The sequence below is a fragment of the Lutibacter sp. genome, from assembly GCF_030692605.1.
Taxonomy (GTDB): Bacteria; Bacteroidota; Bacteroidia; order Flavobacteriales; family Flavobacteriaceae; genus Lutibacter.
Map to the genome: position 1 here is coordinate 1 of NZ_JAUYUD010000093.1, position 57,671 is coordinate 57,671.

Consider the following 57,671-nt stretch of genomic DNA (forward strand, 5'->3'; position numbering starts at 1 on the left):
ATTAGGGCTATTCCGATGAAGGTATTCCAATACCTCAATCTCTTCATTTTTAAGTGTTATATATCTCATAATGAGATAAATATACGAAAATTATTATATATACGCAATAAAATACGACATTATTTTATTCTTATTACTTAAATACAGCTTGTCCTATTCAATTTTAATTGCTTTAACTGGGCTTATTTTACTTATTACAATGGAAGGAATTAGGAGCATTGCCATACATAAAAGCAAGGTTCCAAAATTAAGCAATAGAATGTACCAAAAATTTATATAGACAGGTACTGTTTTTACATAATAAGTATCAGGATTTAAAGTGATTAACCCAAAATAATGCTGCGTAATAAGAATGGTTAATCCAATTAAATTACCCCAAAACAATCCTCTTAAAATTAAATATGAAGCATTATACAAAAATATTTTTCTAATACTGGTTGTGGTACTTCCTAACGATTTTAAAATACCAATCATTTGTGCACGTTCCAAAATAAGCACCAACAAAGCTGTGATCATATTAATACCTGCTACCAAAATCATAATGGCTATTATTAAATAAATATTGTTATCAAAAAGGCTAATCCATTCAAAAATTGCAGGGTATTTATCCACCACGCTCTGACTATTTAGCGTAGAAGTTGTTTGATTATAAATTTCCTTGTTTTTTGTTTCTATATCGTCAAAATTGTTAATAATAACCTCAAAACCACCTACCTCGTTTTCCTCCCATTTATTCATTTTTTGAATATGTTGTATATCGGCCAATACATAATTTTCATCAAAATCTTTAAAACCAGAGTTGTAAATTCCTACCGCTTTAACCACTCTTAGCCAAGGAGCTTTACTAGTGTCTTCTTTTACAAAGAGAATATTAAACTCATCACCAACATTTATTTTTAATCGATTCGATATTTCTTGCGATATTAAAACTTCAAAAGAAATTTCACTTCCTAACTTTGGTAATCTACCTTGTATTAAATAATCCTGAAAAAAACTCCAATTATATTCAGCATCAACTCCTTTAAAAATGATGCCTTCAAAATCTGTTTCAGTTCTTATAATTCCTGCTTTTGTAGCGAAAACTTGAACATTATTTATCTCACCAACATTTTCAAATTTTGGATAAAATTCTTGATCTTTTGAAACAGGAGTTAAGGTAATACTAGAATTGTTATTGTCAAAATTGGTAATTTGAATATGACCATTAAAGCCAGCCAACTTTTCTCTGATCTTTTGTTGAAGACCTATTCCAGTGGCAATGGCGACCATCATTATTACCATACCCAGTGAAATTGCAATAATTGCAATTTTTATTATTGGAGATGATATGCTACTTTTATACTTTTTTGCAGCAATAATGCGTTTTGCAATAAATAACTCGTAATTCACTCAAAAATGATTTATAACAGGTTCAAAAATACATATTTCTTATTGTTTATCGCATTGTTTTTTAGTTTGTTTTCGTGTAAAACAGGAATCAAAGCATCCGAAAAAAATGAGAGTTCAATATTAGTAAAAGATTCAGCAATAATAACTGGAGCTAATCAAGTTGAGTTATATAAATCATTTTTAACAAAGAAAAAAATTGCCTTAGTTGCCAATCAAACTAGTGTAATATTTAAGGTTGAACGTGGAAAATCTAGCGAAAAATTAACGTATACCCATTTGATAGATAGTTTGTTAAGTTTACATTTTAACATTCTAAAAGTTTTTTCTCCAGAACATGGTTTTAGGGGCGAAGCGGATGCAAGCGAAATAGTAGCGGATGGTAAAGATCTTAAAACTGGTTTGCCAATTATCTCATTGTATGGAAACAATAAAAAGCCTACCAATGAACAATTAAAAGATATAGAGTTGGTTATTTTTGATATTCAAGATGTTGGCGTGCGCTTTTATACCTATATATCTACACTTCATTACGTTATGGAAGCTTGTGCTGAAAATAATATACCTCTTATTGTTTTAGACAGACCAAATCCAAATGGACATTATATAGACGGACCAACATTAGATATTACCCATAAAAGTTTTGTTGGAATGCATCCTGTTCCGTTAGTTTATGGTATGACTATTGGGGAATATGCACAACTAATTAATGGTGAAAAATGGTTAAAAAATGAAGTTAATTGCAATTTAACAATTATACCTTTAAAAAATTACACCCATAACAGTAGCTATAATTTACCAATTAGACCTTCACCAAATTTACCAAATGACAGGGCTATAAATTTATATCCTAGTTTAGGTTTTTTTGAAGGAACTCCAATAAATGCAGGCCGAGGAACGGCACATCAATTTCAACAATATGGTGCTCCCTTCTTTCCGCAATCTGATTTCACTTATACCCCACAACCAAATTTTGGTTCTAAAAATCCGAAACATAGTGGTAAACTTTGCAATGGTGTCAATTTAAATAACGTTGAAAAACTTCGAAAAGTTAATATTGAATATATAGTTGATGCGTATCAAAAAACTCCAAAAAACGTACCATTTTTTGGTCCAACTTTTACAGTTCATGCAGGAAGCACGGAATTAGAAATGCAGATAAAAAATGGACTAACTGCTCAAGAAATACAAAAATCCTGGCAACCAAAAATTGAAGAATTTAAAAAAATTAGAGCAAAGTATTTGCTGTATGAGTAGTTTATGGATATGCTTTACTTTTTAATTTATTTATATTAACGTGAGTTCGATATAAGTTAGAACAATACTATATGAATATCAGTTATTTATGTTATTTTAAAGGAGGTACGACTGTGGCAATCTGTTTATGGATAGTCAGATTGCTACATTTTACTTAAAAAAAGTAAAATTCAAAATGATGACAAGGTCATGAGTTTGTTTTTCAATGGTTCTTTTGTCATGCCGAGAAGTCGAGGCATCACACAGTTGATAAACGTAATGTGATTCCTCCTTTGGTCGGAATGACACTAATTTTTAACTCCTAATTATTAGTGGTGTGCGATTATTGTTATATCGAAATCACGTTATATTAGTTAAAATCATTCTAAATAGCACTTTAAAAACTAAAATTATACTCACTTAATTTTTGATTTTTTTTTATTTTAATTATTTTTAGTTAAAATTAAAAAGCTATGATAAAACGCACACTATTTTTTAGTAATAAAGCAACTATAAACACTAAAAATGAACAACTTGTAATAAAAACTAGTAATAGAGAAGTAACTGTACCTATAGAAGATATAGGATTTATAGTACTAGAACATCATGAAATTTATATTACCATACCAAGTTTAATTAAACTTTCCGAAAATAACGTTGCGGTAATATTTTGTAATCAAAAGCATATGCCAACAAGTATGCTATTAAATTTAGATAATCACCATATTCAGCAAGAAATTTTTAAATACCAAATTAATGCAACTGAACCACTTAAAAAACAACTTTGGCAACAAACTATTAAAACTAAAATAAAGCACCAAGCACAACATTTACAGTTATTAAATAAACCATTTGAGGTTTTAAATTATTACGAATCAAAAGTTTTAAGTGGAGATACCACCAATATGGAAGCAGCCGCTGCTGCGCATTATTGGAAACATTTATTTGATTATGATTTTAAAAGAGACCGTTATGGTGTTTACCCAAATTTATTTTTAAATTATGGATATATTATTTTAAGAGCCGCAGTTGCCAGAGCATTAGCAGGTAGCGGATTATTAAGTACGTTAGGGATTCATCATCATAATAAATACAATGCATTTTGTTTGGCTGATGATATTATGGAACCTTTTAGACCATTAGTTGATCTAAAAGTTATTGAGATTATGAATAATTTTGAAGAACAAGAGCTTACAACTGACATTAAAGCTGAACTTTTAAAGGTGCTTACTGAAACTGTCTATTTTGAAAATGCTAAAAGCACATTAATGGTTGCTTTATCTAAAACTACAAGTTCTCTCCAACAGTGTTATACTGGTAATATTAAAAAAATTATTTATCCAGATTTATGGAACTAAATGGTTATAGAATTATGTGGTTATTTGTATTTTTTGATTTACCTACTGACACCAAAAAAGACAGGAAAAATGCACAGCATTTTAGAAAAAATCTATTAAAAGATGGATTTACAATGATGCAATTTTCTGTATATGTTCGGCATTGCGCAAGTGGGGAAAGCGCTGATGTTCATGAAAAAAGAATTAATAAATTACTTCCTCCATTAGGTAAGGTAAGTATCTTAAGAATAACTGATAAACAATTTGGAAACATTTTAAATTTTTGGGGAAAATTTGAAGTGCCAAAAGAACCACCTCCCCAACAACTTGAGCTTTTTTGAACAAATAAAATGCCCCAATCTTGCACTTTCCATACAAAAAAGGAGCATTTTTATTTACGATATTTTACTTTAAAATCTTGATTATTAGAAGGCAACGAGCCAACTAATATCGTTTTCTCTAATCTTTAATCAAATCGAAAAATATAAAATGATGAATAAAAACCCAAAAAAGGTCTGTTTTTTCGATTCACAAACACACCCTAAAAAATAAAATGAAGTGTTTGTAAACCACATTACAATTTAAAAAATGCCCCAATCTTGCACTTTACATACAAAAAAGGAGCATTTTTATTTACGATATTTTACTTTAAAATCTTGATTATTAGAAGGCAACGAGCCAACTAATATCGTTTTCTCTAATCTTTAATCAAACCACAACATTTTAAATCTTACTAAAAAATTATGAATAAATATCGTTTTCTCTAATCTTTAATCAAACCACAACGAAGTTACTGAAAAGACCGCACCTGCATAAAATATCGTTTTCTCTAATCTTTAATCAAACCACAACAGAAAACATTTTGTTGAATAAATTAATATCAATATCGTTTTCTCTAATCTTTAATCAAACCACAACAACATTTGCGATGCGACACAATATGATATTAATATCGTTTTCTCTAATCTTTAATCAAACCACAACACATTGTTCACAATGGCAAACTCTAACTTTAATATCGTTTTCTCTAATCTTTAATCAAACCACAACAGGTGACACCGTAGTGGCAGGAACTGTTTTAATATCGTTTTCTCTAATCTTTAATCAAACCACAACCTGCTACAATTTTATATAACGCTTCTCTTTAATATCGTTTTCTCTAATCTTTAATCAAACCACAACACCCTGCCATTAAAGCTATAAATGTAAAAAAATATCGTTTTCTCTAATCTTTAATCAAACCACAACATCTTTACAAGTCCAAAACGCCTTTTCTTAATATCGTTTTCTCTAATCTTTAATCAAACCACAACAGCAAACATTTTGTTGAATAAATTAATATCAATATCGTTTTCTCTAATCTTTAATCAAACCACAACACTAAAACCATCGGCCAAAGATGATAATGAAATATCGTTTTCTCTAATCTTTAATCAAACCACAACATACCAACCGTGCATCAAAACCATTATAAAAATATCGTTTTCTCTAATCTTTAATCAAACCACAACCAGGCGGTGCCTTTGTTACAGTTACAAAAAAATATCGTTTTCTCTAATCTTTAATCAAACCACAACTTTAGTTTCCGAATTAAACCAACTTTCTTTAATATCGTTTTCTCTAATCTTTAATCAAACCACAACAACCACCGCAAAACTGTTTGTGAAAGGAAAAATATCGTTTTCTCTAATCTTTAATCAAACCACAACAGCATCGGTATAATTAGCAACAAATACCAAAATATCGTTTTCTCTAATCTTTAATCAAACCACAACACAAAGAAATTAAAGCTTTATTAGAATCACAATATCGTTTTCTCTAATCTTTAATCAAACCACAACTGCAAAGTCAAGTTATTACTGCAACAACAAAATATCGTTTTCTCTAATCTTTAATCAAACCACAACAAAGATGGCTTATTAGATTTACCTTTTTCAATATCGTTTTCTCTAATCTTTAATCAAACCACAACGAGCGCGCCATTAACAGGTGAGAAAATAAGAATATCGTTTTCTCTAATCTTTAATCAAACCACAACAAAGACGAAGAAATTTATAAGGAAGCGAAAAATATCGTTTTCTCTAATCTTTAATCAAACCACAACATCGTGGTATCTACTTCTTGTTCTACTATCAATATCGTTTTCTCTAATCTTTAATCAAACCACAACGGCTGATTGAACTGCCATAAGAACAATTTTAATATCGTTTTCTCTAATCTTTAATCAAACCACAACGCAATAATGCTTGTTGTACACTTACACTTTAATATCGTTTTCTCTAATCTTTAATCAAACCACAACCGGTCTCCATACGGTGCAGGATGTTGACTAATATCGTTTTCTCTAATCTTTAATCAAACCACAACAAAACCTCGCTTCGCTCGGTTTTGTTGTGGTTTGGCTGTTTAAGATTATTCTTTTTGTCATTCCGACCAAAGGAGGAATCTCATTACGTTTAGCAACTTTGTGATACCTCGCCCACTCGGCATTGACAAAAGAACCATTGAAAAAACAAACCCTTACCTTGTCATTCCTAAAAAATGAATCGCATTACTATATAAATTGTTATTCCAATTATATTAGTTATACGTTTTAATGATTATGAGATTTCTCTCTATCGTTCGAAATGACAAATGCCTGTTTGCTTGTCATTCCGACAAAGGAGGAATCGCATTACAGCTATTGCTTATGTGATGCCTCGTTTCCCTCGATATGATAAATTATATATTTCCAATATTTCAAAGAACGCAAAGCAAACAACTATTTATTATTCAATCGCTTGCCCAAAAATGTGATTCAAAGATCTAAAAGTTGGATTAAATGTTCGTATTAAATCCAATTTCTTTTCTCTGCGCCATCCTTTTAGCTCCTTTTCACGAGCAATAGCCTGTTGCACCCAACCATATTTTTGGTAATATACCAAATGTTTCAAATTGTATTTAGCAGCAAAAGTCTTTTTCCCATGAGCTATATTCTCTTTATGCTCAATTAAACGTCTTCCCAAATTATTAGTCATCCCAATATAAAAAGTTGTGCGATAATTGTTTGTAATTATGTACACATAAAATGAATATATTCCTTCTGAAAATTCTATCATTCTTTATTAATTTTCAATCTTTTGCGATTCCTCCTTTGTCGGAATGACAAACACTATACTTTTTTTATTTTTCCAGAAACTGAAATTTTTACTTTTATTGGATTAAAGTTTACCCAACCGGTTTTCCCTTCTCCAAAACCTTGAATTCTAATATAATAAGGTTGAAAGTTATTCTGTATTGATGATTCCGTATTTAATCGAAATTCATAAAATTTAGACGATAATTTCTGAACCCTAAACAAATGTTCTTTCAAATTTTCATAATCGGGATTTTCCCAATCAATTTCATCATCATCTAAACCCAACAAAAACATATCATTAATATGCAAAGTAGTTACAATTTCTTTTCCATTTATTGGCAATTGGTAAACTTCCTGTTTTTGCCTTTTACGTTCAACTGCTGTCCAAAAAGTAACAATTTCTTCATTTAAATCATCATTAATATCTTTATAAATTAAAACATGATGGTTATTTCTAGGGTTTACCCATTGGTTGGTATTGTCTTTTAATTGTTCTGCTCCTCCAATATTTTCTTTCATTCTTACTTTTAAAACAGGCACAGGGTTTCCGTTTTTATTGGGCAAAAATATTTGGGGTTGCTTAATTCCATTTTCATCAACTATAAAAAACGCATTATCAGGTACGTTTCCTTTTACGTAACCCCCCATCACATTCACTTGTTTTAAAATTAAATTTTTTATGGTTTCATCAACAACTTTATTCACCTGTTTTTCAGTAACTAATGTATCAATAGGCTTTCTAATATGGAAAGCCTCTGAACCAAATGGCGCTATTCTTTGACCATATACAAATTCTTTATGCAATTGTCCTCTTGCCGCAACACCTGTGTTTTTATATATTTTACCATTCTTTTTTGTGGTATGGTTTCTTAAGGTAATTGTATTGTTAACCTTTTTATGTGAAACCAATATTTTATGAATCATGTTTTCTGCATCACTGTTAAAACCTTCCCAAGGCATTGGAAAATCTTTTAAATCGTAATTACGGTTATACCTGTTCCATTTTGATAATTCTTGTAAATAGCTTGTTTTACTGCAAGCCATAACCAAGGCGTCAACTGCATGATGTCGATGATCTTCCCGTGTTTTTTCGCCATCATCTTCATTTAATATATAATTTAAACCCCACTTTTGGCGTAAATTGGCGGTCATTTGCCCAGGTGCAACTGTCACCTTTTCACAAATTTGCGATAAATAATTTTTTGCTTCTTTACTTATAAATCTTGTGTCATTTAATTGTCTTGAAGAAAAATCATCATCAAATTTTTGTTGAACAAACCTTTTAAACTTTTGATATGATTTAGGATATTCTTTAGTATCCGAAAATAATTTTAAAGCCCGTTCCTTAATTGCTGACCAATTCGCTTCATCATTTCCGTAAAATTCAAAAGGAGTTTTATCACCTTTTAACCTATTTTCATCAGCATAACAAAGTGTTTTATTCGCAAAACTATCATTTAATGAGCGACTCCAAGGGTGAATATGTTCAATTTGAATTTCACCAGTAAACAATTTATGAAGCGGTATTGAAGCTCCTGTATATGGGCAAGTTTTTTTACACTCTTCCCACAATTTATATTTCAATAAACTTTCATGAGTTACTCGTTGGCCTTCTTCTTCAATTCTTGCTTTTACCCTATCATTTTCTCTTTCAAGTCTTTTTTGCTCATTTCTAAGATTATTTCTTTGTGATTTGGAAGCTTTTAAGTCACGAGCCATTTCAACTTTAATTTCATCTAATTTTCCGTATTGATCAATTAATTCATTCACCAATTTACGCACTTCAAACAATGCTGTTATTACAATTGGGTTTTTAATTGCCTGAATAGTTTTATCAGCAGTATTATCTACAGGAAGTTTTTTTAAAATTGTTTTAGCTTCAATGGTTGCTGAATGATGGTATAATTTTTTAAGTTGTATATCAGTAAAATTATATTCATTTTTAAGAACTTCTTTTATTGTCTCAATAAAACCGCCCGTAATTTTAGTTCTAACAATAGCGGGAATATTGTCTAAAATAAAGTCCTTTTTATTTTTTTCTAATTGTTCCCAATCTTCCCCAAAAATACTTTTTACGCCACCTAATACAACAGCAATATCATATACAAATCCCATTTCTAAAAACGGCAATATATTATTAATCGCTTTTCTGCTTAAATTTGAATAACCCTCTTTTAAGTTAAATTTTGAAATAGCAGTTGCTTGCTCTTCATTAAAACCCCATTTATCAATTGCATATACTTTAACTTTATCTTTACTATCAAAAAAGTGCAGTACGTGCCAAATATCTTCCTGTTCTTTTTCAGAATATTCGAACCATTTATTGCCAAAATATTTTTTGTTAGAAAGATTTGAAATGGTATATGTTCCCACAATCTTATCATCATCTTTGTAATTAAACTTAAACTCTGCACTTATTCTACCAATTGCTTTCCTTAAATCTTTAAATAACGGTTTTTCCTTTTGTAAAAGAACACCAATCATCTTTTCTCTTTCAAGTTCATTTAGTTTATTCCCATTATATTCAACAGTATTTACCCATTGATAGATACGAAACAACTCAAATGGAATTGCACTTAATGGGCATTTTGTCTTTGTTGGCTCAAATGAACAATTACCAACCAAATGTTTTTGAGAACGAAGCGGACGTTGGTGAAATATAATGCCGTCTTCATTATAGCCATCACTTTTTCTGCCACCAAAAATAGTTTTTAACTCATCCGATAATTCTGAATGATAGTGAACTTGCTTTTTCCAAATCAATTCAAATTCATCAACATACATTTGTCTTGTTGTATATCTATTTCTAATTCGCTCAATATCTTTTGAGAATGGTTCATTATCTTTAGGATAAATTTCAAAAAGATAAGAACCTAAAGTTTTTCCTTTAATACTTTCTCTTGTTTCATCAATACCTATTTTCCCTTCTTTAGGTTTGCCTTTATAAATTGCTCCATCATCCTTTCCAGCACTTCTGCTATTACTCAAAAAACCCCTTCGTTGTATTAAATGATAAAAAATTCGTCCAAGTTCTTCCAATGAAATTTTTTCATTTAAAGCCTTATTTCTTAATTCGTATGGATTCAAAGCAAACCATCCTTTAAGCTTACTCTCTGGAAACCTTTTGGTATTTTTCCATTCTTCAAAATCTTCAGTTTGGAGAGGACACATTTTAACCTCTGAAAGGGTCTTCAACAGAATCTTTTTTCTTAACCTTCTTCTAAATAGTTGTCTCCTCACTCCTCTTGCACCAGTTCTTGAAGCATTTTTTGACATTTCTCTTCCTTCACCATCTCCTAAATTTTCAACTCCCATAGGAAATATCCTGCTTCCAATGCCTAAAATTTTATTTTGTGTATCATCCACAACCGCCCAACCAATAGAGTTAGTGCCTAGGTCTAGTCCTAAAATTTTTGTCATAATGTATGTGTAATTAGCAATTTATATTACAGAATCTTAAAATTAAACATTTTTACAATAGAAAAAACAATCTGCTTAATATTTAGAATGAGTAAAAATTAAGGTTTAAAAATAAATGCTATTAAATAAATGTATATATTTGAGTTGTGAAAAAATTACTCTAATCTTTAATCTTATCACAATAAGGCTATATGCCGTAGATGAAAATCTTAAGTCCTGCTTCGGTGGGACTTTTTTTTGCTTTATTTCAACAATTTTATTTTAAAAAATTACAAAACCAACGTCTTATTCTAAGTTTTAACAACATTACAAGTCGTTAAATTGGCTTAACTACTCAAGAAATACAAAAATCTTGGGAACCAAAAATTGAAGAATTTAAAAAAATTAGAGCAAAGTATTTAATCTATAACTAAATATACAAAACTAAAAAGCCCAATGTATTACCATCAGGCCGTTTAGTTTATGCGCTTTGTCTTTTTGAAGTTAATGTATTATTAATAATCTTATTCCATTTTTCAACTAGAGCTAGTTCTCCATTCATTTGAGTACTCACATCCGTATTATAAAATTCCAAAATTATTTCTCGTTTACTTTTATCAATTATTGTCAAACATAATTCAAGCTTGTCAATAATTACATAATCTTCATTATTGCTTTTTAACGTTCTCGAAATAGTATGAACGCTACATTTTTGAATTGAATGAAAATCTACACTATGATTAATTTCAAGATCATCTGTTTTTCTGTAAAAAAATAACTTGTGTGAGGTTTCACTCATACCAATTATTGTAGTATCCCAAAGATCATATAGAGATATTTTGGTGTCAGCTTCATTTGCCAAATTTTGAAGCGATTGTAAAATTTGTTTTTCTTTATTTTTTCTACTTCTACTTGCTAATACTATTGGTACAACAAATACCATTATCATTATAGCTCCTACTAAAAAAGTTCCTAAATCCATTTTTAAATTATTAAATTGTTTTTGATAAATATGTCTTTTAGCTATTAAATAAAAATAGCTATGACTTTTGTTTTTGAATTAATCCTTAAAAAATCAAAAAAAATCTATTACCAAAAATAATGGAAGGGAAAAATAATATCACTCTTTTTAAACCTATTTATGAAGTTTATAGAGTTAGATGTGTACTGCGTGTATGTTGAGAAGAAAATTTGTTCTACTACTTCAGGAAATGTTAAGTAATCTTCACAAAATATTCTAAAATTAGATGTTTGCCCAAAAGTTGAATTTATTGTTAGGTTTTCTAATTGGACTGCATAAAAAAATGATGATACATTATCAATAGAAATATTTTCATTTTTTTCTATTTTTGAAGTATCTAGAGTCTTACAATTTTTAACAATTGAATTATCTGCATTATTCCAACTAGAAGAAAAAACGAAAAAGGCTAAACCAAAAAATACGACTATTTTAAATACTTTTTTCACTTCACAAAAGTATATAAAAAAGTATTCGAATAATTATAAATTTTTACTTTTTCAATTTTTATTAAAACATTAAAAAAAAATCAAAATTACACAGGTAATTTTAGTTTTAAAGCCTCTATAATATTATAAGCAGCAGGACAAATCTCTGTGTTTTTCAACGTTAAATCAGCAATTTGAATAAATTTTCTTCTATTTGTATGTGGATATTCGCTACAAGCTTTCGGTCGAACATCATATATACTGCACGTATTATCGTTCAAATCTAAAAAAGAGCAAGGTGCAGTTTTTAAAACAAAAAAATCATCTTCATCACGTTCTAAATAAGTTGTTGTAAAATCTAACACTTTCATTCTAAAATGCTTCGAAATTCGTTCAATATCTTTTAGTGTAAAAATAGGACTTGTAGTTTTACAACAATTTCCACAATCTAAACAATCCGTTTTTTCAAATTCTTTGTCATGTAATTCTTGCATGACCAAATCCAAATTTTTAGGTAATCTTTTCTTTAATTTTTGAAAATATTTTTTACTTTCTACTAATTTTTCTTTGGCTAAATCTGGCAACTCTTTTATAAACTCCTTCATCCTTTTAATTTATGAGCAAAAATACAACTAAATATTTTTTAAAATTATGTATTTTTGCACTTCAAAATATTTCAGCAAAAAATTATGCATCACATTTTAGAGCAAGCCGTTAAAGATGGTTTTAAAAATAAATATAATGTTTCCATAGATTCTGTTGAATTTCAGGCAACAAGAAAAGAATTTGAAGGCGATATTACTATTGTTATTTTTGCATTTTTACGCCATATTAAAGGAAATCCTGTTGAAATTGGAACAAATTTAGGAACCTATTTGAAAGAAAATGTAGTTGAAGTAACTGATTTTAATGTGGTCAAAGGATTTTTAAATTTAGTAATATCAGATTCCTATTTTTTACAAAATTTCCATTCCATATACACTACTAATTCTTATGGAATAACGAAACCCGATCCGAATGAAAAAGCCGTAATGGTTGAATATTCTTCACCAAATACCAACAAACCCTTGCATTTGGGTCATATTAGAAATAATTTATTAGGGTACTCCGTTGCTGAAATCATAAAAGCTTCAGGTAAAAAAGTATATAAAACTCAAATCATTAACGACCGTGGTATTCATATTTGTAAGAGTATGTTAGCTTGGCAACGTTTTGGAAATGGAGAAACACCTAAAAGTACTGGTTTAAAAGGAGATAAGTTAGTTGGCAATTATTATGTAAAGTTTGACCAAGAATATAAAAAAGAAATTTCACAATTAATTTCTGGAGGAAAAACTGAAGAAGAAGCAAAAAAACTAGCTCCAATCTTAGTTGAAGCTCAAGAAATGCTTTTAAAATGGGAATCTGGGGACTCGCAAGTTGTTTCTTTATGGAAAGAAATGAATGAGTGGGTTTATGCTGGCTTTAATGAAACCTACAATGCTCTTGGTGTTGATTTCGATAAAAATTATTATGAAAGTGATACCTACTTATTAGGAAAAGATGTTGTAGCACGAGGAATAGAAAAAGGTGTTTTTTATAAAAAAGAAGACGGTTCTGTTTGGATCGATTTAACAGCTGATGGATTAGATGAAAAGATTGTACTTCGTTCAGACGGTACAGCTGTTTATATGACTCAAGATATAGGAACTGCCATTGAGCGATTTAATGATTTCGATTTAAATGAATTGGTTTATACCGTTGGAAATGAGCAAGATTACCATTTTAAAGTACTCTTTTTAATTCTAGAAAAATTAGGCTTTGAGTGGGCTAAAAATTTATATCATTTATCGTATGGAATGGTTGATTTACCTAGCGGTAAAATGAAATCTAGAGAAGGTACTGTTGTTGATGCTGACGATTTAATTGTTGAAATGACAGATACAGCAAGAGAAATTTCACAAGATTTAGGGAAATTAGAAGGTTATTCAACTGAAGAAAAAGAAAAATTATATAAAATCATCGGTTTAGGTGCACTTAAATATTATATTTTAAAAGTAGATCCTAAAAAACGAATTTTATTCGATCCAGAAGAATCTGTAGATTTTGCTGGAAATACTGGTCCATTTATACAATATACATACGCAAGAATTCAGTCAATTTTGAGAAAGGCTAGTTTTGATTTTTCAAAAAAAATAATTGAAATCGAATTACATGAGAAAGAACGTTCAGTAATTAAGCAATTGCAACTGTTCCCTGAAATCATTCAAACTGCCGCTGCTAATCACAGTCCAGCTTTAGTGGCAAATTATACCTATGAATTAGTTAAGGAATATAATTCATTCTATCAATCGGTACCCATTTTAGGCTGCGACAATGAAAATGAAAAAATCTTCAGAATTCAATTATCACAAAAAGCAAACGAAGTTATTAAAACAGCTTTTAGCCTGTTAGGAATTAATGTTCCTGAGAGAATGTAGGTAGTGAGTTTGATAGTGTGAAGTTGAAAGTTGGGAAAGGACAAACTATAATTTAGTAAAACCGTAATGAATGAAAATTGTATAATCTGTCATATAAATTATTGTTCGAAAACAATTTAGTAGATTAATACTTCTTTTAATAATTAAAAAATAAATAATTACTTAAATTTGCTATGTTAAGCAACATTATTAAATAAAAATACACATAAAATGAAATACGATATTATAATTATAGGAAGTGGGCCAGGAGGATATGTTACTGCTATTAGAGCTTCTCAACTAGGTTTTAAAGTTGCTGTTGTAGAGAAAGAAAATTTAGGGGGAATATGCTTAAACTGGGGATGTATTCCAACAAAAGCCCTTTTAAAAAGTGCGCAAGTTTATGATTATTTGAAACATGTTGATGCGTATGGTTTAAAAGCAGAGGCGATTGATAAAGATTTTTCAGCAGTTATTGAAAGAAGTAGAAATATTGCTGATGGTATGAGTAAAGGCGTTCAGTTTTTAATGAAAAAAAATAAAATTGATGTAATTGACGGTTTTGGAAAAATTAAAACTGGTAAAAAAGTTGATGTAACTGATGCTGAAGGAAAAGTTACTGAATATAGTGCCGACCATATTATTATTGCAACTGGGGCTCGGTCTAAAGAATTACCGAACTTACCACAAGATGGTAAAAAAGTAATTGGATACCGTCAAGCTATGACATTACCTAGCCAACCTAAAAAAATGATTGTTGTTGGCTCTGGAGCAATTGGCGCTGAATTTGCTCATTTTTATAATGCAATGGGAACTGACGTTACCATTGTAGAATTTTTACCTTATCTAGTTCCACTAGAAGATATTGATGTGTCAAAACAGTTTGAACGTTCGTTCAAAAAAGCTGGTATTACAGTGATGACTAATTCTTCCGTTGAATCTGTTGATACTTCTGGAAAAGGGGTAAAAGCGGTGGTAAAAACCAAAAAAGGAGAAGAAATAGTAGAAGCTGATGTAATACTTTCGGCGGTAGGTATTAAATCCAATATTGAAAATATTGGTTTAGAAGATGTTGGAATTGTGGTTGACAGAGATAAAATTTTAGTAAACGACTTTTATCAAACAAACATACCTGGTTATTATGCCATTGGTGATATTGTTCCAGGTCCTGCATTGGCGCATGTGGCCTCCGCAGAAGGAATAACTTGTGTTGAAAAAATTGCAGGCTTACATACAGAAAAAATAGATTATGGTAACATACCTGGTTGTACGTATGCAACTCCAGAAATTGCAAGCGTTGGATTAACTGAAGAGCAAGCAAAAGAAAAAGGATACGAACTAAAAGTTGGTAAATTTCCATTTTCTGCTTCTGGTAAAGCAAAAGCTGCCGGAACACCAGATGGTTTTGTAAAGGTAATTTTTGATGCCAAATATGGTGAGTGGCTAGGTTGCCACATGATTGGTGCTGGTGTAACAGATATGATTGCTGAAGCCGTTTTAGGAAGGAAACTTGAAACAACAGGACATGAAGTATTAAAAACAATTCATCCTCACCCAACAATGAGTGAAGCTGTTATGGAAGCAGTTGCCGATGCATATGGTGAAGTAATTCATTTATAAACTTATATAGTTTTTTAAAAGTCCAACAAATTGTTGGATTTTTTTTGTTTTAAACCATATGAAAAATAAATTTGATAACCTTTTTATGATTTCATATATTTGGTAAAAAATAACGCTAAATAACACTCAAACTATTAATATGAAAAATTTATTTTTTATTCTTTTATGCAGTAATTTATTACTTCTTTCTTGTAAAGAAGAACGACAAAAACTACCTCGAAGTGAAGATCCTTCCTCGACTTCCACTGAAAAGACAGCTAAAAAGGAAATACATTACATCTGCAATAATAATTGCAAAAATAGTGGTAGTGATGTTGCAGGCAATTGCCCAACTTGTAAAACCCCTTATACACATAATGTAGCTTTTCATAACGATGAATTTCTGAAAAATGGCCCATTAAAAGTTGAAGAACCAACTCAAGGTGGAGCACCAGCTTCTTCAGGAAATACAGTTGCACCAGCTAGAAATAACGCAGGTATTTATCACTATACATGTAGCAATGCCTGTGCAGGAGGTTCTGGCACTGCAGAAAATTGTTCAAATTGTGGAACCCTTTTAGTGCATAATCAAGCATATCATTAAAATTAATTAAATTATGTCATTTTCATTTTCAAATTTTTTTAAATCAGATAAACCAAAACCTTCTGAGGTTAATATTCCTAAAATAGAATTTGGTGGCGGAACTAAATATGCAAGCAATAATGAAAATGATATGTATTTAGATTTTGAAGAATTAGGTGGATTCCCATTTATCAAAACAATTATAATAGGACGATTTAATACTGCTACTAAAAGAACAGGTTGTGAGTTAAGTTTCATTTTAAAAAATGAAATTTTAAAATTGCAATCAGATAAAAATGACATAGAGTCAACAGAAATAAAAAATTCAAAAGTATACTTTACTGAAATTGATTTTGAATTAAATGATGAAGATTTGAAAAAAATAAATAATAACTTAGTGAACGAAATAGTTTACACATTTAAAAACAAAAAAATACACTTTTTACCAATAGATCTCTAATAATTCAAAATATGAAATTCTTGATGTAATGGATTTAATGAAGTTACTAAATCGGGAATCATAGTTAATCCTATTTTCTCATAAACTTCGGAAAAATTACGATATCGTTCTTCTAAACTTTGTTTTGGAAATAATTCATTTTGTAAATTACTTAAACGATCAACATACTCAATCATTTTTCTTTTTTGAGCCCTTAGTAATTTCTTCTCCAACATATTAAGGCCGTTAAGTTGTTTTTTTTCTTGAGCATTTACAGCACCTAAAAAAGACTTATCTGTTTTAATAGCTAGCTCTTTCAACTGTTTAAATTGAACTATAAGATGTGCTTTTTGTTCAGAAAAATCAATTTTTATATCAGATTGTTCTTTTATTTTTTTAGTTATAAGTGTGTTTTGGTTATTAAATAAATCCAAAATAGTCACACCCAATTTAGTCGCCTTTTCAACTTGTTTTACAGAAACAAACAAGGCAGAATTTCGTAATAATAAAATTGGAAATGGAATTTGAACAACATCAAAATATTCCTTTAATTGAAGCCAGTATGCAATTTCTCCACCTCCTCCTATATAACATAAATTAGGTAAAATGAATTCCTGATAAACAGGTCTCATAATTACATTTGGACTAAATTTTTCAGGAAAGTTTTCTAGTTCTTTTAAAATTTCAGTTTTTGAAAAAGAAATAGAAGTATTGTGAACAACAAACCTTTCATTCTCATAAATAATTCTTTCTCTTAATTGATCATCCAAATAAAACAAGTTAATCTCACGAGGGTTTACCTGAATTTTATATTGTTTAGCTAGTTTTTCATTAACATTACTAACACACTTATAAGACGTATTATTATGTAATTCATCCTTTACAATAGGAATAAATTGTTGTTTTAAATTGGAGTCATCACCATCAATAATTACCAATCCATAGTCGCCAAAAAGTTCATTTACTAAATATCGAGTGGCATCGGCTAAATTAGAATGACTGAAATATGCTTTTTTAAATAGTTCTTTCAAATAAATAGCATCATCAGATTCATTTAAAAGTGTGGAAAATTCTTCAAAAATCGATTCAAAATTGGATAAAGGCAATCGTCCAACAGCCCCATTGCTTTTTTTATTCCATTTAATTTTTTGATTTTTAAAATTGAAAAAATTGATTTCTTCAAAATCGTGATCTTCTGTTGCCATCCAGTATAAAGGCACAAAATCGTACCTTGGAAAATTCGATTTTAAAAATTTTGCAGTATTAATAGCTGATACAATTTTATACAAAAAATACAACGGACCCGTAAAAATATTCAATTGATGACCAGTAGTAATTGTAAATGTATTTTCACTTTCTAACAAAATAATATTTGAAGAAGTTAACTCACTGCTTTTTGTTGATTTATATTGATTTTTTAAAGCAATTGTTAAAATACTTCTAGATTGATTCGAAAATGAAGTCTTTTTTAATTCAATCTGATTTCTAAATCCCTCAATATCAGGATGATTTCCATAAAACTCACTTAATCTTTTATGTTTATCTAAATAATCACAAATTAAATTTGAAAAATAACCGGTTTCCTTAAAAGGAATATACTGTACCTCCATAAAATATTAAGCCATTTTTTGAAATAGTGTATAAACATATTCCCTTGTGTTTCCTGAAGGTTGTGTATACGTATAATTAAATGATTTTTTTAATTTAAAGGCTTTTCCTAATCCTTTTTGCAACATATTTTCATCATAATTTACAACATTTAATCCACAACATTTTTTTGCGCCTTCCAAATTAAATTCTGCCAAAATAACATAACCTTCAGTTTTTACAGCATTTCTAATTAAATTAAAATAAGCTGTTTGCTGTTCAAATTCTGTAAAAAAATGTAAAACCGCTCTATCATGCCATAAATCAATATTATTTAATTTATTTAATTCAGTTGGATTCGTTAAATCGTCCACTATATAGGTAACATTTGCGCTTTTTGGGATCACAATTTTATCTCGTAATTCGCCTAATGCTACAGACGAAATATCGTTAACTATTATGTTTGTATAACCTTGTTCCAATAAATTATCTATAAGTGTCGTAGCTCCAGCTCCAGCATTAAATAAAATTGCATCTTTAGGTAAATTACACTCAACTATTAGCTCAATCGAAGGTTGAGGGTTTTCTTCATACCACCCTAAATTTTCAACATTAGTCTTTAAATAGGCATTATTCCAATGTTTTTCAAAATCGCGCAATGAGTTTTCAGCTATATCCATTTAAAACAATGTTAATTTCGATAAAAGTAATCAATTTAGATAGATTCTTATAATTTGCTACATCCTCTAACATATTTTTAACACATCCAAATTAATATTATTTATTTACATTTGGCTCTTAAAATTTATTATAATGAAAAAATGCATTGTTAACCTATTTTTCTTAGTAGTTATTGGAACCGTCCATTCATTTGCTCAAAATATTCAATCTCCTTCTGAATTTTTAGGGTATGAATTAGGTACACGGTTTACGAGACATCATGACGTTGTCGCTTATTTTACTTATGTAAGTAATAACTCTAAAAGTGTGAAATTAGAAAAATATGGTGAAACTAATGAATTTAGGCCATTATACATCTCTTATGTTTCATCTGAAGAAAATATCTCCAATTTAAAAAATATTAGGGAAGATAACTTAAAAAGAACTGGCATTTTAAAGGGAGAGGTAAAAACCGATATTGCTATTGTTTGGCTGAGCTACAATGTTCACGGTAACGAGGCTTCAAGTACAGAAGCTGCAATGCAAACAATTTATAATTTAATTACCGAAAAGCAAGAGTGGCTCAAAAACACCATAGTAATTATTGATCCATGTATTAATCCTGACGGACGTTCCAGATATGTTAATTGGTTTAATGAAACCAAAAACACACCGTATAATACCAACCCAGATGTTGTCGAGCATAATGAACCTTGGCCAGGTGGAAGAGCAAATCATTATTTATTCGATTTAAACAGAGATTGGGCGTGGGCAACACAAATTGAAACACAACAACGCTTAAAAGTTTATAACAAATGGATGCCACATATACATGTTGATTTTCATGAGCAATTTATAAATAACCCATATTATTTTGCACCTGGTGCCGAACCTTATCATGAAATAATAACCACATGGCAACGTAATTTTCAAATTGAAATTGGTAAAAATCATGCCAAATATTTCGATAAGAATGGGTGGCAATATTTCACTAAAGAATCATTCGATTTATTTTACCCTAGCTATGGAGATACCTACCCAACCTATATGGGAGCAATAGGAATGACTTATGAACAAGCTGGACATGGAAGAGCTGGGTTGGGAATAATAATTGAAAATAAAACTGAACTTACTTTAAAAGATAGAATCAAACATCATACTACTTCAGGAATTTCTACTGTTGAAATGGCTTCTATGAATGCATCAAAATTAGTATCTGAATTTCAAAAATTCTTTAATAATTCTAGCTTAAAGTATAAAAGTTATGTTTTACGAGGCGATGATCATAAATTAAAAAAGATAAAAGCTCTATTGGAAAAACATGAAATCGAAAGCTATTCAACAGAAGAAAAAACTATAAAAGCATTTAATTATCAATCAAATTCAATTAAAAGTTTAAAAACAAATTCAAGGGACTTGGTAATTTCAACAAATCAGCCAAAAGGTAAAATGGTCAAGGTATTATTCGAACCAGAAGCGAAACTTTCCGATTCATTAACCTATGATATTACAGCTTGGAGTATTCCTTATGCATATGGAGTTGAAGGTTTTGCCAGTGAAACTGAGTTGTTAAAAGGAAAACAAAATGATAATAACAAAACCGAACTGAAAAATGAAATTGTTCCTAATACATATGCATATGTAAGCAATTGGAGTGACGTTTCTGATGCTGAATTTTTAGGCGATCTTTTAGAAAAAGATTTTAATGTTCGTTATAGCAATGCCAATTTTACAATCGAAGGAACTTCATTTAAAAAAGGAACTTTAATTGTTATGAAAGGTGAAAATGAACACATTCAAAATTTTGATGAATCAATAACTCAAATAGCGACTTCACTAAATAAAAACCTAATCTCTGTTAAATCTGGTTTTTCTGATACTGGATTCGATTTTGGATCCTCAAATTATTCATTAATTAAAAATAAAAAAATAGCAGTTTTATCGGGTGAAAATGTTTCTTCATTGAGTTTTGGTGAAATTTGGCACTTTTTTGAATCTCAATTACAGTACCCAATTAATGTTATAAATGTTTCTTCGCTCAAAAGAATTGATTTATCAAAATACAATGTAGTAATTACACCAAATGAATATGTTGCGAATAAAGACGATTTAGCTATTCTTTCAGAATATGTTACAAAAGGTGGAACCATAGTAGCAATTGAAAGCTCTTTAAAAAGTTTTGCAAATAAAGAAGGTTTTGCTTTAAAAATTAAAAAGGATACGCTTGATGACAAAAGTAAACCAAAAGTAAATCTAATACCATACAACCAACAGGAAAGAGAAAGTCTGAAAAACACAATAACAGGAAGTATTTTTAATGGCACCATAGACACAACGCACCCTCTAGCCTATGGTTATGAAAATAATTATAATAGTTTAAAATTAAATTCGGACGCATATCAACTGCTCGAAAAAGGAATAAACGTTGGCTATTTTTCGGATAAAACGATTAACATTTCAGGTTTTGCAGGCTCAAATGCTTTAAAAGAAGTTCCAAACTCCTTACTATTTGGAATTGAAAGGAAAGGAAAAGGTCAATTAATTTATATGGTAGACAATCCTTTATTCCGATCATTTTGGGAAAATGGAAAGTTGTTTTTTGCTAACGCTGTGTTTTTAAATTAAAAAAAGTTAATCAAAATCAGTGTCTAAATTTATAAAATCGAGAAACTCTTGTTTAGTTTCTTGATTTTTAAATTTTCCACCGTATTCCGCTGTAACAGTACTACTTTCAATATCGCGTACACCTCTTGAGTTTACACATAAATGCTTCGCATCAATTACACAAGCAACATCATCTGTTCCCAATGCTTCTTGCAATGCTTGAACAACTTGCATCGTCAATCGTTCTTGAACTTGTGGTCTTTTAGCGTAAAAATCAACGATTCTATTCATTTTGGACAATCCAATAACTTTTCCGCTAGAAATATAAGCTACATGAGCTTTTCCTACAATTGGTAACAAATGATGTTCACATGTTGAATAAACAGTAATGTTTTTTTCAACCAACATTTCACCATACTTATAATTATTATCGAAGGTTGATAATTTAGGTTTATTTGCTGGATTTAACCCTCCAAAAATTTCGTAAACAAAAGCTTTCGCGACTCTTTTAGGAGTTCCTTTTAAGCTATCATCTGACAAATCCATACCCAAAGTGTTCAAAATATCTCTAACACTTTCTTGAATAAGTTCTACTTTTTTTTGGTCAGTAATATCAAAAGCATCAGCTCTCAGTGGAGTTTTTGCAGAAGAACTAATGTGGTCATCCCCTATTTCTTCAAATTTATCTGCCATTTCTTCTTTTCCTTCAAACATTTAATTAATTATTAGCCCGCAAATTTACAACAATGTTTTAAAGTTGGGTTGTGATTTTTAGTAATTCTTCAAGATTGCAAATTTGCTGGTCGCCGGTATGCATATTTTTTAAAGTGAAATTATTATTTTCTAATTCATTGACACCTACCATTACAACAAAAGGAATTTCTCTCCTATTTGCATAATGCATTTGTTTTTTAAGTTTATCACTTTCTGGGTATAATTCAGTTTTTATTCCTTTTGCTCTTAAAACCATTAATGCCTTCATACATAAAGTAGCTTCCTTTTCACCATAATTTAAAAACAAAACTTTTGGGGTTGGCAAGGCCACATCTTTGAATAAATTAAGTTCTTCAAGCACTAAATAAATTCGATCTAAACCAAATGAAATACCGACACCACTCACATCTTTTAACCCAAAGACACCTGTTAAATCATCATATCTTCCACCGCCACCTATTGAACCCATTTCAACACCTTTTGGTGCCGAAACTTCAATAATAGCTCCAGTATAATAATTTAAACCACGTGCCAAGGTTACGTCCAATTCTAATGAAGCTGTTTGCAAGCCGAAATTCTCAACGGTTGATACCACAAATTTTAAATCTGCAACTCCTTGTTTTCCTACCTCAGAATTGGATAGTAAATCTTCAAGCTGATTTAATTTATCTACATTACTTCCTTGCAAATTAAATAAAGGTGTTACTTTTTCTATGGCTTTTTTTGAAATACCTTTTTCAAGCATTTCTTTTGCAACGCCTTCAGCTCCAATTTTATCTAATTTATCTAAGGCTACCGTAAAATCAATTAATTTATCTTTTTCACCTATTATTTCAGCTATACCAGCTAAAATTTTGCGATTATTGATTTTAATAGTCGTTCCAACTAAATGTAACTTACTAAAAACTGCATCGTATAACTGAACAAACTCAACTTCTTGCCATAAACCTTTGCTACCAACAACATCTGCATCACACTGATAAAACTCTCTAAAACGTCCTTTTTGTGGTCTGTCGGCCCTCCAAACAGGTTGCATTTGGTAACGTTTAAACGGAAAAACTATATCGTTTTGGTGTTGTACTACATAACGAGCAAAAGGCACTGTTAAATCGTAACGCAATGCTTTTTCTGAAATTTGATTAGTTACTTTTAAACTATCTTTTGCTGAAAGCAATGTTTCATCGACTTTATCTAAATAATCACCTGAATTTAAAATTTTAAAAATCAGCCGATCGCCTTCATCTCCATATTTTCCCATTAACGTAGTAGAATTTTCAAAACTTGGAGTTTCAATTGGTTGAAATCCATACAGTTCAAAAACTTCTTTTATAGTATTAAAAATATAGTTTCGTTGTGTAACTTCTTTAGGTGAAAAATCACGTGTTCCTTTTGGAATGCTCGGTTTTTGTGCCATTGGTATTAATTAGGTTGCAAATATCTAAAATTTAAAAAACTATTTAAAGATTTTCTGGTATTGATTTTCATATGATGATAACCAGCACTTATTTTGAATCTTTTTTTAATATGATTTTAGATTTCTATTAAATAATTCAATCGCTTTTTCTAAATCTTCAGGAGTATCAATACCGATAGCTAACTGACCTGTTTCTACCATTTTAACTTTCATGCCATTTGCTAAAAAGCGTAAATTTTCTAATTTTTCTGTTGCTTCTAAAGCATTTATGGGCAATTTTGTAAATCGCATTAATGCTTCTTTTCTAAATGCATAAATCCCAATATGCTTAAAATAAGTAGCTAAACTTTTTTCTCTCGGATACGGAATTGGAGCTCTTGAAAAATACATTGCAAAATTTCTGTCATCTATTACCACTTTAACATTGTTTGGGTTATTTATTTCATCTTCATCTTCCAATTTTATCATTAATGAAGCAATATCCACTTCATTTAAGGTGTCCTTTTTAAATACTTTCAATAATTTTATAAGTGGTTCAGTTTGTGTAAAAGGTTCGTCTCCTTGAACATTTACAACAATATCAATATCCATGGATGCAACAGCTTCAGCAATTCTATCGCTACCAGACTCGTGTTCATTTATACTTTTAATTGCTTTCCCTCCTTTTGAAATAATTTCATTATAAATTATATCACTATCGGTAACTACATACACTTCATCAAAAAGATTTGAATTTAAAGTTGCTTCATACGTTCTTAAAATTACAGATTTGCCTACCAAATCTTTCATTAATTTACCTGGAAAACGACTGGCTTCAAATCGTGCCGGAATCATTGCTATTATTTTCATTTATTTATTTTTTGTCTTAAATGAAACCTTCTCAACCTTTTTATACTTGCATTTAGCTCAAAACCAAGCAATAAAATAATTGCATTTAACCAAACAAACAACATTAGAATAAGTAGCGTTCCAATGGAACCATATAGCTCGTTATACGTGGCAAATTTTTCAACATAAATTGCAAATACTTTAAACATAAGTAAGGTAAGTACTGTTGTTAAAACAGAACCAGGAGTGAAAAACGATTTAAATTTCATCGATTTTGTTCCATAATTGTATAAAAACGAAACTGATACAAATAAAAGTAATGTGAAAAATAGGATTCTACCCCAATCGATCCAAAAAACATCGTCATCTACCCAACCTTTCAATTTTAATCTTGAAACACCAATTTCGAAATAAATAACAAGAATTACAGTAATAACTAAAATTACCGCAAAAAGTATAGACATACCAATAGAAATAATATATTGTCTAAATGTATTTCTCATTTCATTTACGTGGTACGAATATTCAAATCCACCTAAAATTGCATTAACTCCGTTAGTCATTAAAAAAATAGAAGCAATAAAACCAAAAGACATTAAGCCTCCATACCTATTAATTGCTATATCATTAATCACATCTTGTACAGATTCTGATGTTTTAGGAGGTAATAATTGATCTATCATAAACAAAAAATCGCTCTGAAAACCTTCAATGGGGACAAATGGAATTAAAGTTAAAATAAATAATAAAAATGGGAATAATGCCATAAAAAAACTAAATGCAATACCACCAGCTCTTGAAGTTAAAGCTCCTTTTGCAATACCAATTATGTACATTTCTAAAACATCGTATAACGACATTCCCATTAAACCAGGAATTTTTACTTTTTTTACCAAGAGCATTATCCAATTTAAAATTGGAATTTTTTCTAGGCTATCTTCAATTTGTTTTGTCATTGAACTGCTTTTAAACTTAAGTCCATGTTAAAAACCGAATGTGTTAATGCTCCTGATGAAATATAATCCACACCACATTTAGCGTATTCTTTAGCTGTTTTTAGGGTTATTCCACCCGAAGATTCAGTTTGGCATTTGTTCCCAATTAGCGCAACCGCTTTTTTAGTTTCTTCATAATTAAAGTTATCAATTAAAATTCTGTGAATACCATCATGTTCAAGAATTTCGGAGATTTCTTCCAAATTTCTAGCTTCAACAATAATTTTTAAATCGAGGTTATTTTCTTTCAAATAAAACTTTGTTTTAGTAATTGCTTTTGAAATTCCGCCTGCAAAATCTATATGATTATCTTTTAGCATAACCATATCATACAAAGCAAATCGATGATTTTCTCCTCCTCCAATTTTTACTGCCCATTTTTCTAGTGCTCTAATTCCAGGAGTTGTTTTACGTGTATCTAAAATTTTGGTATTTGTACCTTCTAAAATGGATGCAAACTGTTTCGTTTTAGTTGCAATAGCACTCATACGTTGCATTGCGTTTAAAACTAATCGTTCAGCTTTTAGAATAGATTGAGAACTGCCTGAAACATAAAAAACGATATCGCCATAATTAACTTTTTGTCCGTCTTTTATTAAAACTTCAATCTTTAAATTTTTATCAACATAATTGAATATTTGTTCAGCAAATTCAACACCAGCAATTATACCATCTTCCTTTACTAATAATTTTGCTTTTCCTAAAGCAGTTTTAGGAATACATGCTAATGAACTATGATCGCCATCTCCAACATCTTCTCTAATAGCATTTTCAATTATTATTTTAAGTTCTTTTTCAAACTGCTCTTTTGAAATCATTCTGTTAATTTTTTAATAGTACGAAAATATAGTATTTTTGGGGAAAACTTATTAATTATGAAAAGAAAAATTACAAAATTTTAGTACTAATTATTGAACTATTCTAAAAAACGAATTAAAATTTTTAAAAAACACTTTTGGTAATTCCTATTAAAAGTAAAATTAGATTTTATGAATATTAAAGTAGTTGCTATAGGAAAAACGGATGATAAAAATTTAACTATTTTGATAGAAGCCTATCAAAATAGATTAAAACATTACATTAATTTTGAATTGGAAATTATTCCAGATGTTAAAAATAGTAAGAATTTAAGCGAAAATCAACAAAAAGAAAAAGAAGGGGAACTTATAATAAAAAAATTAACAAATTCGGATATTTTAATTTTATTAGATGAAAAAGGAAAAGAATATGGCTCTGTCGATTTTTCAAAATACCTCCAAAAACAGATGAATGCTGGAATTAAACAACTTATTTTTGTAATTGGTGGTCCATATGGTTTTTCCGATGAATTATATAAAAAAGCGACAGGTAAAATTTCTTTATCAAAAATGACCTTTTCACATCAAATGATTCGTTTATTTGTGGTAGAACAATTGTATAGAGCATTTACAATTTTAAAAAACGAACCCTACCACCATGAATAAATTAAAATTAGTTTTTGCAACTAACAATGCTAATAAATTAAAAGAGGTGCAGGCCATGTTAACAAACTTTGAAATTGTAAGTCTTGCCGAAATTAATTGTTTTGACGACATTCCTGAAACAGCCCTAACACTTGAAGGAAATGCTATTTTGAAAGCTAACTTTATTACACAAAAATTTGGATTAAATTGTTTTGCTGATGATACTGGCTTAGAAGTCGAGGCGCTAAATAATGAGCCAGGAGTTTATTCGGCACGTTATGCTGGAAAAGAAAATAATGCAGATAAAAATATGAAGAAACTACTAAAAGAACTTGGAGAAAATTCTAACAGAAAAGCACAATTTAGAACTGCCATTGCACTTAATTTGAATGGAAAACAATATATTTTTGAAGGAATTTGTAAAGGAACAATTCTAAAAGAAAAAAAGGGAAATTTTGGATTTGGGTACGATCCTTTATTTGTTCCCAAAGGTTTTTCTACTACTTTTGCCGAAATGGATATGAATACAAAAAGCACCATAAGCCACAGAGGAAAAGCTATTGAAAAATTAGTGACATTCTTAACTACTAAATCTTGATTAAAAGCACTGTGCCATATAAAATTATTTTTCCAGCCTTAGTTGTTACACTTATTTTATTATTTTTTATCAACTTAAGTTTAGGATCTGTTTTAATACCTATAAAACAGGTTTTTATTGCATTAATTAACGGTGAAGTTGATAAAGATTCTTGGAAATTAATTGTTTTAAATTACCGTTTACCAAAAGCTATTACCGCTATAATTGTTGGAGCGGGCTTATCTATTAGTGGTTTATTAATGCAAACTTTATTCAGAAATCCGCTAGCAGGACCATTTGTTCTTGGTATCAGCTCTGGTGCAAGTTTAGGCGTTGCTTTATTAATACTTGGTTCTTCCTTTTTAGGTGCAAATTTAACATTATATGGGTTGAGTGTTTGGGGGCAAGCATTGGCTGCTAGTATTGGATCATTTATGGTTTTACTCGCTGTTATGGCTGCTGCAACTAAGGTTAGAAACACCATGTCAATTTTAATTATTGGACTTATGTTTGGTAGTTTTACTTCAGCTATAATAAGTGTTCTAGCCTATTTTAGTAGTGCTAACGAGTTACAACAATTTATGTTTTGGAGTTTTGGAAGTCTAGGAAATATTAGCTGGAGTCAAATTATAGTTTTAATGGTTGTTTTTCTTTTTTCATTTGTTATGGTTTTATTTATTTTAAAACCTTTAAACAGCTTGTTATTAGGAGAAAATTACGCAAAAAGTATGGGTGTAAACATAAAAATAACACGAAATGTAACCTTAATTTCAACAAGTTTAATTACAGGTGTAATTACTGCATTTGCCGGCCCTATTGCATTTATTGGTTTGGCAGTTCCCCATTTAACAAAATTAGTTTTTACAACATCTAATCATAAGATTTTAATGCCCGCCGTGGCAATTAGTGGTGCAATTTTAATGCTTATCTGCGACAGCATTGCGCAATTACCTAGTAGCGAATTTACTTTACCCATAAATGCTATAACCTCATTATTTGGGGCTCCAGTTGTAATTTGGTTATTACTGAGAAAACGAAAACTGATTTATTAATGGGCAACGAAATTTCATATTGTATTACAACTCAAAATTTAAGTATTGGCTATACAACTAAAGATCAACCCATTGTTGTAGCGTCAAACTTAAATATACAGTTAGAAGGTGGAAAATTAGTTTGCTTATTGGGTAAAAACGGTATTGGAAAATCTACATTGTTAAGAACATTAACCAAAGTTCAACCGGCTTTAAAAGGAACTGTTCTTATTAAGGACAAACCGTTAAATTTACTGAAAAATATAGAATTATCTCGAGAAATTAGTGTTGTTTTAACAGAAAAATTGCCTGAAAGTAACTTAACCGTTTTCGAATTAATTGCCTTAGGCAGACAGCCATATACCAATTGGATAGGAAAACTTGACGTCAATGATTTAGACAAAATAAATGAAGCCTTAGAACAAACCAACACCACACATTTAAAACATAAATTTTATTATCAATTAAGCGATGGCCAGCTTCAAAAAGTATTAATTGCCAGAGCATTAGCTCAAGATACAGCGATTATTATTTTTGATGAACCCACAGCCCATTTAGACATTCATCATACTATTGAAACCTTTTCTTTATTAAAAAACTTAGCAGTTAAATTTAATAAAACCATTATTGTCTCTACACACGAAATAAATTTATCGTTACAATTAGCAGACGAATTATGGCTTATGACGCCTACCAACTTTATTTGTGGTGAAACAGCTACATTAATAGAAAACAACTCCTTAGACCAATTGTTTGATTCAAACCTTATTGAGTTTAACAAAACTTTAAAGCAATTTATAATTAAACCTTCTTCTCATTTTTAATATATTTGAAAATCTTATTAATTTTTATATGAAAAATTCTATTCTTTTTATTGCTTCTTTAACTCTTCTTAGCTGTGTTAGTAATAATCAAATTACCGGTCAGCAAATTGAAAACTCAACTATAAATTCGGATGTGATAGCTGAATTTGGAGCGAGTATCACCGCTATAGATTTGAGCAAACATTTATATATTATTGCATCAGATGAGTATGAAGGGAGAGAAACTGGGGAGCCTGGACAAAAAAAAGCTGCTGAGTATTTAAAGAATTTTTATATTAATGCTAAAATAGCATCGCCTTATGGTGGGCACGATTATTATCAATCAATCCCAACCGAGCATTTAAGACCTAATTTAAAACCATCTGAAAATGTTTTAGCATTTATTAAAGGTACCACAAAACCTGAAGAAATTATTGTTATATCAGCACATTATGACCATGTAGGTATTCAAAATGGTGAAATTTATAATGGTGCTGACGATGATGGATCTGGAACAGTTGCTGTAATGAAAATTGCTGAAGCGTTTCAAAAAGCAGTTGAGGCTGGAAAAGGACCTAAAAGATCTATTTTATTTTTACATATTACAGGTGAGGAAAAAGGATTATTGGGTTCCAAATACTATGTGAATTTTCCCGTTTTTCCGTTAACTAATACCGTAGCTAATTTAAATATTGATATGATTGGGCGGGTTGATGATGCCCATAAAAACAATCCAAATTTTGTTTATTTAATTGGAGCGAATAAATTAAGTTCTGAGTTACATAACATTTCTGAAAACATGAATTCTAATATCACTAAATTAGATTTAGACTATACTTATAATGATGAAAATGATCCAAATCGTTATTATTATAGATCTGATCATTATAATTTTGCAAAAAACAACATTCCTGTTATATTTTACTTTAATGGAACGCACGAAGATTATCATAAACCAACTGATACTCCAGATAAAATAAATTATGAATTATTAGCCAAACGAGCTCAACTAATTTTTTACACTGCTTGGGAAGTTGCAAATAGAGAAAATCGAATTTTGATTGATAAATAGAAGTTGATTGAAAGATGTATTTTTTTTCTATATTTTTAATTTTGAAACTAATTATTTAATGTAAAATTTTAAACATAAGCTCTTTTAAAATATCGCTTGCTGGTACAGAATTAGCTCCCACACCTTTGCTTTTAACATCGGCTTCGCGCAAAAATGAAATAATTTGAGAAATTTTTCTCATTGGGTAATTTTTAGCTCCATCGATGTAATCTTTTACAAAAAAAGGACTCACACCCAAAGATCTTGCAACTGCATTCGACGATTTATCTTTTAAACTGTGATAAATTAATAGTTGAGTAAAATAACTATTAAGCAAAGAAAGTGTAACAACTATTGGATTTGCTTTTTGATTTTGACCAAAATAATTGATAATTCTATTTACCCTTAAAATATCTTTATCTCCTATTGCTTTTCGTAATTCAAAATTATTAAAGTCTTTACTTATCCCAATATTATCTTCAATATCTTTTGGCGAAATAGTTGAATTAACTGGAACTACTACCATTAATTTTTCCAGTTCTTTACTAATTTTACTTAAATCATTCCCTAAAAAATCGACCAACATTAATGCAGCCTTTGTATCTATTTTATAACTTTTTTGTTGCAGAATAGCTTTAATCCATTCTGGAACTTTATTGTCGTACATTTTTTTACTTTCAAAAACAACCCCAGATTTTTGAATGGCTTTATATACTTTTTTTCTTTTATCTACAGTTTTGTATTTATAACAAAAAACCAGTATTGTTGTAGGCTGGGGGTTTTCTGCATAATTTGTTAGGTTTTCAAATGTTCTAATTAAATCTTGGGCTTCTTTTATAATTATTACTTGTTTTTCACCAATCATTGGGTATCTTTTGGCGTAATCAATAATTTCTGATACGCTTATGTCTTGTCCATAAAAAACCATTTGATCAAATGCTTTTTCACTTTCTTGTAAAACAGTATCCTCAATAAAATCTGAAATTTTATCAATAAAATATGACTCTTCGCCCATTAATAAATAAATAGGTTTAATTTCCCCTTTTTGTATATCAGAAACAATTTTTAAAACCTCATCCATAAATTAAAAAAAATTAGCATTTTTGTTGTATGCAAGCGCTTAACTTACCTACGTATAATTTTCGAATCAAATGTACCAAAAATAAGTATGTCATATTTGATATTATACGTAAAAAATATATGGTTCTTACACCCGAAGAATGGGTTAGGCAACACATAATTCATTTTTTAATTGAAGAAAAAAAATATCCAATTTCATTAATTAGCGTTGAGAAAAAATTAACAATTAACAATTTAACAAAACGAACTGATATTTTAGTTTTTAATAAAGTTGGTTTGATTGAAATTATTGTTGAATGTAAAGCTCCAACAGTTTCTATTAATCAAGATACTTTTGATCAAATAGCACGTTACAACTTAAAATTAAAATCTAACTACTTGTTTGTAACTAATGGGTTAACTCATTTTTACTGCTCAATGGATTTTAAAAATGAACAGTATGTTTTTTTAGATAATATTCCAAATTATAATTTTTAATAACATGAAAAAGAGTTATTTATATAAAATATTATTCCTATTAATTATTTTTATTGTAGGTATTTATTTTATTCCTGCGCCTAAAGCTAATTTCTTTGAATTGTATACAATAAATGATAAAGCATCACAGAGTTTAAAAGAATTCAAATCTAAACCCCTTAAAAAAATTGAGGCAGATGGTATTAAATGGATATATTACGTTGGTGGAAAAGGAGAAAAAACCATTCTTTTTTTACACGGAATGGGTGGTGCTTATGATTTGTGGTGGCAACAAGTTGTTGCATTTGAAAAAAATTATAAAATAATAACTTATACCCTTCCTGAAGAAATAAACTCACTAGAAAATGCTACGAAGGGAATTCTAAAAATTTTAGAAACTGAAAATGTCTATACTTTTTATGCTGTTGGAACCTCCATGGGTGGTTATATTACACAATATTTAGTGAATACCATTCCTAATAGAGTTGAAAAAGCAGTATTTGGTAATACGTTTCCACCAAACCACTTAATTGCTAAAGAAAATAAAGGAAAAAGTAAAATAATTCCTTGGCTGCCAGAGATATTGATTTCAAAATTAGGAGAAAAAAAATTAAACGAAGAAATAGTTCCAGCAGCAAAAAACTCAGAATTACTTAAAGCATTTTTACCAAGTTTACACTTTAGTAAAAAACAATTTATGAATAGGTATTATGTTGTTATTGATAATTTTGTTGCAAACCCAGCTAAACAAGAAATACAACGAATTCCAAAATTAATAATAGAATCAGATAACGATCCTCTTATTCATCCTCAATTACGTAAAGAAATAAAAGAACTTTATAAAGATGCTGAAATATATACATTTTATAATGAAGGACATTTTCCATATATTAATGCTTCTGAAAAATATAATAAAGTACTGTATAATTTTTTAACAAATAATAAACAAAATTGAAAATAGCTATAGTAATCTTAAACTGGAATGGTAAACAATTATTGGAAAAATTTCTTCCATCAATAATTGCATACAGTACAATACCTTCCGTTGAAATTGTTGTTGCAGATAATGATTCTACAGATGATTCTGTTGAATTTGTATCCAATAACTATCCAAATATTTCTATTGTACAAAACAAAAAAAATGGAGGATATGCAAAAGGCTATAATGATGCATTAGAACACATAAATGCCGATATTTTCGCCTTGGTAAACTCTGATATTGAAGTAACACCCAATTGGTTAGATCCAATTATAGCAATTTTTGAAAATGAACCTGAAACAACTATCATTCAACCAAAAATATTAGATTTTAAAAATAAAAGTAAATTTGAATATGCTGGTGCAGGTGGTGGATTTATTGATAGATTTGGTTATCCATTTTGCCGAGGTCGTGTTTTTAATGAATTAGAAACAGATACTGGTCAATTTAATGACATCTCAGAAATATTTTGGGCTTCTGGTGCTTGTTTTTTTATAAGAAAAAACGCTTTTAATGAATTGAACGGATTTGATGAAAATTATTTTGCACATCAAGAAGAAATTGACTTATGTTGGCGCGCTCAAAATATTGGTAAAACTATTAAATATGTTGGTACTTCAACCGTATATCATATAGGAGGAGCAACTTTGCAAGAACTAAGCCCCAGAAAAACCTTTTTAAACTTTAGAAATAGTTTATTTTCACTAATCAAAAATGTTCCAGCAAACTCTTTATTTCCGATTTTATTTTTTCGGTTGGTTTTAGATGGTGTAGCCGGAATGAAATTTTTAATTGAATTAAGGCCTATACACACTTTCTCAATTATTAAAGCACATTTTAGCTTTTACTCAAGTTTCTTAAAAATGTTTAAACAGCGAAAATTATCAAATCAAAAAAAACAATACTACCACACTACGAGCATTGTTTGGAATTATTTTATACAAAGTAAAAAGACTTTTAAAGATATTTAAAATTCTTAGTTATAAGATATCTAAGCTACCTTTCCCTTCTCGTAAAACAACTACTTCGTCTCCAGAAAGATCTATTACAGTAGAAGGAATATTATCGCCAAAACCACCATCAATAATTAAATCGACAACATTTTCCCATTTTTCAAAAATTAATTCCGGATCTGTCGTGTATTCCAATAAATCATCTTCATCATAAATAGATGTAGACACAATAGGGTTTCCAAGCTGCTTTACAAGCTCTCTTATAATATTATTATTAGGAATTCTAATTCCTACGGTACTTTTATTTTTAAATGCTTTTGGCAAATTATTATTCCCAGGCAAAATAAAAGTATAAGGTCCTGGAAGGGCTCGTTTTAAAATTTTATAGGTTGGGGTGTCAATTTGCTTTACATAATCTGAGAGACTACTTAAATCATAACAAATAAAGGAAAAATTAGATTTTATAAGTTTAACACCTTTAATTTGCGCAATTCTTTCCATCGCTTTGGTATTAGTAATATCACAACCCAAACCATAAACAGTATCTGTAGGGTAAATAATTAATCCGCCTTCGCGTAAAACTTTTACAACTTTACTAATTTCTTTTTCGTTTGGATTTTCGTTATATATTTTTACAAATTGAGCCATAAGTCTAATTTCATCAAATATAGCTTTATTCTAAAAAAAAACCTGCAAAAAGCAGGTTTATCATTTTATTTTTCAATGAGTCTAAATCCTTCACCGTGAATATTTAAAATTTCAACATTTTCATCTAGTTTCAAATATTTTCTAAGTTTAGCAATATATACATCCATACTTCTAGATGTAAAGTAATTATCATCTCGCCAAATTTTAGTCAAAGCCAATTCTCGAGGCATTAAATCGTTTTTATAATTAGCCAACAATTTTAATAATTTACTTTCTTTTGGCGATAACTTTTGTGATTCTTCATTATTAAAAGATAAATGACGCAATTTTGAATTAAAATAAAATCTTCCAATATTGTATTCAAATATTTCTTCTTCAATAGTTTGTTCTGTTTCTTTTCGTTGCATTATTGCTTTAATTTTATACAATAATACCTCAGAATCAAAAGGTTTGTTTAAATAATCATCTGCGCCAGCCTGATATCCTTTAAGAACATCTTCCTTCATTGTTTTTGCAGTTAAAAAAATGATGGGAATATCCTTATTTGTGGCTCTAATATCTTTCGCTAATGAAAATCCATCTTTACGAGGCATCATAACGTCTAAAATACATAAATCATATTCATCATTTTTGAACATAATTAATCCTTCTAATCCATCTTTTGCCAATGTTACATTGTAATCATTTAACATTAAATAGTCTTTTAAAACCGTTCCAAAGTTCGGATCGTCTTCAACCAATAAAATTCTTTTATTTTCCATACTAAATTATTTTTTAAATTAATGGTAACTTAACTGTAAAGACACTTCCGTGTCCCTTTTCACTTTCAATGCTAACATTACCTTGATGAATTTCTACTATTTTTTTTACGTACGCCAACCCTAATCCATGGCCTTTAACATTGTGAATATTTCCGCCTTCTTCTCTATAAAACTTTTTGAAAATATTTTTTTGAACGCTTTTATTCATCCCAATTCCATTATCTGTTACCTTAAATGTAATATTTTTTCCTGAATTTTCAGTGAAAATTTCAATTTTCGGAACTTCCGTGGTATATTTTATTGCGTTATCTAACATGTTTACAACCACATTTGTTAAATGAAATTGATTTCCAAGAATAACTGAGTCCTTAGCATTTAGATCTAACTTAATTTTTCCTCCTCTATCCTTAACCAATAACTGAATATGTGTCATTGCATCTTCAATAATTTCATGTAAATCAACCTTTTCTTTGGTTACTTCCAACTGATTTTTTTCTAATTTAGAAATTCTTAACACATTTTCAACTTGGCTATTCATTCTTTTATTTTCATCTCTAATCATATTAACATAACGCAACACCTTTTCATTATCATCAATAATTTTCGGATTTTTAATTGCATCCAATGCTAAATTTATGGTTGCTATTGGAGTCTTAAATTCGTGTGTCATATTATTAATAAATTCGGTTTTTATCTCCGAAATTTGTTTTTGCCTTATTAATTGATACAAAGCACTTGCAAAAGCCAAAATAATGATAAAGACAAATAAAACTGATAATCCTAATATAGTGGTAATAGAAGATAAGATGTAATTTTTTTTCTTCGGAAAAGAAACATACAATTCAAAATTACTTTCTCCTTCAGCATTTGCAAATATTGGAATCATGTAACTTTTCCCTTCTTCCTTTCTATAATAACCCGATTTTAATTGAGTTGATAATCCGTTGCTGTAAATTCCATATTTAAAATCGGTAATGATACCTCTGTTATCTAACTCGTTACGTAATCTGTAACTAATTTCCCTGTTACTAATTCTTTTATGAATTGGAATTTTATTAATATAAACATCAAATTGACGCTCTAAATACGATTTTTCTGCGCCCTTAAATCTTCCGACTTTAATATATCTTTCTTCTGGCGGTTCTACAGATCCAGAACCTTCGTCAAGCACTTGATTTTTAATTACAACTACTTCTTCTTTGCTGTAAATTTCTTTAAAATCTATAGAATCATCCTCAAAAAAATCAGTTGGAACTTTGTAATTAGCTTCAACAATACTTTGCGAATAAGTAAATTTTTCATTGTTTGTGGTATCTATTTTTTCATAAATAAACTTCCTTACGTCAGAATCTTTAATTTTTTCACCTTCTTTATAAATATCTGCAAGTTTTTCATAAAACCCATTAAACTCTCTTTGTTTTATATCTTCAGAAACTTTAGCCAATGCAAATTTTGCGTTAGAACTAAATTGTTCTTCCGTAATTTGTATGGTTTTTTTAATCCAAAATACCTGAACAGAAATAATTCCTACTAAGGCGATACTCATTAGAAAAATGATGAGTACAAACATTCTCTTCCCCATTGTTCAAAATTAGTTATTTATCAATATAATTAGACTATTTTAACGTAGATTAACTAAAATAGTATTTTTTTAACAATTTCTTAAGAAATGCTTCAAAGGAATTAAGTCTTTATAAGCATCTTATAAATAGTTTCTACTTGTATTTTAGTCTGATCTAAACAGTTATTTTGAATGACAAAATTTGAGTGTTTAATTTTAAAATCATCCTCTGTTTGGTGCTGCATACGTTGTTCAATTTGAGCAATCGAAAGAAAGTCTCTTTTGGCTATTCTTTCAATTTTAGCTTTGTAATTTGCAATTACAGTTATTACATAATCGCAAAAATTACTACTTCCACTTTCAAATAAAATGGCTGCTTCATAAATTACAATTGGTGCTTTTGATTCTTTTATAAATTTTTGAAAATTATCCCGAACTTTTGGATGAACAACTGCATTAATAGCAACTAATATTTCTTTATTGTTAAAAATTAATTCTGCTAAATAAGCCTTATTTAAAACTTGATTTGAATATGCCTTATCTCCAGCAATTTTTTTTATGAAACTAATTAGTTCCTTGTCAGAATTCATTAACTTTTTTGCCTCATCATCTGCAATATACACCGCAGCACCTAAATTTTTAAAAAGTGCTAAAACCGTGCTCTTTCCACTCCCGATTCCTCCTGTTAATCCTACAATTTTCATTTTTGTATAAAATATTCTATTTTAGTTGGCTCAACTCTTAACGTTGTTATTAAAGGGCTTTTTCGTTTTATAACTGGCGTTAAAAATCGAGTTTGAGTTTCTTTTAAATATTCATTGTAATCAAAAACAATATCAAAACTTTCAGTTGTTATTTTTTTGAAATTTGAAAGTCCTGTTTGGTAGATTATCTCAATTTCTTTAGGAAATGTTTTTAAAATAACATCTTGAGGCTTATTGATAAATCGTACAGGAATTTTTATTTTTCCTTCAGTAATTTTGTCAACCTTTCCAATTACTACAACTTGAGTTCTCGAAATTTTAATTCCCCTTTTTTCTAAATTATTTTTTAAATCTATAGATTCCTTAATATTTTCATAAACGTCATTTATTGTCAACCTTTTTGTTTCAATAAAATGAATGGTGTCAATAATTTCATTTGGACCTGTAATTTCGATGGAATCTGGCTCTATTTTTAAATTTTCAATTAAATTATAGCCTACTTTAAAGTTGGCAATTAATCTTGAAACAACAGGAATTTTTTTAGTTTTAGATTTTCCAACATCTATTTTAACAACTTCAGTGAGCACTTTAAGCATCACAACATTTCCTTTTAACTGTGAATTAATAAAAGTTAACTGATTATTTGGTACTATATAATAGTTCGATTTCCCTTTAATAAGTTGATCTAATTTTAAATCTATAGTACGTTCTAAAATATTGTAATTTAATATTGTTAAACCTGAAGCTCTTATCCATAATTCTACCTCAGATTTTGGCTTGGATTGGAGCAATTTATCCGAAGGTAGATTGATGTAATTTACATGAATTGTAATTTTTCCATCATATGTCTTAGACAATTCCACAAAAAACCAAACGATACTTGTAACCACAAGTATTAAAAGGAATATTTTAAATTTCCTTCTACTATTTAATGATATATGAGTATTTTTTGAAATTCTATCCATTCCGTTTAATCTGGATTAAAGGTACAAAAAAAGTGAGCCAATGGCTCACTTTTAAATTATATCAATGTTACTTATTTTTCAGTAGAAGATAAAACTTTTTTACTTAATTCCATAGAAATAGCTGAACGTTCAAATTTTATTTTTCCTGCACCCGTTTCTACAAGCACTGTATTATCGCTATCAATTATATCTATAATTTTACCATGTATACCACTAGTAGTAATAACTTTATTTCCTTTTGCTAAAGCATTTTGAAATTGTTTTTCGTTTTTTTGACGTTTCATTTGTGGTCTTATCATAAATAGATAGATAACCAAAAACATAAGTATAAAAGGTAGCATACTCATTAATGCGCTACTATCTCCTTGTAAGAATATTGTATTAAACATAAACATTTTTATTTATTAAATTATTATTTAGATTCCTTTGCTGTAACTGTACCCGAGATACTTAAAGTCTCAGTTATTTTTTCGGTATTAGTTTGTAAAGTAATAGATTTATGTTGTTTTCCAGCTCTTCCTGCTGAGTTGAATGAAAATTTTAATTCACCAGTCTGACCTGGTAAAATTGGATCTTTCGGCCAAGACGGCACTGTGCAACCACAACTTGCAGAAGCATTTGTAATCACTAAATCTGCTTTTCCTTTATTGGTAATTTTAAAAATCCCTTCTGCAATTTCACCTTCTTTAATAGTACCAAAATCATATACCTCTTTGTCAAAAGCAATAATAGCAATACCTGAAGCTACATTTTCATCTCTTTCAATGGCACTTTCTAATTTTTCAGGTGAAATTTTAGACGATGCGTTATCTTTACAAGAGTAGGTTGCAATACTAAGCATAATCAAACTTAAAATTGTTATTTTTTTCATTGGTTTCATTTTATTGTTTTTTATTTTAATTTTATAATAATCCTCTTCCAATTTTATTTATTCTATCATCGGTTGTAAATTCTTTCAAAATTTTATCTAATACACCATTAATAAAAAAACTACTTCTATCGGTTGAATAATCTTTTGCAATTTCAATATACTCATTAATTGTAACACGAGTTGGTATTGAAGGGAATTTTAAAAATTCACAAATAGCCATTTTAATTAAAATTAAATCAATTTCAGCAATTCTATCTGTATCCCAGTTTGGGGTTTTATCTGCAACTTCCTTCTCAAAAGTAGTATGATTCAAAATTGCCTTTTTAAATAATTCAGAAACAAACTTTTTATCGTCTTCATCTTTATACAAATTACCTAATTGAAATGTGCCTTTTTCTGTTAATTGACCTAAACTTTTAACAATCCAAGTATTTACAAATGGAATATCATCTACCCAACTAATATTTTTATCTTCAAAATAATCGGCCAATTTATCATTTGGAGCCAAAACTTTTTTAAACAAAGCCACAACAAAATCTCTATCGTGTTGAAAGCTTTTGTCTTCAGCTTTTATATAGTTTTTATATAAACTAGAATCCTTGGTTAGCTTCCAAATTTCATCAACATATTCGGTATCCAGTTTCCAATAATTAATTTTATTTTTTTCTATATATTCAGCTAAGGAAACACTTTCTTCTAAAATTTTAAAAACCTGATTATCAATAAACTTTGAACTTGGGTTTAGTTCATCTTTTGTTGCTAAATACTTCTTTTTGGAAATTTTAATATTATTCTTTTCCATATTTTTAACCTCAACAAGAAGTTGCAAAAGTATTGCATACAAATCAAACATTTTATCAATACTCACATATAAGAACTTTTCCTCCTTATCAATGTTATCATTTTTAGATTGTAACACTGCGTATACAGACTGCATCACTTTAATTCTAATATGTCTTCTATTTATCATCTACAGAACTTTGTTTTTTTTCTTTTTAACTGCGCAAAAATACTACTATTTTTTAAATATTTAATTTAGTTTTTAGTTTTTTAACCATCGTTAAATCTATCTTAAAAAAGTTTAATTCAATCATTATTCATGTATCTTCGTAACTTCAAAAAATTGAACTTGCCTTTTTTTATTTATGAAAGCCTTACAGTATTTAAATAAATATTTTATAAAATATAAATATCGCCTACTATTAGGTGTTATAATTACCATTTTTTCTAATATTTTAACCCTTGAAGTTCCACGTCTTATAAGGCAATCTGTAAACGCTGCAGAAGATTATAGCAACGGCTTAATTACAGATTTAACAGTGGTAAAAACTGAACTTTTAACCAATATTTTATTTATAATAGGAGCTGCATTGCTTTCTGGTTTTTTAACATTTTTAATGAGGCAATTGATAATAGTTACATCAAGATTAATAGAGTTCGATCTTAAAAACGAAATTTATGCACAATACCAACGTCTTTCTTTAAATTTTTATAAAAAAAATAGAACGGGTGATTTAATGAATAGAATTAGTGAAGACGTAAGTAAAGTACGTATGTATTTTGGTCCTGCCATTATGTATTCTATAAATATGTTGGTTTTGTTTATTGTGGCAATTATTAAAATGTACAATATTGATCCTGTTTTAACTACTTACACCTTACTTCCTCTTCCCATACTTTCTATTTTAATTTACGTTTTGAGCCGAGTTATTCATAAAAGAAGTACTGTTGTTCAGGAATTTTTATCTAAACTAACTGCAAGTTCTCAAGAAACTTTTTCAGGTATCAGTATATTAAAATCATACGGAATTGAAGAAAGAACAATGGCCGAGTTTGAAGTTCTGGCAACAAGCGCAAAAGAAAAAAACATAAATTTATATAAAGCACAAGCCCTTTTTTATCCCATTATGATTTTGTTAATAGGAATTAGCAATATTTTAGTTATTTACATTGGTGGTTTGCGTTATATTGATGGAACTATAAAATTAGGGGTTATAGCAGAATTTATTATGTATGTAAATATGCTAACATGGCCAGTTGCTGTTGTGGGTTGGGTTACTTCAATGGTACAACAGGCGGAAGCCTCTCAAAAAAGAATTAATGAATTTTTGAAACAAGAACCAGAAATTAAAAATAATATAGCAGAACCAACCCAAATTATAGGAAACATAACTTTTAAAAATGTTTCATTCATTTATGAAGACACTAATATAACAGCCTTAAAAAATGTTAGTTTTAATATTGAGCAAGGAAAAACTTTTGCAATTTTAGGAAATACTGGTTCTGGAAAATCTACTATTGTTAGTTTAATTGCTCGATTATATGATATAAGTGATGGTGAAATATTAATTGATTCGAAAAATATAACACAAATAAACCTAGATAACTTGCGTCAGAGTATTGGATTTGTTCCTCAAGAAGCCTTTTTATTCTCAGATACCATAAAAAATAATATTAAATTTGGAGCAGAAAATGCTACAGATGAAGAGATTGAAACCGCAGCTAAAAAAGCATACATTCACCATAATATCATCGAATTTAACAAAGGATACGACACTTTTGTTGGTGAACGAGGTATTACATTATCAGGAGGTCAAAAGCAACGAGTATCTATTGCTCGAGCTATTATAAAACTACCTAAAATATTAATTTTTGATGATTGTCTTTCAGCCGTTGATACCGAAACTGAAGAAATTATATTAAATAACCTTGCTGAAGTAAGTAAAAATAAAACTACACTTATTGTTAGTCACAGAGTATCTTCAGTAAAAAATGCTGATACCATTATCGTATTACAAAATGGTCAAATAATTCAGCAAGGCACACACAATGAGTTGGTTAATATAAATGGGTATTATAAGGAGCTTTTTGAACAACAACTTTTAGAAAAAGATATTTAAAAATTATGTTTTAAGTCAATTATTTTTTTAGATTTGTGTATATCTAATTTAGGATTAATTAAAAAAATAAAGAGTACATATGGAAAATGACCATTTAGAACAAGAAGAGATATTTTCTCAGGTTCTTAGAGCAGGAAGAAGAACCTACTTTTTTGATGTAAGAGCAACAAAAGCAGAAGATTACTATTTAACAATTACGGAGAGTAAAAAATTTACACATGACGATGGATCTTTCCATTACAAAAAACACAAAATTTATTTATACAAAGAAGACTTCGTTGAATTTAATGAGATGTTGCAATCAGCAACTGACTATATCTTAAATGAAAAGGGAGATGAAGTGATTTCTGAACGTCATCAAAAAGATTTCAAAAAATCGTCTGAATTAGAAGAAAATTCAGGTACTGAAAGCTTTACAGATATAAAATTTGAAGATATTTAAATTTTATATTTAATCAAAAAAAAACACCTCAAATGAGGTGTTTTTTTTTATTAAAACTTTAACTGATTATATTTTAGAAAGTACTTGTTGCACTTTATCCGCAGCTTCTTGAAATTCAGTAGCAGAAATTACATCTAATCCACTTTCATCTATCAGCTGTTTTGCCTCAATTGCATTGGTACCTTGTAAACGTACAATAATTGGAATTTTAATAGCATCGCCCATATTTCTATACGCATCAATTATTCCTTGAGCCACTCTATCACATCTCACAATTCCACCAAAAATATTTACAAGAATTGCTTTTACATTACTGTCTTTTAAAATAATTCTAAAAGCAGTTTCAACACGTTTTGCATCTGCGGTTCCACCAACATCTAAAAAGTTAGCTGGTTCACCACCCGATTGTTTAATTAAATCCATGGTACTCATTGCAAGTCCTGCTCCATTTACCATACAGCCCACATTCCCATCTAAATCAACATAATTTAATCCTGCAGCATTGGCTTCAACTTCAATTTCATTTTCCTCTCTATAATCACGTAAAACCGCAAGATCTTTATGACGATATAACGCATTGTCATCTAAAACAACTTTAGAATCTACTGCTAAAATTTTATCGTCTGAAGTTTTTAAAACTGGGTTAATTTCAAATAAAGAAGCATCCGATTGAACAAATGCGGTGTATAAAGACGATACAAATTTTATCATCTCTTTTAATGCATTTCCTGATAGTCCCAAATTAAAAGCAATTTTACGTGCCTGAAATGGTTGTAAACCAATTAATGGATCAATTTCTTCTGTGAAAATTAGATGTGGAGTTTCTTCGGCAACAGTTTCAATATCCATTCCACCTTCAGTAGAATACATAATCATATTTTTCCCAGTAGCTCTATTTAATAATACAGACATATAATATTCTTCTGGACTATTTTCACCAGGATAATAAACATCTTCTGCAATTAAAACTTGATGAACCTTTTTACCCTGAGGAGGTGTTTGTGGTGTTATAAGCATCATTCCAATAATATTTTCAGAAATGGTTTCAACTTCAGCTAAATTTTTAGCTAATTTTACACCACCACCTTTTCCTCTTCCACCAGCGTGAATTTGGGCTTTTATAACCCACCATCCTGTACCGGTTTCCACAGTAAGTTGTTTGGCTGCATCAACGGCTTTTTTCGGGTTATCTACAACAATACCCCGTTGTATGCGAACTCCAAAACTATTTAATAATTCTTTTCCTTGATATTCGTGTAAATTCATTAGAAATAATGGTTTTTAAAAAATATGGACAAATGTAAGAAATCAAAACTTAAAAATTATCTGGAATAATTAAAAGTTTTCAAAATAAGTAGCTAATTCTACGCTTCTGTTTATCAATAATATATTATTCAATTAGATAAAATTAAACTGAGTTAATTATCTTGAAATAATAAATTTATTAGCCTAATTTACTAATTTGTTCTAATTTTTCAATATCTAATATTTCAATTTTTCTATCTAAAACATTTAGTATGCCTTCCCTGTTAAAATTTGACAATGTGTTAATTACACTCTCCTTTGAATATCCTAACAGCGCTCCTAATTCTTTTCTTCCTACTGGTAGTACAAAAATTGTTGATTTATAAATGATTGAAAATTCCAATAATAATATTGATAAAGCACCCTCAATATTTTTTTGGGATAACCTTGTTATCCTATGAAATAATCCATTTGCTACATTCGACATATGCTTAATTAATGCCAATGAAAATTCCCCATTGCTTTTTATAAATTTTTCAAATACATCCTTATCTATAAAACCTACTTTGGTTTTTTCTAATGCTGTTGCTGTAAAATCAAAATTCTTATATGCAAAACAACATATTAACCCAATAAAACTATGAGGCTGAACTATTGCAAGTGTTGACCATTTATTATCATTAACAAATTCTAATTTGACCAACCCTTCAGTCATATATAGTATATTACTTACTAAAACGCCTCTTTTAACAATGGTTTCTCCTATTTTAAATTCAACATCACTTTTATGATTTACCAACGTTGCTTTTTCGTCTTCAGTAAGCATATTTAAGCATTCTTCCGCATTTAAAGAATTATAATCAAAATGAGTTTTCTTTTGTAAAAAATCTAGCATTCAATAAAATATTCGTTAACAACTATAAAGATACATCATAATTAATAAATAAGCCCGCAAAATAACTGATTTTAACGACCTTTAATCTATAAATCAAGTGTTTAACCTATCTCCTAAGTTAATTAATTTACCATTAATTATATAAAAAAAAGAAACTGAATATTGCATTATAAAAGTAGAACTAAAAAAAATTCTCTATAATGTAATATTCCATTAAAACATACTCAATAAACCTATCAACTGTATGTAATAAAATTGCACATAATTTAATTTAAAATTCGTTTTTGATGGTAATTTTATAGTAGAAAAATAAAATAAAATGAAAAATCTAAATTTTAATTTCATTTTTTTTACACCTATGATTGTGGGTGTTTTGTACATTTTTATATTATCATATATTTATTTTTTTATTATGATTTTTAAACTATACGCTAACCTATTTTAAATCATAAATAATAAATTATTTTAATATAATAGTACTTCTGGTTTTTGATTTTAATGAAATCAGCACTTAATTTTTTTAACCTTTTCTTATTGAAACATAATTTCATAATTAGGTTAAACATTATTTTTTGCACATTTATAAGCTTTCCTTAAAATAATTCTGGCATTATTAACAAATAATTAAGAATGATTCGTCTATAAGTTAAATATTTTAGCTACTTCGTAGTATACAAGACAAAAACTCTAAATGAAAAATATTTTTCTCCTCCTTTTTATTGGTAATATTCTCCTTTTAAATGCCCAAACAAAATCAAAATCTTTTCAAGCATTAAGAATCAGTGAAACACCAACTATTGATGGTAATTTGAATGAATCTTTTTGGCAAAATACTGAAAATGCGCAAGATTTTGTAATGTTTAAACCGGGTGATGGTACTCCCGAAAGACCAACTAAAAAAACAATTGTAAAAGTTGCTTACAATGATGAGGCTATCTTTTTTGGTGCTATTATGTTTGATGATGAGGTTTCCAAAATTCCAATGCAATTTGGAGGTAGAGATCAGTTTGGAAATGTTGATTTTTTTCTAATTAGCATTAACCCAAATAATGATGGACAAAACGATACCGAATTTATTGTTATGAGTACTGGTGCACAGGGTGACGCTAAAGTAAGTGGAGAAAGAGATGATTTTTCTTGGAATGCTGTTTGGGATAGTCAAGTAAGTGTAAATGAAAAAAGTTGGATTGTTGAAATAAAAATTCCCTATTCGGCACTTCGTTTTAGCAATTCTGAAATTCAAACTTGGGGAATAAATTTTCATAGAAAAATTAATTATTTAAATGAACAATATTCGTGGAATTATATCGATAAAAAAATAGGAGCTCCAACTCAATATTCTGGAAAATTAACTGGAATAACAAATATTGAACCACCAACTCGTTTAAGTTTTTCTCCATACGCATCCGTATTACAATCAAGTTATGATGGAGATTCTCAATTCGATTATAATTTTGGAATGGATTTAAAATATGGAATTAATGAAAGTTTCACCTTAGATGCTACCCTAATTCCTGACTTTGGACAAACTGCTTTCGACGAACAAGTATTAAATCTAGGTCCTTTTGAACAACGTTACCAGGAAAAAAGATCTTTCTTTACAGAAGGGACCGAACTATTTAGTAAGGGAAATCTGTTTTATTCACGTAGAATAGGAAATGCACCTGTTGGATATGATACCGCAGAAGAAAGTTTAAGTATAAATGAAGAAATTATAGACAATCCTTTTAAAGTAAATATGTTAAATGCCTTAAAATTATCTGGCAGAACAGATAGTGGATTAGGAATAGGTGTTTTTAATGCTATTACTGAAAAAACAGAGGCACGCATATTAAATACTGCTACCAACGAAATCAGAAAAATGGTTACCGAGCCATTAGCAAATTACAATGTGCTTGTTTTAGATCAACAGTTTAACAAAAACTCCTCTGTTAGTTTGGTTAATACAAATGTTTTAAGAAGTGGTAATTTTAGAGATGCAAATGTTAGTGCTTTAGTGTTTGATGTTTTAGATAAAAAATCGAAATACAATGTTAAAGGAAATTTTAAACTAAGTAATGTAAATGAAAACAGTACTACAAAAACAGGATATGCTACATTTTTTGAGTTTGCAAAAGTACATGGGAACTTTCAGTACGAGCTTAATCATTCGAGAAGTAATGATACCTATGAAGTAAACGATTTAGGATTTCAAAATCAGAATAATTATGCCAATTATTCTGCCGAAGTTTCATATAGAATTTTTGAACCTATAGAACACTTTAATGACTATAAAATTAAATTATCAACATCTAGGAAATATCAAAATGAACCAAACAACTTTACAGAACATAGAATTGAATTAGAATCCTTTTTTGTAAAAAAAAGTAGATTGGCATTTGGAGGTGGTTTTGAAACTTTTATTGGAAATAGATATGATTATTACGAACCAAGAGTTGAAGATAGATTTTTTAAGCAAACAGGTTATTTAGCTTTATTTTCATTTCTTTCAACAGATTATAGGAAAAAATTTGCTATTGATATTCGACCAGTTGTAGCAATCCGTTATCATTCTCAAAATAGATTTATAGAACTTAAAATTTCTCCTAGATATCGATTTTCAGACAAATTTCAAATTGTTCATTCTTTATTATATTCAAAAGTATGGAATGAAAATGGATATGTTAACAATTTAGATAATGGAAGTATTATTTTTGGAATAAGAGATGCAAAAACAGTTTCAAATTCTATTTCTGGTAAACTCAATTTTAATACAAAATCATCTTTAAACTTGGCTTTTAGGCATTTTTGGTCACCTGTAATATATGAATCTGATTTTTATGAATTGAATTCAAAAGGAACGTTAGATAACAGTTCTTACACTAGTAACCACGATATAAATTACAATATTTGGAATTTAGATTTAAGTTATTCTTGGGAATTTGCCCCTGGAAGTCAATTAGTTGCTTTATACAGAAGTTCCATATTTAATGAAGATACTCAATCGAATTTAAATTTTAATGATAACTTACATAACTTATTTAAAGAACCTGAAACAACTATTTTTTCGCTTAAATTTATTTATTATTTAGATTACAACAAATTAAAAACTTGGATATAATTCATTTAATTTAGCCGAAATCTAACTATTATTAAAAACAATGATTGTAGCAAAAAATATTCACAAATTTTACGGAGACTTAGAAGTTTTAAAAGGTGTTGGGTTAACCATAAAAAAAGGAGAGATAGTAGCAATTGTTGGACCATCAGGAGCCGGTAAAACAACGCTTTTACATATTTTAGGAACATTAGATGCAGCTTCTACAAATAAGGAAACTTCGGTTCTCATAAACAATCAGAATATTATTGAATTAAAAGACAAAGAATTATCCAATTTTAGAAATAAACACATTGGATTTATCTTTCAATTTCATCAGTTATTACCCGAATTTACTGCCCTTGAAAATGTTTGTATTCCAGCTTTTATAGCGAATAAAACTAAAAAAGAAGCAGAATTAAAAGCAAAAGAATTGTTAGTATTTCTTGGGCTTGGTCACCGATTAAACCATAGACCTAACGAACTGTCTGGAGGTGAACAACAACGCGTTGCAGTGGCAAGAGCATTAATCAATAATCCTGATGTTATTTTTGCTGATGAACCAAGTGGAAATTTAGATACAACATCGGCTAAAAATTTGCACGAACTTTTTTTTACATTAAGAGATAAATTCAACCAAACCTTTGTAATTGTTACCCATAACCAAGAATTGGCTGCTATGGCAGATCGAAAATTGGAAATGCTTGATGGAAAAATAATCAATTAATTAGCGTTCTTATGACCGGAATTATAAGTGCAATGCAAGAAGAGATTCAGGCATTATTAAATGTTCTGAAAAATGTTGCGACAGTTAAAAAAGGGATGAGAACTTATTATCAAGGTACTTTATTTGATCAGTCAGTGGTAATTGCTTTCTCTAGATGGGGTAAAGTTGCTTCGGCTGCAACTACCACCCAACTTATAAACGATTATCCTTTAAAAGAGCTTATTTTTACTGGAGTTGCAGGAGCAATTAAAAACAAATTAAACATTGGAGACGTTGTTATTGGTAAAAATTTATTTCAACACGATATGGATGCAAGTCCTCTTTTTGAGCAATTTGAAATACCAATTTTAAAAAAGAAAGGAATTGCAACCCAAGATGCAACAGATTTGATAGAAGCCTCCAAACTTTTTCTATCCGATTATTTAAGTTATATAAGTATTAATAATTCTCTTGAATTTAACATTACCAAACCAAAAGTAGTGTATGAAGATATTGCAAGTGGAGATCAATTTATTTCTAGTTTGTCAAAAATTAAGCAATTAAATCAAATGCTACCAACAGCGTTTTGTGTAGAAATGGAAGGCGCGGCAGTTGCACAAGTTTGTTATGAGTACCAAATACCATTTTCAATTATTCGTATTATTTCTGATAATGCCAATGAGAATGCTACAATTGATTTTCCAAAATTTGCGAATACAATTGCAAGTAATTATGCTCTAGGAATTTTAAAAAAATATTTTGAATTAAAACGTTAACAAACAAATTCATATTTTTATCTTTGAAAAACCTTAAACGAAATGCATTTTAAGCATCCTGAAATTTTATATGCACTTTTTTTACTTATCATTCCGATACTAGTACATTTATTTCAATTACAACAATTTACCAAAGTACCTTTTACCAATGTTAAAATACTTCGACAAATACAACAACAAAATAGGAAGAGTGCCAAATTAAAAAAGTGGCTTATTTTAATGTCTCGAATAGCAACTTTATTATTTTTGATTGTTGCTTTTGCCCAACCATATTATTCGAATGTAACGAAAATTTTAGATCAAAATATAATTGTCTATTTAGATAACTCTTTTAGCATGCAAGCAAAAGGTAAAAAGGGTGAATTATTAAAATCAGCCGCCCAAGATTTGATTGAAACTTTTAAAAATACCAATTCAAAAATAACATTTATTACCAATAATGAAACATTTGAAAACATTGATTTTCCAGTATTAAAAAATGAACTATCAAGTATTAAATACAGTCCTAATGAGCTACCTATAAGTACATTATTATTAAAAATTAAAAGTATAATTACTGATACAATTAACACTTCAAATAAAATTATATTAATATCTGATTTTCAGAAAAATAAGTTTGATGAAAAACAACATTTTACAAATGTAAACACTTCTTATTCCTTCATAAATTTAGCTCCTACTCAACCCTTTAATATCGGAATTGATAGCGCATTTATTGTTTCTGAAAATGGCTCTGAAATCACGTTAAAAGTTGTACTAAAAAGCAATCAAAAATTAAATAAAAAAGTTGCAGTAACTTTTCATAATAACAATTTATTAATTGGAAAAGGTTCTGCAATATTCTCCAATTCAGATGTTGAAAACGTTACATTTAACTTCCCTACATCAACTAATTTTAAAGGCAAATTATCCATTGATGATGAAGGATTAAATTTTGACAATTCTTTATTTTTCACCATTTCAAAACCAGAAAAAATTAAAGTCTTAACGCTTGGTGAAAACAGCCTTTTTTTACAAAAAATGTTTAAAAATGATGAGTTTAATTATTCTTATTCATCTATCGAAAAATCTAACTACTCCACTATTTTGGAACAACATGTTGTTATTTTAAATGAAATTGACAACATGCCTAATTCTATAACTACCTCCATAATTGAATATATTAAAAATGGCGGTACAGTTGTTCTTATTCCCTCAACACATATAAATATTACTTCTTATTCTCAATTACTTTCCATTTTAAAAATAGGTAATTTAACCAGAAATGAGGTTGGTCGAAAAATAAATACTATCAATTTCAATCATCCCATTTTTAATGGCGTGTTTGAAAAGGAAATTCAAAATTTTCAATTTCCAACAACAAAAATTCACTATTTAATAAGTCAATCGAACCTATCTCCTATTTTAAAATTTGATTCAAATGCGATTTTTATTGGCTCTAAAAATATTGATAAAGGAACATTATATTGGATTGCATCTCCCTTAAACGATTTAAATTCGGATTTCACTCACTCTCCGCTAGTAGTTCCAGTATTTTATAATTTCGCAAAAAACAGTTTAAAAACTAATAACTTATACCACACTATTGCACAAGAAAATAATATCGAAATTTCAATTCAACTCAATAAAGACGAAGTTTTAACTGTTGCTAATTCGATTTCAGAATTTATTCCTTTGCAACAAATTTTGCATCAAAAAGTTTTATTAAAGGTATCTCATCAAGATTTGGAACAAGGTTTTTATGAAATGAAAAAAGATAAGAAAGCGATAAAAACAATTGCATTTAATTATAATAGAAACGAAAGTGATTTAGTTTATACCAATATGGATTCTTTATTTTCTAATAAAAAAAATGTGAAAATAAGTACCTCTATTAATGAAACTTTTTCCACTTTAAAGGAGCAAAAAGAAATCAATTGGCTTTTTAAATGGTTTTTAGCATTTTCTGCCTTATTTTTGCTCATTGAAATACTTATTTTAAAATATTTTAAATAAATGAATCTACTTCTAAAATCGGCTATCATTGTAGATAGTACAAGTCCTTACCACTTGCAAAAAAAGGATATTTTAATTGAAAATGGGATAATTACAAAAATAGCATCAGTTATTAAAAATGAGGAAGGTATTGAAGAACTAAAATTAAAAAATTTACATATTTCAAAGGGTTGGTTCGATACAAGTGTAAGTTTTGGAGAACCAGGGTTTGAAGAAAGAGAAACTATAAAAAATGGACTCTTAACCGCCTCTAAAAGTGGTTTTACCAAAGTTGCAGTTAATTCAAACACAAACCCTGTTTTAGATACCAATGCCGACATCGAATTTATTGTTAATAAATGTAATAATTCCGCTACCAAACTATTTCCAATTGGTAGTTTAACAAAAGGCTCTGAAGGAAAAGATTTAGCAGAATTATACGACATGCAAAATTCTGGTGCAATTGCCTTTGGAGATTACAACAAGCCTCTAACAAATAGTAATTTATTAAAAATTGCCTTACAATACGTTCAAAATTTTAATGGGTTGGTATTAAGTTTCCCACAAGACCAAGCAATTGCTGGACACGGTGTTGTAAATGAAGAAATAAATAGTACAAAACTTGGTTTAAAAGGAATTCCAGCCTTAGCTGAAGAATTACAAATAGCAAGGGATTTATTTATACTAGAATATACAGGAGGTAAATTACACATACCAACTATTTCAACTGCAAATTCAGTAAAATTAATAAAAGAAGCTAAAAAGAAAAACTTAGACGTAACTTGTAGTGTTGCAGGGCATCATTTGGTTTTAACAGATGATGAATTGGTTCATTTTGATTCAAACACAAAGGTAATGCCTCCATTACGCACGAAAAGGGATATAAAAGCACTATTAAAAGGGGTGCAAGAAGGTGTTATTGATGTAATTACAAGCGATCATAACCCAATTGATGTTGAGCATAAAAAAGTAGAATTTGACAATGCCAAATACGGCACAATCGGTTTGGAAAGTTTATTTGGAGCTTTAAATCCGGTTTTAGAATTAGAAGTACTTATAAATTGTTTAACTGAAAATCCTTGCAAAATATTTCAAGTAAAAAATTCAAGTATTAGAGAAGGAGAAAAAACCGATATTACCCTTTTCAACCCTGAATATTCTTATAAATTTGAAGTGAACAATATACTTTCAACTTCAAAAAATTCGATATTCTTGGGGAAGGAAATGAATGGAAAAGTCTATGGAATTTTTGCAAATAATCAATTAATTTTATCTTAAAAAAATTTAGTTTAAATGGATAATTCTACCATAGAAAATGGAAAAACAATTGCACTGATTAGTTATTTAACTTGGATTGGAACTATCATTGCATTTATTATGAACGGCGAAAAGAGAAACTCTTTTGCTTCTTTTCATATAAGACAAATGATAGGATTATCTCTTTTTTCATTTATAAATGCACTTTTTATAGTTAAATATATAGGATTTTGGGTGGCTGCAATTATTAGCCTAGTTCTATTTGTTTTTTGGATGATTGGTTTTATGGGTGCAATTAAAGGGGAGGAGAAAAAAATTCCATATTTTGCAGATATTTTTCAAGAATGGTTCAAAAGCATTGCCTAGCTTAATTATAAATGATATTTTTGAAGTCGCACTTAATGTGCGATTTTTATTTCTTTATGAAAAAACAAACTCTAAACTATATTAAGAAAAAGCCAATAATAATTGACTCTAAAACCTCTTTACTCATTTTATTACACGGATACGGAAGTAACAAAGAAGATCTTTTTTCCTTTGCTAGTGAATTACCCGATAATTTATTAGTTATTAGCGCTGAAGCGCCAATAGATATGGGATATGGAGGGTATGCCTGGTACAACATTCATTTTAACAATGCCCAGAGTAAATTTTCTGATCCTAAAGAGGTTCGTGAAGCAATGGAAAATATTGCAAATTTTATTGATGAAATTCAAGATAAATATCACATTCTTCCTGAAAAAACATTCCTTTTAGGTTTTAGCCAGGGTACTATATTAAGTTATGCCGTTGCCTTAAATTATCCGAAAAAAGTACAAAAAGTTATTGCATTAAGCGGTTATATAAATGTCGATTTACTACCACATCAAATGAGTGACAATTCACATAGTAAATTGGATTTTTTCATATCTCATGGAAGTGTTGACCAAGTTATCCCAGTAGAATGGGCTAAAAAGGCACCACAAATATTAAATAACTATAATATTAATAATTGTTATTCTGAATATCCTGTTGGACATGGTGTTTCACCACAAAACTTTTTTGCTTTCAAAAAATGGATTGAGGAACGAATGTAAATACATGTTTTCTTTTTGCCGTTTTTTGATTACATTACAAATCATTAATCAATTATAAAAACTATGGATATTTTAGGTATTGATGTAGGAGGAACAGGGATAAAAGGGGCTATTGTAAACACTGAAACAGGTGTTTTAATTACAAAAAGAAAACGATTTAAAACTCCATCTCCTGCTAATCCAGAAGCACTTTCAGAAATTATTGAAAAAATGGTCCAGCATTTTAATTGGAATGGACCAATTGGTTGTGGTTTTCCTACACCATTGCAGCATGGAAAATGTTTAACTGGCGGAAATTTGCATAAAGATTGGAAAGGAGTTCAGGTTGACAAACTTTTTGAAGAAAAAACAAGAAACCAATATTTTATTGTAAATGATGCTGATGCTGCTGGCCTTGCCGAAATTAATTTTGGGGCTGGAAAAGATGTAAAAGGTGTGGTAATTATGATAACCTTAGGTACAGGAATTGGCTCAGGTTTGTTTTTAGATGGTAAATTATTGCCAAACACAGAATTTGGGCATGTATTGCACAAAAATGGTGATATTTTTGAAAAATATGCCTCAGATTCAGCAAGAGAAAGAGATGAATTGAATAGCAAACAGTGGGGAAAAAGATTACATAAGTATTTCAAACACATTAATTTATTATTGTCTCCTGATTTAATAATTATAGGAGGAGGAGCTAGTAAAAAATTTGACAAAATCGAAGCCAGAATAAATATAGACACAAAAATTGTACCTGCCGAAGCAGAAAATGAGGCAGGTATAATTGGAGCCGCGCTTGCTGCTAAATACCAAATTAAATAATGAAATATTCAATAAAAGAAATTATTTCTCAAAAAAAATAACGTGACATTATTTAATTTATTAGATATTTTAGGTATAATTTCATTTGCCATTTCGGGTTCTCTTGTGGCAATGCGGAAAAAATTTGATCCATTTGGAGTTTATATTATTGCCTTTGCCACTTCTGTTGGAGGAGGTACGTTAAGAGATGTCTTAATAGGTGCTCAACCTGTATTTTGGATGAAAAATACCTCTGTAATATTCTTTATAACAGGATCTTATGTTTTTGCAATATTTTTTAGAAAATTTTTAAAATATCTAAGCAAATCACTTTTTTTATTCGATACAATTGGGCTTGGATTATATACAATTATGGGAACAGAGATTGGATTAAAAGCAAATTTTCATCCTATTATAATTGTCTCTATTGCAACTATGACCGCCTCTTTTGGTGGAGTTATTAGAGACCTTTTATGTAATGAAGTACCTGTTATTTTTAGGAAAGAAATTTATGCAATGGCAAGTGTATTTGGTTCATTAGCTTTTTTAATTTTACACTTTTTTAATTTTAACGAATCTGTTTTATATATTTCAACCTCTTTAATAGTTATAACAATTAGGTTAGTAGCCGTAAAATTTCATTTATCCATTCCAACTTTTTATATAAAGAAAAAGTGATTTTTAGTTCATTTAAAAAATATTTATCAAAATTAATTGCAACACCATTATTAGGTGAAAATGCACAATTTAAGATGGTTCCAAAAATTAGGATGATGGAATTAAAAGAAAAAATGACATCTAAAAATTCTAAAAAAGCAGCTGTTTTGGTACTTTTTTATCCAAATGAACTAGGTGAAACATGTTTTTTACTCACTTTAAGGGCAAGTTATAATGGAACTCATTCAGACCAAATTAGTTTTCCTGGAGGGAAAAAAGATTTACGAGATTTAAATTTGGAAGCCACTGCTCTTCGTGAAACGTATGAAGAAACTGGAGTTCAAATTTCTGATATACATATATTTAAGCAAATGACTGTCGTTTTTATTCCGCCAAGTAATTTTTTAGTCAGTCCTTTTTTGGGAATTACAAATCGCAGACCTAATTTTATTAAAAATTACGAGGTCGAAGAACTAATTGAAGTTAAATTAAGTGATTTACTAGATGAAACAAATGTAAAATATACTACTCTTTCTACTTCATATGCCCAAAACATAGAAGTTCCCTGTTTCATGTTAAATAATTATGTTGTTTGGGGAGCAACAGCAATGATGCTTTCCGAAATTAAAGAGCTTATTAAATTAATGTAAATAATTTTTTATTAAATTTGCATTATTCAAAACCAACCAACTTAAATGCCAATTTTTAAAAGAAATCCATTCGGACATATATTATTTTTAAAAAAGTGGCTCATTCGATTTTTTGGAATTGTATCGCACGGAAGGTACAGAAGATTCAATAATCTCCAAATAGATGGGTCAGAAATATTAAGAGAATTACCCGAAAAAGGTGTTCTTTTTGTCTCCAATCATCAGACTTATTTTGCAGATGTTGCCGCTATGTTTCATGTTTTTAATGCTTCATTAAAAGGTAGGGCAGACAGCATAAAAAACATAGGATATATTTGGAACCCTAAATTGAATATTTATTTTGTCGCCGCCGCTGAAACTATGAAATCTGGATTTTTACCTAAGATTTTTGCATATGCTGGATCTGTTTCTATCGACAGAACTTGGAGAGCAGCAGGCCAAGATGTAAACCGACAAGTAAAACAATCAGACATTTCAAATATTGGACTAGCTTTAAATGATGGTTGGGTAATTACTTTCCCACAAGGTACCACTAAGCCATTTAAACCAATTAGACGGGGAACTGCACATATAATAAAAACTTATAAACCAATTGTGGTACCTATTGTTATTGATGGTTTTAGACGCTCGTTCGATAAAAAAGGGTTACTTATTAAAAAAAGAGATGTACTGCAATCTATGGTAATTAAAAAACCAATGGATATTGATTACGAAAATGATACTATTGAAGAAATTGTTAATAGGATAGAAATTGAAATAGAACAACATCCATCTTTCTTAAAGGTTATTCCAATTGATGTTTATATAAAAGAAGAAGAGGAACTAAATGCTAAAAGAAAATTCTGGAATAATTATTAATAAAATTTAAAATGGATAATAAATTATAGATTTAAACAATCTTAATTTTATTATCCATTTTATGACTAAGAGAGTGATTATTTATCCTAACCAAGCGTTTAACATCCAAAGTGTTTTTTCTTGCTCAGCTATAAAATCGCTCATCATAGAATTAGTTCCTTCATCATTCTCATCTGATGCTTCTTTAAGAATTGCACGTTCTATTTGAAGAATTATAGCTAAAGAGTCAATCACTAATTTTACTGATTCCACATCATTAGATATTTCTTTACCAACCTTAACTTTTGACAACTTATTATAATCTTCAAAAGTATGAAGGGGAACACCTCCTAAAGTCAATATTCTTTCAGCAATAAAATCAATTTTATCTTGAGAATCTATGTAAAACTCTTCAAATTTAACATGCAATTCAAAAAAAGATTTTCCTTTAATATTCCAATGCAAACCTCTTAAATTTTGATAATAAACTTGAAAATTAGCCAATAATTTATTCAAATTAATTATACGATTTTCTGTAGCAGACTTCCCGAGTCCAATAATTGTTGTATTCATTTTTTAAAATTTTATTTAATCAAATTTCTTAAAAATAAAAATAGTTTTAATATAATTATTATTGATAGTTTTAATATCTTTATCAGGTAAATTTATACTTATGACAATCACACAATTAAAATATGTATTGGCAGTTGCAGAACATCAAAATTTTAC

56 protein-coding genes and 1 CRISPR repeat array (1 of these 57 running past the window's edge) are annotated in these 57,671 nt (G+C 29.1%); of the genes, 31 read left to right on the forward strand and 25 right to left on the reverse strand.

Features of this window, described 5'->3' with window-relative positions; translation table 11 throughout:
- Positions 1–153: 153 nt before the first annotated feature.
- Positions 154–1,389 (reverse strand): ABC transporter permease, encoded by a 1,236-nt coding sequence (locus Q8S45_RS09135; RefSeq protein WP_305603963.1) that lies wholly within the window; start codon positions 1,387–1,389, stop codon positions 154–156.
- Between the two features lie 6 nt (positions 1,390–1,395).
- Between Q8S45_RS09135 and Q8S45_RS09140 the strand changes: the two genes are divergently transcribed.
- The 3 genes from Q8S45_RS09140 (at position 1,396) to cas2 (ending at position 4,300) form a co-directional block, all read left to right on the forward strand.
- Positions 1,396–2,643 (forward strand): DUF1343 domain-containing protein, encoded by a 1,248-nt coding sequence (locus tag Q8S45_RS09140; protein WP_305603965.1) that lies wholly within the window; start codon positions 1,396–1,398, stop codon positions 2,641–2,643.
- Between the two features lie 452 nt (positions 2,644–3,095).
- Entirely contained in the window at positions 3,096–3,980 is an 885-nt protein-coding gene (cas1, locus tag Q8S45_RS09145) for a type II CRISPR-associated endonuclease Cas1 (RefSeq protein WP_305603966.1), read from the forward strand.
- Positions 3,971–4,300: a CRISPR-associated endonuclease Cas2 gene (gene cas2 / locus Q8S45_RS09150; protein ID WP_305603968.1), complete on the forward strand. Its 330-nt coding sequence runs from the start codon at positions 3,971–3,973 to the stop codon at positions 4,298–4,300. Before cas1 ends, cas2 begins: the two co-directional genes overlap by 10 nt.
- Before the next feature lie 343 nt (positions 4,301–4,643).
- Positions 4,644–6,326: a CRISPR direct-repeat array (repeat unit 36 nt; unit sequence AATATCGTTTTCTCTAATCTTTAATCAAACCACAAC).
- 401 nt (positions 6,327–6,727) lie between these two features.
- Here the strand turns inward: cas2 and Q8S45_RS09155 are convergent.
- Together Q8S45_RS09155 and cas9 are read right to left on the reverse strand one after the other, a co-directional pair.
- Positions 6,728–7,057, reverse strand: a complete 330-nt coding sequence (locus Q8S45_RS09155; RefSeq protein ID WP_305603970.1) for a GIY-YIG nuclease family protein — start codon at positions 7,055–7,057, stop codon at positions 6,728–6,730.
- Between the two features lie 53 nt (positions 7,058–7,110).
- Positions 7,111–10,497 carry a type II CRISPR RNA-guided endonuclease Cas9 gene (gene cas9, locus Q8S45_RS09160; RefSeq protein WP_305603975.1) on the reverse strand — a complete coding sequence of 1,129 codons (3,387 nt, stop codon included), beginning with the start codon at positions 10,495–10,497 and terminating at the stop codon, positions 7,111–7,113.
- Positions 10,498–10,817: 320 nt separating this feature from the next.
- Here cas9 and Q8S45_RS13980 point away from each other — a divergent pair, with 320 nt between their 5' ends.
- On the forward strand, positions 10,818–10,910 hold the full coding sequence (locus Q8S45_RS13980; RefSeq protein ID WP_371133008.1) for a hypothetical protein: 93 nt from the start codon (positions 10,818–10,820) through the stop codon (positions 10,908–10,910).
- 47 nt (positions 10,911–10,957) lie between these two features.
- Here Q8S45_RS13980 and Q8S45_RS09165 read toward each other — a convergent pair whose 3' ends face one another.
- From Q8S45_RS09165 to Q8S45_RS09175, 3 genes are all read right to left on the reverse strand, one after another.
- Entirely contained in the window at positions 10,958–11,458 is a 501-nt protein-coding gene (locus Q8S45_RS09165; RefSeq protein ID WP_305603977.1) for a hypothetical protein, read from the reverse strand.
- A gap of 107 nt (positions 11,459–11,565) precedes the next feature.
- Entirely contained in the window at positions 11,566–11,943 is a 378-nt protein-coding gene (locus Q8S45_RS09170) for a hypothetical protein (RefSeq protein ID WP_305603979.1), read from the reverse strand.
- Between the two features lie 86 nt (positions 11,944–12,029).
- Positions 12,030–12,527 (reverse strand): YkgJ family cysteine cluster protein, encoded by a 498-nt coding sequence (locus Q8S45_RS09175; RefSeq protein ID WP_305603980.1) that lies wholly within the window; start codon positions 12,525–12,527, stop codon positions 12,030–12,032.
- Positions 12,528–12,611: 84 nt separating this feature from the next.
- Between Q8S45_RS09175 and argS the strand changes: the two genes are divergently transcribed.
- The 4 genes from argS (at position 12,612) to Q8S45_RS09195 (ending at position 17,002) form a co-directional block, all read left to right on the forward strand.
- A complete protein-coding gene (gene argS / locus Q8S45_RS09180; protein ID WP_305603982.1) occupies positions 12,612–14,381 on the forward strand; it encodes an arginine--tRNA ligase in 1,770 nt (589 codons plus the stop codon).
- A 210-nt stretch (positions 14,382–14,591) separates the two neighbouring features.
- Positions 14,592–15,980, forward strand: coding sequence for a dihydrolipoyl dehydrogenase (gene lpdA / locus Q8S45_RS09185; RefSeq protein ID WP_305603984.1), 1,389 nt, complete (start codon positions 14,592–14,594; stop codon positions 15,978–15,980).
- 139 nt (positions 15,981–16,119) lie between these two features.
- Positions 16,120–16,563, forward strand: a complete 444-nt coding sequence (locus Q8S45_RS09190; RefSeq protein WP_305603986.1) for a hypothetical protein — start codon at positions 16,120–16,122, stop codon at positions 16,561–16,563.
- A 13-nt stretch (positions 16,564–16,576) separates the two neighbouring features.
- Entirely contained in the window at positions 16,577–17,002 is a 426-nt protein-coding gene (locus Q8S45_RS09195; protein ID WP_305603988.1) for a hypothetical protein, read from the forward strand.
- Here Q8S45_RS09195 and bshC read toward each other — a convergent pair.
- Complete coding sequence (gene bshC / locus Q8S45_RS09200) at positions 16,999–18,591, reverse strand: bacillithiol biosynthesis cysteine-adding enzyme BshC (protein ID WP_305603990.1); 1,593 nt, start codon at positions 18,589–18,591, stop codon at positions 16,999–17,001. The genes Q8S45_RS09195 and bshC overlap by 4 nt on opposite strands.
- A gap of 6 nt (positions 18,592–18,597) precedes the next feature.
- A complete protein-coding gene (locus Q8S45_RS09205) occupies positions 18,598–19,248 on the reverse strand; it encodes a class I SAM-dependent methyltransferase (RefSeq protein ID WP_305603992.1) in 651 nt (216 codons plus the stop codon).
- 133 nt (positions 19,249–19,381) lie between these two features.
- Here Q8S45_RS09205 and Q8S45_RS09210 point away from each other — a divergent pair, with 133 nt between their 5' ends.
- Positions 19,382–21,853: a M14 family zinc carboxypeptidase gene (locus Q8S45_RS09210; RefSeq protein WP_305603994.1), complete on the forward strand. Its 2,472-nt coding sequence runs from the start codon at positions 19,382–19,384 to the stop codon at positions 21,851–21,853.
- A 6-nt stretch (positions 21,854–21,859) separates the two neighbouring features.
- Here the strand turns inward: Q8S45_RS09210 and folE are convergent, their stop codons facing one another.
- From folE to nadC, 5 genes are all read right to left on the reverse strand, one after another.
- Positions 21,860–22,546, reverse strand: a complete 687-nt coding sequence (gene folE / locus Q8S45_RS09215) for a GTP cyclohydrolase I FolE (protein WP_305603996.1) — start codon at positions 22,544–22,546, stop codon at positions 21,860–21,862.
- Between the two features lie 37 nt (positions 22,547–22,583).
- Positions 22,584–23,960, reverse strand: a complete 1,377-nt coding sequence (hisS, locus tag Q8S45_RS09220) for a histidine--tRNA ligase (protein ID WP_305603998.1) — start codon at positions 23,958–23,960, stop codon at positions 22,584–22,586.
- 105 nt (positions 23,961–24,065) lie between these two features.
- Positions 24,066–24,809, reverse strand: a complete 744-nt coding sequence (kdsB, locus tag Q8S45_RS09225) for a 3-deoxy-manno-octulosonate cytidylyltransferase (RefSeq protein WP_305604000.1) — start codon at positions 24,807–24,809, stop codon at positions 24,066–24,068.
- Positions 24,806–25,744 (reverse strand): YihY/virulence factor BrkB family protein, encoded by a 939-nt coding sequence (locus tag Q8S45_RS09230; RefSeq protein ID WP_305604002.1) that lies wholly within the window; start codon positions 25,742–25,744, stop codon positions 24,806–24,808. The genes kdsB and Q8S45_RS09230 overlap by 4 nt, the downstream gene beginning before the upstream one ends.
- Positions 25,741–26,601, reverse strand: a complete 861-nt coding sequence (nadC, locus tag Q8S45_RS09235; protein WP_305604004.1) for a carboxylating nicotinate-nucleotide diphosphorylase — start codon at positions 26,599–26,601, stop codon at positions 25,741–25,743. Before nadC ends, Q8S45_RS09230 begins: the two co-directional genes overlap by 4 nt.
- 171 nt (positions 26,602–26,772) lie before the next feature.
- Between nadC and rlmH the strand changes: the two genes are divergently transcribed.
- Genes rlmH through Q8S45_RS09260 form a run of 5 tightly spaced genes read left to right on the forward strand, consistent with a single transcriptional unit; the run spans position 26,773 to position 30,708 of the window.
- A complete protein-coding gene (gene rlmH, locus Q8S45_RS09240; protein ID WP_305604006.1) occupies positions 26,773–27,246 on the forward strand; it encodes a 23S rRNA (pseudouridine(1915)-N(3))-methyltransferase RlmH in 474 nt (157 codons plus the stop codon).
- Positions 27,239–27,823 (forward strand): non-canonical purine NTP diphosphatase, encoded by a 585-nt coding sequence (locus tag Q8S45_RS09245; RefSeq protein ID WP_305604008.1) that lies wholly within the window; start codon positions 27,239–27,241, stop codon positions 27,821–27,823. The genes rlmH and Q8S45_RS09245 overlap by 8 nt, the downstream gene beginning before the upstream one ends.
- Positions 27,823–28,854 carry an iron ABC transporter permease gene (locus tag Q8S45_RS09250; RefSeq protein WP_305604104.1) on the forward strand — a complete coding sequence of 344 codons (1,032 nt, stop codon included), beginning with the start codon at positions 27,823–27,825 and terminating at the stop codon, positions 28,852–28,854. Before Q8S45_RS09245 ends, Q8S45_RS09250 begins: the two co-directional genes overlap by 1 nt.
- Positions 28,854–29,657, forward strand: a complete 804-nt coding sequence (locus tag Q8S45_RS09255) for an ABC transporter ATP-binding protein (RefSeq protein WP_305604010.1) — start codon at positions 28,854–28,856, stop codon at positions 29,655–29,657. The genes Q8S45_RS09250 and Q8S45_RS09255 overlap by 1 nt, the downstream gene beginning before the upstream one ends.
- A gap of 28 nt (positions 29,658–29,685) precedes the next feature.
- Positions 29,686–30,708, forward strand: coding sequence for a M28 family metallopeptidase (locus Q8S45_RS09260; protein ID WP_305604012.1), 1,023 nt, complete (start codon positions 29,686–29,688; stop codon positions 30,706–30,708).
- Between the two features lie 55 nt (positions 30,709–30,763).
- Here the strand turns inward: Q8S45_RS09260 and holA are convergent, their stop codons facing one another.
- On the reverse strand, positions 30,764–31,768 hold the full coding sequence (holA, locus tag Q8S45_RS09265; protein WP_305604014.1) for a DNA polymerase III subunit delta: 1,005 nt from the start codon (positions 31,766–31,768) through the stop codon (positions 30,764–30,766).
- A 29-nt stretch (positions 31,769–31,797) separates the two neighbouring features.
- On the opposite strand from holA, the gene Q8S45_RS09270 reads away from it, so the two are divergent.
- Genes Q8S45_RS09270 through Q8S45_RS09280 form a run of 3 tightly spaced genes read left to right on the forward strand, consistent with a single transcriptional unit; the run spans position 31,798 to position 34,173 of the window.
- Positions 31,798–32,244 (forward strand): type I restriction enzyme HsdR N-terminal domain-containing protein, encoded by a 447-nt coding sequence (locus tag Q8S45_RS09270; protein WP_305604016.1) that lies wholly within the window; start codon positions 31,798–31,800, stop codon positions 32,242–32,244.
- Between the two features lie 4 nt (positions 32,245–32,248).
- Entirely contained in the window at positions 32,249–33,178 is a 930-nt protein-coding gene (locus tag Q8S45_RS09275) for an alpha/beta fold hydrolase (protein WP_305604018.1), read from the forward strand.
- Complete coding sequence (locus Q8S45_RS09280; protein WP_305604020.1) at positions 33,175–34,173, forward strand: glycosyltransferase family 2 protein; 999 nt, start codon at positions 33,175–33,177, stop codon at positions 34,171–34,173. Before Q8S45_RS09275 ends, Q8S45_RS09280 begins: the two co-directional genes overlap by 4 nt.
- Positions 34,174–34,182: 9 nt before the next feature.
- Here the strand turns inward: Q8S45_RS09280 and Q8S45_RS09285 are convergent, their stop codons facing one another.
- The 8 genes from Q8S45_RS09285 to nusB form a co-directional block, all read right to left on the reverse strand.
- Entirely contained in the window at positions 34,183–34,803 is a 621-nt protein-coding gene (locus tag Q8S45_RS09285; RefSeq protein ID WP_305604022.1) for an L-threonylcarbamoyladenylate synthase, read from the reverse strand.
- Between the two features lie 65 nt (positions 34,804–34,868).
- Positions 34,869–35,564 carry a response regulator transcription factor gene (locus Q8S45_RS09290; protein WP_305604024.1) on the reverse strand — a complete coding sequence of 232 codons (696 nt, stop codon included), beginning with the start codon at positions 35,562–35,564 and terminating at the stop codon, positions 34,869–34,871.
- 13 nt (positions 35,565–35,577) lie between these two features.
- Positions 35,578–37,146, reverse strand: a complete 1,569-nt coding sequence (locus Q8S45_RS09295; RefSeq protein ID WP_305604026.1) for a sensor histidine kinase KdpD — start codon at positions 37,144–37,146, stop codon at positions 35,578–35,580.
- 101 nt (positions 37,147–37,247) lie between these two features.
- The gene (coaE, locus tag Q8S45_RS09300; RefSeq protein ID WP_305604028.1) at positions 37,248–37,829 is read right to left on the reverse strand and encodes a dephospho-CoA kinase; all 582 of its coding nucleotides are present in this window, start codon (positions 37,827–37,829) and stop codon (positions 37,248–37,250) included.
- A complete protein-coding gene (locus tag Q8S45_RS09305; protein WP_305604030.1) occupies positions 37,826–38,794 on the reverse strand; it encodes a CdaR family protein in 969 nt (322 codons plus the stop codon). Before Q8S45_RS09305 ends, coaE begins: the two co-directional genes overlap by 4 nt.
- A 71-nt stretch (positions 38,795–38,865) precedes the next feature.
- Positions 38,866–39,189, reverse strand: a complete 324-nt coding sequence (gene yajC, locus Q8S45_RS09310; protein ID WP_371133007.1) for a preprotein translocase subunit YajC — start codon at positions 39,187–39,189, stop codon at positions 38,866–38,868.
- Between the two features lie 17 nt (positions 39,190–39,206).
- Positions 39,207–39,665: a DUF1573 domain-containing protein gene (locus Q8S45_RS09315; RefSeq protein WP_305604034.1), complete on the reverse strand. Its 459-nt coding sequence runs from the start codon at positions 39,663–39,665 to the stop codon at positions 39,207–39,209.
- A gap of 31 nt (positions 39,666–39,696) precedes the next feature.
- On the reverse strand, positions 39,697–40,635 hold the full coding sequence (gene nusB / locus Q8S45_RS09320; RefSeq protein WP_305604036.1) for a transcription antitermination factor NusB: 939 nt from the start codon (positions 40,633–40,635) through the stop codon (positions 39,697–39,699).
- A gap of 175 nt (positions 40,636–40,810) precedes the next feature.
- Between nusB and Q8S45_RS09325 the strand changes: the two genes are divergently transcribed.
- Positions 40,811–42,565 (forward strand): ABC transporter ATP-binding protein, encoded by a 1,755-nt coding sequence (locus tag Q8S45_RS09325; protein WP_305604038.1) that lies wholly within the window; start codon positions 40,811–40,813, stop codon positions 42,563–42,565.
- Between the two features lie 79 nt (positions 42,566–42,644).
- On the forward strand, positions 42,645–43,007 hold the full coding sequence (locus tag Q8S45_RS09330; RefSeq protein WP_305604040.1) for a PUR family DNA/RNA-binding protein: 363 nt from the start codon (positions 42,645–42,647) through the stop codon (positions 43,005–43,007).
- Positions 43,008–43,073: 66 nt separating this feature from the next.
- On the opposite strand, the gene sucC is transcribed toward Q8S45_RS09330, so the two are convergent.
- Both sucC and Q8S45_RS09340 read right to left on the reverse strand, forming a co-directional pair.
- Positions 43,074–44,273, reverse strand: a complete 1,200-nt coding sequence (sucC, locus tag Q8S45_RS09335) for an ADP-forming succinate--CoA ligase subunit beta (protein WP_305604042.1) — start codon at positions 44,271–44,273, stop codon at positions 43,074–43,076.
- A gap of 178 nt (positions 44,274–44,451) precedes the next feature.
- Positions 44,452–45,147 (reverse strand): Crp/Fnr family transcriptional regulator, encoded by a 696-nt coding sequence (locus Q8S45_RS09340; protein ID WP_305604044.1) that lies wholly within the window; start codon positions 45,145–45,147, stop codon positions 44,452–44,454.
- Positions 45,148–45,838: 691 nt separating this feature from the next.
- Here Q8S45_RS09340 and Q8S45_RS09345 point away from each other — a divergent pair.
- From Q8S45_RS09345 to Q8S45_RS09395, 11 genes are all read left to right on the forward strand, one after another.
- The gene (locus Q8S45_RS09345) at positions 45,839–48,247 is read left to right on the forward strand and encodes a DUF5916 domain-containing protein (protein WP_305604046.1); all 2,409 of its coding nucleotides are present in this window, start codon (positions 45,839–45,841) and stop codon (positions 48,245–48,247) included.
- 40 nt (positions 48,248–48,287) lie between these two features.
- Entirely contained in the window at positions 48,288–48,950 is a 663-nt protein-coding gene (locus Q8S45_RS09350) for an ABC transporter ATP-binding protein (RefSeq protein WP_305604048.1), read from the forward strand.
- An 11-nt stretch (positions 48,951–48,961) separates the two neighbouring features.
- The gene (locus Q8S45_RS09355; RefSeq protein WP_305604050.1) at positions 48,962–49,705 is read left to right on the forward strand and encodes a 5'-methylthioadenosine/adenosylhomocysteine nucleosidase; all 744 of its coding nucleotides are present in this window, start codon (positions 48,962–48,964) and stop codon (positions 49,703–49,705) included.
- A 42-nt stretch (positions 49,706–49,747) separates the two neighbouring features.
- Positions 49,748–51,700, forward strand: a complete 1,953-nt coding sequence (locus Q8S45_RS09360) for a BatA domain-containing protein (RefSeq protein ID WP_305604052.1) — start codon at positions 49,748–49,750, stop codon at positions 51,698–51,700.
- On the forward strand, positions 51,701–52,957 hold the full coding sequence (locus Q8S45_RS09365; protein WP_305604054.1) for a dihydroorotase family protein: 1,257 nt from the start codon (positions 51,701–51,703) through the stop codon (positions 52,955–52,957).
- Positions 52,958–52,972: 15 nt separating this feature from the next.
- Positions 52,973–53,302 (forward strand): DUF4870 domain-containing protein, encoded by a 330-nt coding sequence (locus tag Q8S45_RS09370; protein WP_305604056.1) that lies wholly within the window; start codon positions 52,973–52,975, stop codon positions 53,300–53,302.
- 56 nt (positions 53,303–53,358) lie between these two features.
- Positions 53,359–54,012, forward strand: coding sequence for an alpha/beta hydrolase (locus tag Q8S45_RS09375; protein ID WP_305604058.1), 654 nt, complete (start codon positions 53,359–53,361; stop codon positions 54,010–54,012).
- 63 nt (positions 54,013–54,075) lie between these two features.
- A complete protein-coding gene (gene ppgK / locus Q8S45_RS09380; protein WP_305604060.1) occupies positions 54,076–54,819 on the forward strand; it encodes a polyphosphate--glucose phosphotransferase in 744 nt (247 codons plus the stop codon).
- A 42-nt stretch (positions 54,820–54,861) separates the two neighbouring features.
- On the forward strand, positions 54,862–55,476 hold the full coding sequence (locus Q8S45_RS09385) for a trimeric intracellular cation channel family protein (RefSeq protein WP_305604062.1): 615 nt from the start codon (positions 54,862–54,864) through the stop codon (positions 55,474–55,476).
- The gene (locus Q8S45_RS09390; RefSeq protein WP_305604064.1) at positions 55,473–56,105 is read left to right on the forward strand and encodes a CoA pyrophosphatase; all 633 of its coding nucleotides are present in this window, start codon (positions 55,473–55,475) and stop codon (positions 56,103–56,105) included. The genes Q8S45_RS09385 and Q8S45_RS09390 overlap by 4 nt, the downstream gene beginning before the upstream one ends.
- 45 nt (positions 56,106–56,150) lie before the next feature.
- Positions 56,151–56,963, forward strand: coding sequence for a 1-acyl-sn-glycerol-3-phosphate acyltransferase (locus Q8S45_RS09395; protein WP_305604066.1), 813 nt, complete (start codon positions 56,151–56,153; stop codon positions 56,961–56,963).
- A gap of 81 nt (positions 56,964–57,044) precedes the next feature.
- Here Q8S45_RS09395 and Q8S45_RS09400 read toward each other — a convergent pair whose 3' ends face one another.
- Positions 57,045–57,515: a Dps family protein gene (locus Q8S45_RS09400; RefSeq protein ID WP_305604068.1), complete on the reverse strand. Its 471-nt coding sequence runs from the start codon at positions 57,513–57,515 to the stop codon at positions 57,045–57,047.
- A gap of 100 nt (positions 57,516–57,615) precedes the next feature.
- On the opposite strand from Q8S45_RS09400, the gene Q8S45_RS09405 reads away from it, so the two are divergent.
- Positions 57,616–57,671, forward strand: partial view of a LysR substrate-binding domain-containing protein gene (locus Q8S45_RS09405; protein WP_305604070.1) — the 5' end (the start) only. It continues 892 nt past the right edge of the window; only the first 56 of its 948 coding nucleotides appear in the window; the start codon lies at positions 57,616–57,618; its stop codon lies off the right edge, out of view.

Bases quoted from the DNA above. Each gene is read 5' to 3' on its own strand.
- bshC (WP_305603990.1), bottom strand. From the start codon at position 18,591: ATGGAGGTACAGTATATTCCTTTTAAGGAAACCGGTTATTTTTCAAAT.
- Q8S45_RS09245 (WP_305604008.1), top strand. From the start codon at position 27,239: ATGAATAAATTAAAATTAGTTTTTGCAACTAACAATGCTAATAAATTA.
- kdsB (WP_305604000.1), bottom strand. From the start codon at position 24,809: ATGAAAATAATAGCAATGATTCCGGCACGATTTGAAGCCAGTCGTTTT.
- Q8S45_RS09175 (WP_305603980.1), bottom strand. From the start codon at position 12,527: ATGAAGGAGTTTATAAAAGAGTTGCCAGATTTAGCCAAAGAAAAATTA.
- Q8S45_RS09205 (WP_305603992.1), bottom strand. From the start codon at position 19,248: ATGGATATAGCTGAAAACTCATTGCGCGATTTTGAAAAACATTGGAAT.
- cas9 (WP_305603975.1), bottom strand. From the start codon at position 10,497: ATGACAAAAATTTTAGGACTAGACCTAGGCACTAACTCTATTGGTTGG.
- Q8S45_RS09270 (WP_305604016.1), top strand. From the start codon at position 31,798: ATGCAAGCGCTTAACTTACCTACGTATAATTTTCGAATCAAATGTACC.
- hisS (WP_305603998.1), bottom strand. From the start codon at position 23,960: ATGGCACAAAAACCGAGCATTCCAAAAGGAACACGTGATTTTTCACCT.
- Q8S45_RS09285 (WP_305604022.1), bottom strand. From the start codon at position 34,803: ATGGCTCAATTTGTAAAAATATATAACGAAAATCCAAACGAAAAAGAA.
- Q8S45_RS09400 (WP_305604068.1), bottom strand. From the start codon at position 57,515: ATGAATACAACAATTATTGGACTCGGGAAGTCTGCTACAGAAAATCGT.
- yajC (WP_371133007.1), bottom strand. From the start codon at position 39,189: ATGTTTATGTTTAATACAATATTCTTACAAGGAGATAGTAGCGCATTA.
- argS (WP_305603982.1), top strand. From the start codon at position 12,612: ATGCATCACATTTTAGAGCAAGCCGTTAAAGATGGTTTTAAAAATAAA.
- nadC (WP_305604004.1), bottom strand. From the start codon at position 26,601: ATGATTTCAAAAGAGCAGTTTGAAAAAGAACTTAAAATAATAATTGAA.
- Q8S45_RS09260 (WP_305604012.1), top strand. From the start codon at position 29,686: ATGAAAAATTCTATTCTTTTTATTGCTTCTTTAACTCTTCTTAGCTGT.
- Q8S45_RS09155 (WP_305603970.1), bottom strand. From the start codon at position 7,057: ATGATAGAATTTTCAGAAGGAATATATTCATTTTATGTGTACATAATT.
- Q8S45_RS09370 (WP_305604056.1), top strand. From the start codon at position 52,973: ATGGATAATTCTACCATAGAAAATGGAAAAACAATTGCACTGATTAGT.
- nusB (WP_305604036.1), bottom strand. From the start codon at position 40,635: ATGATAAATAGAAGACATATTAGAATTAAAGTGATGCAGTCTGTATAC.
- Q8S45_RS09340 (WP_305604044.1), bottom strand. From the start codon at position 45,147: ATGCTAGATTTTTTACAAAAGAAAACTCATTTTGATTATAATTCTTTA.
- coaE (WP_305604028.1), bottom strand. From the start codon at position 37,829: ATGAAAATTGTAGGATTAACAGGAGGAATCGGGAGTGGAAAGAGCACG.
- Q8S45_RS09210 (WP_305603994.1), top strand. From the start codon at position 19,382: ATGAAAAAATGCATTGTTAACCTATTTTTCTTAGTAGTTATTGGAACC.
- Q8S45_RS09355 (WP_305604050.1), top strand. From the start codon at position 48,962: ATGACCGGAATTATAAGTGCAATGCAAGAAGAGATTCAGGCATTATTA.
- cas2 (WP_305603968.1), top strand. From the start codon at position 3,971: ATGGAACTAAATGGTTATAGAATTATGTGGTTATTTGTATTTTTTGAT.
- Q8S45_RS09330 (WP_305604040.1), top strand. From the start codon at position 42,645: ATGGAAAATGACCATTTAGAACAAGAAGAGATATTTTCTCAGGTTCTT.
- Q8S45_RS09305 (WP_305604030.1), bottom strand. From the start codon at position 38,794: ATGGATAGAATTTCAAAAAATACTCATATATCATTAAATAGTAGAAGG.
- Q8S45_RS09345 (WP_305604046.1), top strand. From the start codon at position 45,839: ATGAAAAATATTTTTCTCCTCCTTTTTATTGGTAATATTCTCCTTTTA.
- folE (WP_305603996.1), bottom strand. From the start codon at position 22,546: ATGTTTGAAGGAAAAGAAGAAATGGCAGATAAATTTGAAGAAATAGGG.
- Q8S45_RS09275 (WP_305604018.1), top strand. From the start codon at position 32,249: ATGAAAAAGAGTTATTTATATAAAATATTATTCCTATTAATTATTTTT.
- Q8S45_RS09315 (WP_305604034.1), bottom strand. From the start codon at position 39,665: ATGAAAAAAATAACAATTTTAAGTTTGATTATGCTTAGTATTGCAACC.
- Q8S45_RS09230 (WP_305604002.1), bottom strand. From the start codon at position 25,744: ATGACAAAACAAATTGAAGATAGCCTAGAAAAAATTCCAATTTTAAAT.
- holA (WP_305604014.1), bottom strand. From the start codon at position 31,768: ATGGATGAGGTTTTAAAAATTGTTTCTGATATACAAAAAGGGGAAATT.
- lpdA (WP_305603984.1), top strand. From the start codon at position 14,592: ATGAAATACGATATTATAATTATAGGAAGTGGGCCAGGAGGATATGTT.
- Q8S45_RS09290 (WP_305604024.1), bottom strand. From the start codon at position 35,564: ATGGAAAATAAAAGAATTTTATTGGTTGAAGACGATCCGAACTTTGGA.
- Q8S45_RS09350 (WP_305604048.1), top strand. From the start codon at position 48,288: ATGATTGTAGCAAAAAATATTCACAAATTTTACGGAGACTTAGAAGTT.
- Q8S45_RS09365 (WP_305604054.1), top strand. From the start codon at position 51,701: ATGAATCTACTTCTAAAATCGGCTATCATTGTAGATAGTACAAGTCCT.
- Q8S45_RS09140 (WP_305603965.1), top strand. From the start codon at position 1,396: ATGATTTATAACAGGTTCAAAAATACATATTTCTTATTGTTTATCGCA.
- Q8S45_RS09360 (WP_305604052.1), top strand. From the start codon at position 49,748: ATGCATTTTAAGCATCCTGAAATTTTATATGCACTTTTTTTACTTATC.
- rlmH (WP_305604006.1), top strand. From the start codon at position 26,773: ATGAATATTAAAGTAGTTGCTATAGGAAAAACGGATGATAAAAATTTA.
- sucC (WP_305604042.1), bottom strand. From the start codon at position 44,273: ATGAATTTACACGAATATCAAGGAAAAGAATTATTAAATAGTTTTGGA.
- Q8S45_RS09190 (WP_305603986.1), top strand. From the start codon at position 16,120: ATGAAAAATTTATTTTTTATTCTTTTATGCAGTAATTTATTACTTCTT.
- Q8S45_RS09395 (WP_305604066.1), top strand. From the start codon at position 56,151: ATGCCAATTTTTAAAAGAAATCCATTCGGACATATATTATTTTTAAAA.
- Q8S45_RS09375 (WP_305604058.1), top strand. From the start codon at position 53,359: ATGAAAAAACAAACTCTAAACTATATTAAGAAAAAGCCAATAATAATT.
- Q8S45_RS09325 (WP_305604038.1), top strand. From the start codon at position 40,811: ATGAAAGCCTTACAGTATTTAAATAAATATTTTATAAAATATAAATAT.
- Q8S45_RS09295 (WP_305604026.1), bottom strand. From the start codon at position 37,146: ATGGGGAAGAGAATGTTTGTACTCATCATTTTTCTAATGAGTATCGCC.
- Q8S45_RS09195 (WP_305603988.1), top strand. From the start codon at position 16,577: ATGTCATTTTCATTTTCAAATTTTTTTAAATCAGATAAACCAAAACCT.
- Q8S45_RS09165 (WP_305603977.1), bottom strand. From the start codon at position 11,458: ATGGATTTAGGAACTTTTTTAGTAGGAGCTATAATGATAATGGTATTT.
- ppgK (WP_305604060.1), top strand. From the start codon at position 54,076: ATGGATATTTTAGGTATTGATGTAGGAGGAACAGGGATAAAAGGGGCT.
- Q8S45_RS09255 (WP_305604010.1), top strand. From the start codon at position 28,854: ATGGGCAACGAAATTTCATATTGTATTACAACTCAAAATTTAAGTATT.
- cas1 (WP_305603966.1), top strand. From the start codon at position 3,096: ATGATAAAACGCACACTATTTTTTAGTAATAAAGCAACTATAAACACT.